This window comes from Halomonas denitrificans (assembly GCA_019800895.1).
GTDB lineage: Bacteria > Pseudomonadota > Gammaproteobacteria > Xanthomonadales > Wenzhouxiangellaceae.
This window is the reverse complement of the sequence record JAHVKF010000001.1, coordinates 459793-517463: the sequence shown is the minus strand read 5'-3', so window position 1 is coordinate 517463 and position 57671 is coordinate 459793. Positions and strand designations below refer to the sequence as shown.

Sequence of the window (57671 nt, the reverse complement as noted above, 5' to 3'; positions counted from 1 at the left end):
CGGCACGCCTCGAGGGCGACCAGGTCGTACTCGACGGACGCAAGTGGTGGTCGACCGGCATCGGTCATCCGCACTGCCGCGTCGTGATCTTCATGGGGCTGACGGACCCGGACGCCGATCGCCACCGCCGCCATTCCATGGTGCTGTGCCCGACCGACGCGCCGGGCGTGAAGATCGAGCGGATGCTCCACGCGATGGGCTTCGACGATGCGCCCTACGGTCACGGCGAAGTCAGCTTCACGGACGTGCGCCTGCCGGCCTCGAACATCATCGCCGGCCCCGGTCGCGGCTTCGAGATCGCCCAGGGCCGCCTCGGTCCGGGCCGCATCCACCACTGCATGCGCCTGATCGGTCTCGCCGAGCGTGCGCTGAAGCTGGCCTGCAGACGGGCCCTCGGCCGCACCGCCTTCGGCCGGCCGCTGGCGAAGCTCGGCGGCAACGCCGAGCGCATCGCCGACGCGAGGATCGCGATCGAACAGGCTCGCCTGCTGGTCCTGAAGGCCGCCTGGGCACTGGACACGCACGGAATCCGGGGCGCGATGAGCGAGGTGTCGCAGATCAAGGTCGCCGTGCCGAAGATGGCCCAGGACGTGATCGATCTCTCGATCCAGCTGCACGGCGGCGGGGGCATGTGCAACGACTACCCGCTGGCCGCCGCCTTCGCCGGCGCCCGCGCCCTGCGCCTCGCCGACGGCCCCGACGAAGTCCACCGCATGCAGGTCGCCCGCGCCGAGTTCAAGAAATACCTCGGGTGACGGCTTCGATCGGGTGGTAGTGGCGGATTCCTTTAGAGGATTGACGCAAAGGCGCGAAGGGGCAAAGGACGCAAGGAAGGACTTGGAGCAAGAAACAAAGGGCAAAGCGTTTTCTCGCAGAGACGCGGAGCCGCAGAGAAAAAGCAAAAATGCCGTGTTGTTCGAAACAGCGGATGCCAGGGCACTCGGGCAGGATCGCATTGGTTCAATCATTTTTCCGGGTTTCTCTGCGTCTCCGCGTCTCTGCGAGAAAGTGCTTTTTCGATTTTTGCCTTCTTGAACGACCTCTCTTCGCGCCCTTTGCCCCTTCGCGCCTTTGCGTTCATCCTCTGAAGGCCGATCCCACGATGTCAGCAAGTCCAAACATGAGACGAGACCGATGAGTTCGAAGGAAGCAAGCGTGATCGACCAGCCGCGCGCGGTGCGGGAGGAGGACCGGTTCGACGAGGCTGCGCTGGATCGATGGTTGAAGGAACGGATCGACGGGTTGGAAGGTGCTCCGCAAGTCGAGCAGTTTCCGAAGGGGGCGTCGAATCTTACGTACCGCCTGCGCTACGCGAACCGCGACCTGATCCTGCGGCGGCCGCCGGCGGGGACGAAGGCGAAATCGGCGCACGACGTGGTGCGCGAGTACCGGATCCAGAAGGCGCTGAAGCCGGTCTTCCCCAAGGTGCCGGAGATGCTGGCGGCCTGCGAGGACCACGACGTGATCGGCTCGGACTTCTACGTCATGGAGCGGCTCGAAGGCATCATCCCGCGCGCCGACCTGCCGAAGGGCCTCACGCTCAGCGAAGACGACACCCGGCGGCTTTGCCGGAACGCGATCGACACGCTGATCGAGATGCACTCGGTCGACATCGAGGCCGCCGGCCTGGACAGGCTGGCCAAGGGCACGGGCTACAACCGACGCCAGATCGACGGCTGGTCGGGCCGTTTTCGCAAGGCGCGCACCTGGAACGTTCTGAAGGGCGAGAGGGTCATGCAATGGCTGGATCGCCACTGCCCGGACGAGGTCGCGATCCGGCTGATCCACGGCGATTACCGCTTCGACAACCTGGTGCTGGATCCGCAGGACCCGCTGAAGATCATCGGCGTGCTCGACTGGGAGATGGCCACGCTCGGCGATCCGCTGATGGACCTGGGCAACGCGCTGGCCTACTGGGTCCAGGCCGACGACGACCGAGTCTTCCGCGCGTTCCGCCGCCAGCCGACGCACCTGCCGGGCATGATGACCCGGCGCGAAGTGGTCGACGACTACTGCGAGAAGATGGGCCTGTCGCCGGAGCGCTGGGCCTTCTACGAGGTCTATGGCCTGTTCCGCCTGGCCGTCATCGTCCAGCAGATCTACTACCGCTACCACCACAAACAGACCCGCAACCCCGCGTTCAGGAACTTCTGGCTCGTCGCCAACTATCTTCTCTGGCGCTGCGGCCGCGTCATTCGCCGGTCGGGGCTGACTTAGGGCGTTGGCTTCGTTCTGGTGTTGTGCCTTGGTCCTTTAGAGGATGGACGCAAAGGCGCGAAGGGGCAAAGAACGCGAAGAGAAGCCGTTCAAGCAAAGTGAAAAGCGAGAACCGGGAAGGCGTTTTCTCGCAGAGACGCGGAGACGCAGAGAAACCAAAAGAAAAGTTATTGCACCAAGGCGATTCGGCCGGAGTGGGTTGGCATCCGATGCTCTGATCAGATCAGCCTTCTGTTTTTCCTCTGCGGCTCTGCGTCTCTGCGAGAAAACGCAGTTGTCTTTGCTTTGAGGTTTTCTCGAAGTCGACCCTTGCGTTCTTTGCCCCTTCGCGCCTTTGCGTCCATCCTCTAAAGGAAGTTGGCGAAGAGCCCGACCGAAGCCCCGATCAGCCCTTGCCGCGGGTGCGGGTCTTGTCTTTCTTGGCGTTCTTCTCGAGGAACTGGATGATCAGGCCGGCGACGTCCTTGCCGGTGGCGGACTCGATGCCTTCGAGGCCCGGCGAGGAGTTGACTTCCATGACCAGCGGGCCGTGGTTGGAGCGCAGCAGGTCGACGCCGGCGACGTTCAGGCCCATGATGCGCGCAGCCCGGACCGCCGTGGACCGCTCCTCCGGCGTGATCTTGATCAGGCTGGCGGTGCCGCCGCGGTGGAGGTTGGAGCGGAACTCGCCGGGCTTGGCCTGGCGCTTGATCGCGGCGACGACCTTGTCGCCGACGACGAAGCAGCGGATGTCGGCGCCGCCGGCCTCCTTGATGTATTCCTGGACCATGATCGAGACGTTCAGGCCCATGAAGGCTTCGAGCACGCTCTCGGCCGCCTTCTTGGTTTCGCACAACACCACGCCGATGCCCTGCGTGCCTTCGAGCAGCTTGACCACCAGCGGCGCGCCGCCGACCATCTCGATCAGGTCGCCGATGTCGTCGGCGGCGTTGGCGAAGCCGGTCACCGGCAGACCGATGCCGCGCCGGGACAGCAGCTGCAGCGAACGAAGCTTGTCGCGCGAGCGGGTCACCGCGACCGACTCGTTCAGCGGAAAGGTGCCCATCATCTCGAACTGGCGCAGGACCGCGGTGCCGTAGAAGGTGATCGACGCGCCGATGCGCGGGATGACCGCGTCGAACTGGTCGAGCGTGTCGCCGCGGTAATGGATCGACGGCCGGTGCGAGGCGATGCTCATGTAGCAGCGAAGCGTGTCGACCACCCGCACTTCGTGGCCGCGTTCCTCGGCCGCCTCGACCAGGCGCTTGGTCGAGTAGATGCTGCGGCTGCGGGAGAGAATCGCGATACGCATGGAGGTCATGGTCGGTTCGGGCTCAGTCGAGGCGGGGTTTGCCCTGCAGGAACGTCCGGGCCGGATACACCAGCGCGTGGTGTTCCATGGCCGCCCGCCCGAGCAGCATTCGATACCGCATTCTCTCACGGTCGGCCAGGGTGATGTCCACGTCCCAGCGGGCGTGACCGATCACGATGGGCGTCCGGATCGTGTAGCGGCGCTGGCGCTCGCCGGAACTGGAACGCACCCGGCGGGTGCCGACCAGCCGCGCGTCGCAGGCGTGCCAGCCGCCGGGGTCCGGGTGGCCGGTGAACACGCGGAAGCGGACCCGGTTCTCGCCGTCGACTTCGAACGCCTCGACGTCGATCGCGTGCAGCGCGCAGCTCTTCGCCCCCGTGTCGACCCGCGCCCGAAGGCGCCGGATGCCCAGCTCGGGCAAGGCGACCCACTCGCAGGCGCCGATGATCATGGTCGGCGAGTCGTCGTGTCCGATCACGTGAAGTGCTCGTCGAGGTAGCGGTGGACTTCCTTCTCGATTGTCGGCTTCAGGAACGACACGAAGAAATCGAGCCGGGCGTTGACGTGGACGCAGTGTTCGTCGACCCGGATCGAGCCGTTGCAGCCGGAGCGCTCGAACAGCAGCACGTCGTCGTCCCAGCCGTAGTTGACCGAGAACTTCTCGGCCAGGTCGCGGGCCAGGTCGTCGGCGATCTGCTGCGCCGTGGCCAGGTCGTGGCGATGCGTCTTGCGGATGTCGATCGTACTCATGGGTGAAGTGTACTCGGTAAGGGGCGAGGGGCCAGGGGTCAGGGACTAGTAGGGGCGGTGCGTCAGGGGCTGGGGGTCAGGGGCTCGTCGCCAGTGCGCTCGCCTCATCGCCGGTTTCCACTGGCCCCTGGTCCCTCACCCCTGGCCCCTGGTCCCTCACCCCTGGTCCCTCGCCCTTCGTCCCCGCTTTACAACGAAATCCTCGGCGGCAGCAGGACGCTGGCCAGGATCATGCCGGCGGTGAGCGCCACGGCGATCATGCCGGCCAGGAATGCCGTCTCCAGGCCCGACAGGATGTCGTGGCCGACGACCGCGGCCAGGCTGCGCATGCCGATGCTGCCGGGGACCAGCAGGATCAGTCCGGGCAGCAGCATCACCGATCCCGGGCGCCCGGTCACGCGGGCGAAGAGGTTGCCGGAAAGCGCGACGAACAGGCCGCCGAGGAACGCGCCGAGCACCGGCGAACCGGTGATTCCGCCGAGACTCGATCCGGCGAAGGCGATCAGGCAGGCCAGCAGGACCCAGATCCAGTCGCGCAGCCAGGCCTGGAACAGGGCGACGAAGCCGATCGCCGCGATGGCGAAGCCGATGAAGATCACGCCCGGCGGAAGCGGCGAAGGATCGACCAGCGTGATCGGACCGACCACCCACTGGCCGGCGGCACCGCCGGCCGCCAGCCCGAAACTCAGGAACGCGAAGATGGTGATCGTCGACAGCATCCGCGAGGAACCGGCCACCAGGTGGCCGGTGGCGAGCTCGCGGGTCGCGATCGTCAGGTCCATGCCCGGAATCAGCGCGATCATGCCGGCGATCACCGCCGGCATCAGCGCGGTCCGGCCGTCGAAGCCGCACCAGAGCGTGCCGATGAAGGTGACCAGCAGCGCCGCCACCGGCGCGACCAGGCGCGCCAGGTCCGGCCCCCGCTTGAGCAGCATCACGCACAGGCCGGTCAGGCCGCCGAGCACGCCGGCGGTCAGCATCTCGCGCAGGCCGCCGCCGATCAGCGTGCAGGCGCCGGCCGAAACGGCCATGAAGGCCAGCAGCAGGGGCGCCCCCCGATACGCCGGGGGGCGCTGGTCGATCTCGCGCACCCGACGGTCGGCCTCGATCGGGTCCAGCGCGCCGGACGCCAGCTGTTCCATCACGTCGGTCAGCTCGGACAACTTGCCGAGGTTCGAGTCTCCGGGCTCGACGCGGGCGAGATAGACCTGCTGCCGCGTGCCGTCGCCGAGGGACACGATCAGTGCGGTCGGCGTCGAGAAGAATTCCGCGCTCAGCCCCAACCGTTCGGCCATGACCTGCATCGCGGTTTCCAGCCGGTGCGCGGGCGAGCCGGCATGGGTCAGCGCCCGGCCGAGATTCAGGACCAGCGTGGCATACGGGCTGGCCTCGAAGGACTGGGTATCGTCCTCGGCCGGTGTGCGAATCGGGATCATGGCATCGGAGAGCGCAGCGGGACGCCTGCGCGGGGCGGATTCAGCCGCGATCATACGTCAGCAGAACGTCGCCGTCGCAGCGAAGGGCACGCCGGACGGCTACCATGAGCGCTGATTCCCCGTGAGCATCCCTCGGCCGATGAAACGCGAAGAAATCGATTTCCCTCCGGAGCACGAAGCGCTGCGCCAGGACGTTCGAACACTCGGCGGCATGGTCGGCGAGGTGCTTCGCGAGCAGGGCGGGGCTCCGCTGTTCGAGCGTGTGGAGGCCGCCCGAGAGGCCGCGATCGCGCGGCGAGCCGGGGAACCGGACGCCGGCCTGGAGCCGCTGTGTCGCTTCGATGACGGGGATGCCGCTGCTGAATTCGTGCGTGCATTCGCGGCGTGGTTCCGGGTCGTGAACCTGGCCGAGCAGGTCCACCGGATCCGCCGCCGGGACGATCGAGCCGTGACCGGCGAGATCCAGCCCGACAGCCTGGAGGCGGTGCTTGCGGCGCTGCGCGACGACGGTCTGGAGCCTCCGGAGCTTGTGGAGCTGCTCGGCCGGGTCCGGATCGAACCGGTGCTGACCGCGCACCCGACGGAGGCGACGCGACGCTCGATTCTCGAGAAGGAACAGCGCATGGCCGGCTACCTGGTCGAGCGCATGAACGAGCGGCTTTCCGCCCGGGCGGCGCGGCGACTGGTCGACCGGGTCCGGATGGAGCTGACGATCGCGTGGCAGACCGCCGAGCAGGCCGAGAAGCGGCCGACGGTCGCCGACGAAGCCGAACACGCGCACTACTATCTGGCCAACGTGCTGTACCGGATCGCGCCGGTCCTGCACGAGAACCTCGCCGAGGCGGTCCGGGCGGTCTGGGGGCAGGACGTAGCGCCGGCACAGCTGCCGACGCTCCTGCGCTTCGGATCCTGGGTGGGCGGCGACATGGACGGAAACCCCAACGTCGGTGCCGACACCGTGCTCGATACGCTGGCCGAGCAGCGCCGGCAGGTCATCGGCAACTACCTGCGCGAAGTCCGGCGCCTGAACCGACTGCTCAGCCAGACCGACGGACGGGTCGACATCTCCGAGGACCTGGCCGGGCGGCTCGACGCGGCGCGTTCGGAACTGATCACGACGGCCGAGGCCATCCCCGCCCGCCACCGGGAGATGCCGTACCGGGTGTTCCTCTACCTGGTCGAAGCACGCCTGCAGCGTACGCTCGATGACGCCGAGCACGGCTATCCGTCGCCGGATGCATTCGCCGAGGACCTCGCCGCGGTCGCCTCCAGCCTTGAGCAGCACCGCGGGCAGCGCGCCGGCCTGTTCCCGGTCCAGCGCCTGCAGCGACGGGTCGATATCTTCGGCTTCCACCTGGCGGCGCTGGACCTGCGCGTCGATTCCGGCGACCTGCACGCGGCCGTGGCCGAACAGTTGGGCGACGACGACTGGCCCGATCGCCCGGTTGATGAACGCCGCCGGATGCTCCTCGAGCGGCTCGAGGACTCGGACCGCGACGGCACGACGTCCACGCCGGTCTCCGAAGGCGAGCATCCCGTGTTCCGCCTGCTGGCGGCCGCCGCCGAGGCGCGCCGCGTGTACGGTCGTCGCTCGGTCGAAACGCTGATCGTCAGCATGAGCCGGAATGCCGACGACGTGCTGGCGGCCTGGTTCATGGCCCGGCGTGCCGGGCTGGAAGACGGGGCCATGGATTTCGTGCCGCTGTTCGAGACCGTCGATGATCTGCAGGCCGCCGACGGCGTGATGGACGGGCTGCTGGAGGAGCCGGCCTGGCGTTCGCTGCTCGAGCAGCGAGAGCACCGCCAGACCATCATGCTGGGCTATTCCGACAGCAACAAGGACGGCGGACTGGTTGCCTCGCGCTGGTCGTTGCAGGACGCGCAGCGGCGGCTGACCGAGCGGTTCGGGAACGCCGGCGTCGGCCTGACCCTGTTCCACGGGCGGGGTGGCAGCATCGGGCGCGGCGGCGGCAAGACCCACCGCGCCATCCTCGCCGCGCCCGATGGAAGCGTCGATGGTCGCCTGCGCCTGACCGAGCAGGGCGAGGTGATCCACCGCAAGTACGCGCTGCGTCCGATCGCCGTGCGGAACCTCGAGCAGATGACCGGCGCGGTGCTTCGCGCCAGCCGCCGGAAGCGACCCGATGGCGACGTGCCGGCGCCGTGGCGAGAAGCCATGACCGCACTGGCCGGGCACAGTCGTTCGGCCTATCGGGGGCTGGTCTACGAGTCCGACGGCTTCGCCGACTATTTCCGCGCCGCGACCCCGATCGACGTGATCGAACGGATGCGGATCGGCTCGCGGCCCGCGTCGCGCGCGGCCGATGCAGGCATCGACGGCCTGCGGGCCATTCCCTGGGTGTTCGCCTGGGGGCAGAGCCGCCACGCGCTGCCGGGCTGGTTCGGCCTCGGCGCTGGCCTCGAGGCCGTGGCCGATTCGGCCGGCGAGCGGGTTCTTCGCGAAATGCTTCGCGGCTGGTTGTTCTTCCGCACGATTCTCGACGACGCGGAAATGGCGATGGCCAAGTCCGACCTCGGCATCGCCGAACGCTATGCGGCCCTGGCCGGGGAGGCGGGGAAGCGCTTCTTCCCCGAGATCCGTGCCGAGTTCGACCGGACCCGGGACTGGGTCTGCCGCCTGAAGGAGCAGCGGGTCCTGCTCGACGGAGACGCCACCCTGCAGCGTTCGATCCTGCTTCGCAACCCGTATATCGATCCGATGAGCTTTGCCCAGGTCGACCTGCTGGCCCGCTGGCGCGACGGCGAACGGCAGGATTCACGCCTGGAGCAGGCGCTGGTGGCCTCGGTGCACGGGATCGCGCAGGGCTTGCAGAATACGGGGTAGGGGCTGATGGTCAGGGACTAGGGGCTGCTGGGCCGTCAGGACCCGGCTTTTACATGTCCCTGCTTCTTTTCCCCTTGGCCCCTCGCCGGTGTCAAGCCGGCGCGGAACCCTTGAAGGTGCCGATGATCACGACCGTCTTGCCGGACGCGCGCAGCATGCCCTCTTCCTCGAGCGATTTCATCACCCGGCCGGCCATCTCGCGCGAGCAACCGACGATTCGCGAGAGCTCCTGGCGGGTGATCTTGATCTGGGTGCCCTCGGGGTGGGACACGGCATCGGGTTCCCCGCACAGGTCGATCAGCGTGCGCGCGACCCGGCCCTGGGTGTCCAGGAACGCCAGGTGCTCGACCTTGCGCCGCGTCTGCAGCAGGCGCTGGGCCAGCTTGGCCCCGATCGCGGTCATGATCTCGAGCGCGCTGTCCTTCAGGTCACCTTCCAGGAGCTCGCGCAGGTGGGCGTAGGAAATCTCGGCGAGTTCGCACTTGGTCCGGGTGCGGACCATGACCTCACGCTTGCCGGGTCGCATGAACAGGCCCATCTCGCCGATGAAGTCGCCGGGGTTGAGGTAGCTGAGAATCAACTCGCGGCCGTCGTCGCCTTCGGTCGAGACCGTGACCGAGCCCTCGACCACGTACCAGAACGACTGGCCGTTGTCGCCCGGACGCATGACCGTGGCGCGGGCAGGAAAGTGCTGGCGCTTGCAGTGTTCGAGGAAGCGATCCATCGCCACGCGATCGACCGGGTAGAACTGTGGATCTCGCATCAATCTCGTCCTGAGAACGGGTAAATGTGCGGGCCGCTGCCGCAATACCTTCATTATGAAGCGCAACGCGGGCTTGTCAATGTCGGACGCCGCGCTGCGGAATCCGCTCCGGCCGGCGATCGGACGGCGCGAGGAACGGGTTCTCCGTCCCCCTCATGAATCGATGGACGCATCGGATCACGATCCGACAAGCATCCGGGCTCGCTCTGATGGATAATGGGGGATTCGCATCGCTCGAATCTCCGCATCACCGACCGGGACCGCCATGGCAAAGCGTCGAATCCAGCTGCACGGCTTCAACAACCTGACCAAAGCCCTCAGCTTCAACATCTACGATCTGTGTTACGCCACGACCGATGAACAGCGCGAGGATTATATCGCCTACATCGACGAGGCCTACAACGCCGAGCGGCTGACCCAGATCCTGACCGATGTCTCCCAGATCATCGGCGCGAACATCCTCAACATCGCACGGCAGGACTACGACCCGCAGGGCGCAAGCGTGACGATCCTGATCGCCGAGGGGCCCGTGGAACCGGGCTCGACGATCTCGAGCGCAGCGCCCGGACCGCTGCCGGAGACGGTGCTGGCCCACCTCGACAAGAGTCACATCACGGTCCACACGTACCCGGAGAGCCACCCGCACGACGGCATCTGCACGTTCCGGGCCGACATCGACGTGGCGACCTGCGGGGTGATCTCGCCGCTCAAGGCGCTGAACTACCTGATCCACAGCTTCGAGTCGGACATCGTCACGGTCGACTACCGGGTTCGCGGCTTCACCCGCGACGTGCGCGGCCGCAAGCACTTCATCGACCACAAGATCACGTCGATCCAGGACTACTTCAGCCGCGACACGAAGAACGCCTACGAGATGATCGACGTCAACGTGTACCAGGAAAACCTGTTCCACACGAAGATGTGCCTGAAGCAGTTCGAGCTCGACAACTACCTGTTCGGGCTCGATGCCGACGATCTGCCGGCGCCGCAGCGGCGCAAGGTCGAGCGCCGCCTGAAGAAGGAAATGCAGGAGCTGTTCTACGGTCGCAACCTGTAGGGGTCGCAACTTCAGGGGTCGCATCTTTCATGGTTCGCGACCTCCAGGGGCCGCGACCCGTAGGACCGGAGTGGGTGATTTGCGGGCGGTCGGCCCGACGGACTCGATCCCCGTGGCTTCGGCCCCCCCGGGGCAGGATCGGGGAGATTGCGGTCAGATGCGGTGCGCCAGCCGCTTCATGACGCCGGCGGTCAACGCCATGATGCCCTGTACCGGTGCTGGCAGCCGCGCGGCGCCGGCTTCGTGGGCCAGGTCCGCGTGTCGGGCTTCGTCGATCTTCATCTGCTCCACGATGGCCCGCGACCGGAGGTCGTTCTCGGGCAGCCGGTGGAGGTGATTCTGCAGGTGCGCCTCGACCTGGCGCTCGGTGGCCTCGACGAAGCCCAGGCTCCAGCGGTCGCCCGCCGCGCCGGCCAGCGCCCCGATCGTGAACGAGCCCGCGTACCAGAGCGGGTTGAGCAGGCTGGGCCGGTCGTCCAGTTCCCGCAGGCGGTCCGCACACCAGCTCAGGTGGTCGACTTCCTCGTCGGCCGCCTGCTGCATCTCGGCACGCACGCCGGCGGTTCGCGCGGTCGCTGCCTGGCCCGCGTACAGTGCCTGGGCACAGACCTCTCCCGTGTGGTTCACGCGCATCAGGCCGGCGATCTCGCGCCGTTGCCTCTCGTCGAACTCGGGTTCTTCCGCATCGGCGCCCGGCCGCGGCCGTTCTGCCGCCGGTGCGGGCGCCAGGACCACGCGCAGGGCCCGGTCGAATTCGGAAAGGACGCGATCACTCAGGGACTGGCTCATGACGGTAGCTGGTTGGGTGTCCGGGCCGAGAGTCTACCGCCACCGCGTGGTCACGGCCTCGATCCGCGACGACGCGGCCACACCGGTCGCTTTGCTATCCTGCGCGGCTTTGCGACGGGCCGGACCGACGCCCGGCCGCCTTCAACCCGAACCCGGAGATATCGAAATGACGAAGATTGCTGAATTCGACCGTGCCTGCAAGGCCCTTGCCGCCGCCATCCTGCTGGCGGCGTCGGGAGCCGTCGCGGCCGAATGGACCGGGTCGGGCGAACTCGGCCTTGTCTTCGCTCGCGGAAACAGCGACACGGAGACCGTCAACGCGGGCTTCGAACTGCGTTACGAGCAGGACCGCTGGACCAACACCCTGAAGAGCAGCTACCTGCGCTCGGAGAACGAGGGCGAACTGGACGCCAGCCGCTTCGTGATTTCCAACAACACGCTCTACGATCTGACCGAGCGCAGCTACCTGGTCGGTTCGGCGCGCTACGACCAGGACAAGTTCTCCTCCTTCGAATACCAGGCCACGGCCGGCCTCGGCTACGGCTACCGGGTCCTTGACGGCGAGTCTCACACCCTGTCGGTCGAGGCCGGCCCGGGCGTACGATTCTCCGAAGAACGCGATTCCGGCGAATCGGAAACGAAGCTGATCGCACGCGGCGCGCTGGACTACGCGTGGCAGATTTCCGAAACGGCTCGGCTGGAAAACGCGCTGCTGGTCGAATCCGGCGCGTCGAACACCTTCGTCGAGAACGCGCTGTCGCTGGAGGTCGCGATCAACAGCGCGATGTCGCTGAAGACCGGGGTCGCGGTGCGGCACAACACCGACGTCGCCGCCGGTCGCGACAACACCGACGTGCTCAGCACGGTCAACCTGGTCTACAGTTTCGACTGAGTCCTCGACGGCCCCGATCGTGTCCTATTACCGCAAGCACCTGTTCTTCTGCACCAACCAGCGCGCCGAGGGCGCGGAGCGGCCCTCCTGCGCCCAGTGCGGCTCGCCCGAGCTCCGGGCCTGGATGAAGTCGAGGATCAAGGAGCTCGGCCTGGCCGGCGCCGGCGGCGTGCGGGTCAACATCGCCGGCTGCCTCGATCGCTGCGAGCTTGGTCCGGTGCTGGTGGTCTATCCCGAGGGCGTCTGGTACACCTACATCGACGAGGACGACCTGGAGGAGATTCTCCAGGCACACGTCATCGAGGGTCGTCCGGTCGAGCGACTCCGCCTGCCCGACGCACCCGATGGGCCGCCCTAGATGCCGATCCGCGCGCTGCCCGAGCACCTGGTCAATCAGATCGCGGCCGGCGAAGTCATCGAGCGGCCCGCCTCGGTGGTCAAGGAGCTGGTCGAGAACAGCCTCGACGCCGGAGCGCGACGGGTCCGGATCGACATCGAGGGCGGTGGCCAGCGCCGCATCCGGATCACCGACGACGGTCACGGCATCCCGGCCGACGAACTGCCGCTCGCGCTGCATCCCCACGCGACCAGCAAGATCGAGCGGCTGGAAGATCTCGAGGCGGTGGCCAGCCTCGGGTTCCGCGGTGAGGCGCTGGCCAGCATCGGTTCCGTGGCCCGACTCGACCTGTCCAGTCGCGCGGCCGGTGCCGACGGCGGCATGAGGCTGGTCGCCGAGGGGGGGCGGGTCGGCGATCCCGAACCGTGCCCGATGCCGCCCGGAACGGTGATCGACGTGCGCGACCTGTTCTTCAACACGCCGGCGCGGCGCAAGTTCCTGAAGACCGAACGCACGGAATTCGGCCACATCGACGAGTGCATACGGAGGCTGGCGCTGGCCCGGATGAACTGCGCCTTCGAACTCCACCACAACGGTCGGGCGGTGCGCCGCCTGCCGACCGCCGACAGCGACGCGGCCCGACAGCGGCGGGTCGAGGACGTCTGCGGCCAGGGCTTCATCGACCATGCGCTGACCGTGGAGACCGAACACCAGGGGCTCCGCCTGAGCGGCTGGATCGCGCGTCCGAGCTTCTCCCGCAGCCAGGCCGACATGCAGTTCTTCTTCGTCAACGGCCGGTTGGTCCGCGACCGGCTGGTCACCCACGCGGTGCGCCAGGCCTATTCCGACGTGCTGTACTCGGGCCGCCACCCGGCCTACGTGCTGATGCTGGAACTCGACCCCGGCCGGGTCGACGTCAACGTCCACCCGCAGAAGACCGAGGTGCGCTTTCGCGACGGACGGACGGTCCACGATTTCCTGTTCTCGATGATCCACAGGGCGCTGTCCGGAACCCGGCCGGGGTCCGACGAAGGACGGAGCGCGTCCCATGCGGGACCGGCCGCCGGCCGGATCGATCTGCCGTCGACGGGCGCCGGGTGGCGGGACGATCGCCAGGGCGGCCTCGGGCTCCCGGTGGCCGAGGCCGTGCAGCGCTACGCCGAGCTGGCCCGGCCGAGCGACCGCGACGGTGGACGGCCGCTGCCGGCCGACGGCGGCGACGCCGAGGTCCCGCCGCTCGGCTTCGCCCTGGCCCAGGTCCATGGCATCTACGTGCTGGCCCAGAACGCCCGCGGCCTGGTGCTGGTGGACATGCACGCCGCTCACGAGCGAATCGTCTACGAGCGGATGAAGGCCTCGTGGCAGGAAGATCGCGTCCGCGCCCAGACCCTGCTCGTGCCGGAAACCCTGGCCGTTTCGGCGCGCGAGGTCCGGGCGCTGGAGCAGCACCAGGATTCCCTGCACCGGCTGGGCTTCGAGCTGCAGCCGGCCGGTCCGGAAAGCGTGTTGATCCGGGCGGTTCCGACGCTGCTGGCCACGGCCGACAGCCACGCTCTGGTCCGCGACGTGCTGTCCGACCTGACCGAGCTGGGCGACTCGAAACGCGTCGAGCAGGCGATCGACGAGTTGCTGTCGACGGCGGCCTGTCACGGATCGGTGCGCGCCAACCGGCGATTGAACATCGACGAGATGAACGCGCTGCTGCGCGACATGGAGCGGACCGAGCGGTCCGACCAGTGCAATCACGGTCGGCCGACCTGGGTCGAGCTGGACCTGCAGCAGCTCGATCGCCTGTTCCTTCGCGGCCGTTGATTCGTCGAAAACGGGACCGTTAGGACCGTTCGGGCCCTCCGGTCCGTGCCGGGCCCTCAGCCGTCGGCAGCGTCGTCGCCGCGATCGGTCTCGTCGCCCTCTGCCTCGTCGGCCGCCGCCGCGGTCCGTGCGAGCAGCGGATGCTCGCGGCCGTCCATCCAGACCAGGATCTCGTAGAAGGTACGGATGTTCTCGACGTAGCTCGCGGCCTCGTAGCCGCGGGCGTAGCCGAAGCGCGTCTGCGAGAAATAGCGCTCCTGGGTCAGCAGGGGCAGGCGGTCGCGGACGTCGACCCAGCGGTCGGGATCGCCGCCCTGGACTTCGGTCAGCACGCGGGCGTCCTCGAGGTGGCCGAGGCCGATGTTGTACGCCGCCAGCGCCAACCAGAGGCGATCGGGATCATCGATGCGCTCGGGCAGGCGGTCGATCAGCGAGACCAGGTAGCGCGCGCCGCCGGAAACGCTCTGGGCCGGGTCCCGGCGGTCCTCGATGCCGACCTGCCGGGCGGTGCGCTGGGTCAGCATCATCAGGCCGCGCACGCCGGTGCGCGAGACCGCGTTCGGGTCCCAGTGCGACTCCTGGTAGCTCACCGCGGCGAGCAGGCGCCAGTCCAGGCCCGTGTCCTCGGCCGCCTCTTCGAACAAGGGCCGGATCCGGGGCAGGCGCTCGCGCATCTGCTGCATGAAGTTGAAGGTGCCGACCGGCTCGTAGTTCTCCACGTGGCTGTAGTAGCGCTCGCGCAGTTCGCCGATCAGCGGTGCGGTGGAACCGGCGGCGAAGAACTCGCGCATCGCCTGGACCAGCGTGTCGTCGTCGCCGAGCCGCGTGGCCCAGGCCAGCGGCTGCGGCGGGCCGATCTCGAACGCGCGACGCACGGCGGGGAAATAGCGCCGGTTCAGGTCGAAGATGTTCGAATCGAGGATGGTGAAATCCAGTTCCTCGTTGCTGACGTCCTCGAGCAGGTCCTCGATGCTGGCCTCCGGGAACTCCGACCACTCGAGCCCGAACTCCTCCGCCCAGTCCTCGAGGAAGACCTCGTAGCTCGTGCCGTCGAGGATGCCGAGTCGGCCGTCCGCAAGGTCCGTCACGTCCCGGGGTCGGCGCGAACCGCGGCGGTAGACCACCACCGGCTCGACCTGCTCGTAGACCGGACCGAAGCGCAGGTCGTCGAGCCGGTCGGGACTGCGCGAAAGGTTCGCGGCGAGGAAGTCGCCGCGTCCGGCGAGCAGCGCCGGGACCAGTTGCTCGACCGAGGGAAGCGCGACGACCTCCAGGGGAACCCCGAGCGAATCCGCGAACGCGCGAGCCAGGTCGTACTCGAAGCCGGATTCGCCGTTGGGCCCGAGATAGTAGGTGGTTGCGCCGTTGATCGTCAGCATCACCAGGCGGCCGCGTTCGCGGACCCGCTCGAGCTCGGTCGCCGGGTCGTGCCCGGACAGCGTGCCGAGCACCACGGCCAGCGCCAGCAGCCCGCGCAGCACGGGCCGGCCGCGCAGCACGCGGAACACTCGGCTCGGGTCTTCGGCTCGATACTCGGGGTGCACGGCCTGCCTGGAATCGGAGCGGACGGAAGAGGGTCCGGGGCCCGTTATACTGCAAGCGCGCGCAGGCGTGCCGGAGCGGCGATCTGCTAGACTACCGCGCTTTTCGCGGCCCCGGCGTCGTCGCCCGGCGGTCGCCCGACCTCCGTTCCCGCCCCCTGGAAGCCGACATGAGCGATCCGATCCGTACCCGCTTCGCACCCAGCCCGACCGGTTTCCTGCACATCGGCGGCGCCCGCACGGCGCTGTTCTGCTGGCTCGCCGCGCGGGCCACCGGCGGCGACTTCGTCCTCCGGATCGAGGACACGGACCGCGAGCGCTCGACCGCCGACTCGGTGCAGGCGATCCTCGACGGTCTGGCCTGGCTCGAACTGACGCCCGATGAAGGCCCGTACTACCAGTCCGAGCGGATGGCGCTGTACCGGGAGACGGCCCAGCGGCTCCTGGACGAGGGCAAGGCGTACCGGTGCTACTGCTCGCGCGAGCGGCTGGATTCGCTGCGCGAGGCGGCGATGGCAGAGGGCAGGAAGCCGCGCTACGACGGCCACTGCCGGGACCTGGACCCCAAGGATGCCCCCGAGGGCGTCGACCCCGTGATCCGGTTCCGCAACCCCGACCAGGGCACGGTTCGCTTCGTCGACCGGGTCCGGGGCGAGATCGAGATCGCCAACGACGAGCTCGACGACCTGGTCATCGAGCGCGGCGACGGTACCCCGACCTACAACTTCGCGGTGGTCGTCGACGACCTCGACATGAAGATCAACCTGGTCATCCGGGGCGACGACCACATCAACAACACGCCGCGCCAGATCAACCTATACCGCGCCCTCGGCGCGCCGGTGCCGGAGTTCGCGCACGTGCCGATGATCCTCGGCGACGACGGCGCGCGCCTGTCGAAGCGGCACGGGGCGGTGAGCGTGATGGCCTGGCGCGAGCAGGGCTACCTGCCCGATGCGCTGGTCAACTACCTGGCTCGCCTGGGCTGGTCCCACGGCGACCAGGAACAGTTCTCCCGCGACGACCTCGTGCGGCTGTTCCGGATCGAGGACGTCAATCGCAAGGCCTCGCGCTTCGACACGGAGAAGCTGAACTGGCTGAACCAGCACTACCTCAAGGTCGCCCCCTTCGAACGCATCGACCCGGAACTGAAGTGGCACTTCGCGCACCACGGGCTGGACCCGACCCTGGGGCCGCCGCTCGCAGACCTGCTGACCGTCCAGCGTGAACGCTTCGAGACCCTGGCCGAGCTGGTCGAACAGAGCCGGGCGTTCTACGCCGATTTCGAGACCTTCGAGCCGGGGGCAGCGAAGAAGCACCTGCGGCCGGTCGCCGCCGAACCCCTGCAGGCGGTACGGGAGCAGCTGGAGCACTGCACCTGGGAGGTCGAGTCGCTGGGACGGGCGGTGCGCGACACCGCCGAGTCGCTCGGCGTCGGCATGGGCAAGATCGGGCAGCCGCTCCGCGTCGCCCTGATGGGGCACGGCAGCTCTCCGTCGATCGACCAGACGCTGTGGCTGGTCGGCCGGCAGCGTTCGCTGGACCGGATCGACCGCGCCCTGGCCTTCATCGCCGAGCGCGCCGCCCAGGCCGGCTGACGCGTAACCGGTCCGGGCTTTGCATTAGAATCGAAGGATGCAGCCGGGCCGCGTCATCGAGGAAGTGGAACAGCGCTGTGCGCAGGACAGCCTCAGGCTGACGCCGACCCGTCGCCGCGTCCTCGAGCTGATCCTGGCCGCCGACGGGCCGGTCAAGGCCTACGACCTGCTCGACCAGCTCAAGGCGGAGCAGCCCTCGGCGGCCCCGCCGACGATCTATCGCGCGCTGGAGTTCCTGCTCGAGCATCATTTCATCCACCGGCTCGAGACCCTCAACGCCTTCGTCAGCTGTTTCCACCCGGAACACCGGCACCAGGGTCGCTTCCTGATCTGCGAGGGCTGCGACGCGGTGATCGAACTTCCCGAGCGCGTCAGCACCCCGGAGCTGACCGAATTCGCGGCCTCGCGCGACTTTCGTCCCACCCGCCAGGTGCTGGAGATCTACGGCATCTGCAGCGACTGCCGGCAGCGGTCCGGCTGACTAGCGCGACGAGTCCATGTCTCGCCGCGAAAAGCTCTATCACCTGCACGACATCCTGCGGCAGCGCAGAACGCCCGTATCCAGGCAGGTGCTGATGGACGAGCTCGGCTGCAGCCAGGCGACGCTGTACCGGCTGATCGCCGAATTGCGCGACGTGCTCGGCGCGCCGCTGGAGCAGGATCCCGAGACCCGGCACTTCTTCTACGACCGCTCGCTGGCCGGCAGCTTCGAGCTTCCCGGGCTGTGGATCAGCCCCGAGGAACTGCAGGCCCTGCTGACCGCGCGCCAGATCCTGGCCAACGTGCAGCCCGGGCTGCTCCAGGACGAACTGGTCAACCTGCAGCAGCGAATGAGCCAGCTGATCGACCAGGAGGGCATCGACTTCTCCGAGCACCCGGAGCGCATCCATATCCGTCACGACGCCGGCCGTCCGGTTCCCGGACGGCTGTTCGAGGACCTCCTGCAGGCCCTGTTCCAGCGGCGCCGGGTGACGATCCGCTACCACGGCCGCCGCCGCGACGAGGTCAGCGAGCGCACCGTTTCGCCCCAGCGGCTGACCGCCTACCGCGACCGCTGGTATCTCGATGCGTGGTGTCACGACGCCGAAGGACTGCGCAGCTTCGCCGTCGAGCGGATCCAGGCGCTGAGCTCGGCCGATGCGCATGCCGAGGAGCTCGACAGCGACGCTCTCCGGGCGCACTACGACGGCGCCTACGGCATCTTTTCCGGTCCCGCCGAGCACCGCGCCCGGCTCCGCTTTTCTCCGGAGGCGTCGCGCTGGGCGGCCGACGAGCACTGGCACCCGGACCAGCGGCTCGAGCGCCTGGACGACGGTGCCGTGGAATTGACCTTGCCGTTCGGCTCCAGCCGCGAACTGGTCATGGACGTGCTTCGCTACGGCGCCGACGTCGAAGTGCTGGAGCCGGACTTCCTGCGCGAACAGGTCGCCGGCGCGGCCCGGGCGATGATCGCACTCTACGGCGACGATCGCCCGTCCGCCGGGCGCCGCACGGCGAAGGAAGCGAAGGGCGCGGCGTCATGACGTCGTCGCGGGGCCGCCTCCGGACTGTCATGGATCGGTCATTTGCCGCTGGTGCAATGGCGGGACGATCCGGATGAAGGCGACGCGGCCGATGGACAAGAAGGTGCTGGTGGTCGAGGACGACGAGGCGATCCGCGACATGATCGGATTCAATCTCAAGCGCGGTGGGTACGAGGTGATCGAGGCCGGTGACTGCCGGACCGCGAGGGTCCGGGTGGCGGATCACCGGCCGGACCTGATCCTGCTCGACTGGATGCTGCCCGACAACAGCGGCGTGGAGTTCGCGCGCAGCCTGAACCGCGACGAGCTGACCCGGAGCATCCCGGTGATCATGCTGACCGCCCGCTCGACCGAGGACGACAAGGTGCGCGGCCTCGACAGCGGCGTCGACGACTACATCACCAAGCCGTTCTCGGCCCGCGAACTGCTGGCCAGGATGCGAGCGGTCCTGCGCCGCGCCTCGCCCGAGGGTGACGGCGACGAGGTCACCGCCGGCCGACTCGTCCTGAATCTCGCCTCGCACCGGGTGCTGGCCGGCGACCAGCCGATCGAGCTCGGCCCCACCGAGTTCCGCATGCTGAAATTCTTCATGACCCACCAGGACCGGGTCTACAGCAGGGCCCAGTTGCTCGATCATGTCTGGGGCGGCGGAGTCTACGTCGAGGAGCGCACGGTGGATGTGCACGTACTGCGCCTGCGCAAGGCGCTGGCCCCGCATGGCTTCGACAAGTATCTCCAGACGGTGCGCGGCGCCGGTTACCGGTTCTCGCCGGGCGCCTCGAGCGGCTGATGCGCACGGCCTGGCTGTCGGAATTCCTGTTCCTCGGCCTCTGGGTCGGGCTGGCCGCGCTGTCCTGGCTGCTGTTCGACGGCGCCTTCGGCTGGTGGCTGGCCAGCGCCTTCGCCGTGACCAGCCTTCGCCACATTCGCCAGATGCAACGGCTCGAAGGCTGGTTGCGCAGCGGGCGCCACAGCCAGCCGCCGCAGTCCTGGGGTGTGTGGGGCGAGGTGTTCGAGCACTACTACCGGCTGCAGCGCCGCTACACCAAGCGAAAGAAGCGGCTGGCCCGCGTGATCCGCGAATTCCGGGAATCGACCGCAGCGATGCCCGACGGCACGCTGGTGCTCGATACGGACTGGCGGATCACCTGGTTCAACAACGCCGCGGTCCGGCTGCTGGGCCTGGCCGGCAACCGCGACCTCGGCCAGCCCGTCACCAGCCTGCTGCGCGCGCCGGCCTTCGAACAGTACATGCGCGAAGCGGACTTCACGCGCGCCGTGGACGTGGCCTCGCCGATCCGCCTGGGACACCTGCTGGCGGTGCGCGTGGTGCCGTACGGTCGCGGCCAGTACCTGCTGCTGGTTCGCGACATCACACGGATGCAGCGCTTGCAGAACATGCGGCGTGATTTCGTCGCCAACGCCTCGCATGAACTCCGGTCGCCGCTGACCGTTCTCGGTGGCTACCTCGAAAACCTGGCCGACGACGACTCGATCCCCGAGGTCTGGGCCGGTCCGCTGGCCGAGATGCAGGCCCAGTGTGGTCGGATGACCTCGCTGGTCAATGATCTGCTCGAGCTTTCGCGCCTGGAGACCGATGCGCCGGGCGAGCCGGACGAGCAGCCGGTGCCCGTGCCGCAGATGATCCGTCGGATCGTCGGTGAGGCCGAGGCGCAGTCCGACGGCAGCCGTACGATCGACGTCGGGATCGACGACAGCCTGGGCCTGGCCGGCATCGAGCGCGAGCTCTACAGCGCGTTCTCCAACCTGGTGTTCAACGCCGTGCGCTACACCGAAGCGGGCGGGCGGATCCAGGTGGACTGGTTCTGCGATGCCGACGGATCCGCGCGTTTCCGGGTCACCGACGACGGAATCGGCATCGAGGCCCGGCACCTGCCGTTCGTGACCCAGCGCTTCTATCGCGTCGATCCGTCGAGGAGCCGGTCCCACGGCGGAACCGGGCTGGGTCTGGCGATCGTCAAGCACGTGCTGCAGCGCCACGACGGCCGCCTGACCATGCAATCCGAGCCGGGCGAGGGCAGCGAGTTCTGCTGCGAATTCCCGCGCCAGCGGGTGCGGTCGCTGCGACCCGAGTCCGCGCGCGCCTGAGCCCTGCGCGCAGCGTCATGGTGCTGTAACATTTCTGACACACCCTGTGCGCCTCGTAGCGCTTGGCCGGCATCCGGTCATGGACGCGTCATCCGCGGTCGCTACGCTCGTTTCTTTCATCAAACTTGAGGTGGCAGCAATGAATCTGAGGCAGACGAGCATGGGTCTGGCGGCGGCGTTCGCCTTCGCCCTGTCCAACCCGGTCCTGGCCGAGGTCGACCCGGCGCTGCCGGACTACGAGCCGGTCTCCGGCGTGTCCGGCAACCTGTCGTCGATCGGGTCGGACACGCTGAACAACCTGATGACCTTGTGGGCGGAGGAGTTCGCCAAGATCTACCCCAATGTCAACATCCAGATCCAGGGCGCCGGCTCCTCCACTGCGCCGCCCGCGCTGACCGAGGGCACCGCGAACTTCGGGCCGATGAGCCGACTGATGCGCTCGAACGAGATCCAGGAGTTCGAGGAGCGCTTCGGCTACCCGCCGACCCCGGTCGGCGTCGGCATCGACACGATCGCCGTGATCGTCAACAAGGACAACCCGTTGAGCTGCATGTCCGTGCCGCAGGTCGACGCGATCTTCTCGGTCAGCCGTCGCTGCGGCGGGGCCGACGACATCACCCGGTGGGGCGACCTCGGCCTGGAAGGTGCCTGGGCGAACCGCGATTTCACCCTGTACTCGCGCAACGCCGTGTCGGGCACCTACGGTTTCTTCAAGGACAACGCGCTGTGCGGCGGAGACTTCAAGCCGGGCATCAACGAGCAGCCGGGTTCGGCGTCGGTTGTGCAGGGCGTGTCCGAGTCGCTCAACGGCATCGGTTACTCCGGCATCGGCTACATGACCTCGAGCGTCAAGGCGCTGGAGATCGCGGCCGAGGCCGACGGCGAGTGCGTCGCCCCGACGGCCGAGACCGCCGTGGCCGGTGAGTATCCGCTCTCGCGGCTGCTGTACGTCTATGTCAACAAGCCGCCGAACGATCCGCTGTCTCCGCTGGAGCGCGAATTCTTCCGCCTGGTGCTGTCGCGCCAGGGCCAGGAAGTGGTGGCCCGGGACGGCTACATCCCGCTTCCGGCCCCGGTGGCCGAGCGGATCCGTGCCGAGCTCGACCTGTAACACCGCAGTCCCCGGAGCCGGCGCGATCGGTCGCGCCGGCTCCGTTCGTTTCGTGGTTCCGACAAAGGGCCGGGCCGATGGTCCGGTCCGCGCGGTTCCATCCAAGCTACCATTCACGATTTCCGATCGGCGCCTTCGATGAACGACCCCGGACAACCGGTCCTCGATTCCAAGCAGAGTTTCCTGCCCAGCGAAGAGGCCATGGCCCGGCGTCGCCGGCGCCGCTACCTGGCCGACGGCGCTGCGCGCTGGATGGTCCGCGCCGGCGGCGGCGGCGTGGTGATCGCGCTGACCCTGATCTTCGTCTATCTGTTCAGCGAAGTGCTGCCGATGCTGCGCGGCGCCGACGTCGATCCGGCGGCCAGCTACCCGGTCGAATCGGCCTTCGGCGGCGAAGTGGCCCAGCTGGCCCTCGAGCGGTATGACGAAGTCGGCATGCGCTACGACCGCTCGGGCACGCTGACCTACTTCGAACTGGACAGCGGCGAGGTCCTCGATCGAATCGAACTCCCGGTCCCCGACGGCCTCGAAGTGGTCGGTTCGGCGATGGCCGAACCGCGCGCGCGGCTCGCCGCCTTCGGCCTGTCGAACGGCACTGCACTGCTGGTTCGCCATGGGATTCGCCTGGAATTCGAGGGCGACACGCGCCGCGTGCGGCCCGATCCGGAGTTTCCACTCGGCCGCGATCCGCTGGTCGTCGACCCCGAGGGCCGGCCGCTGACCACCCTGGCCGTGCAGCAGGCCGGCGAGGACGTCGGCATCGCTGCGCAGACCGACGACGGACGATTGCTGCTGGTGCGATTCCGGACGCGCACGGCGTTCCTGACCGGCGAAACCGAAGTCTCGCGCCAGGCCTGGACGTTGCCGGCGCCGAGCGGACGCATCGACGACCTGGAGCTGACCGCCAATCTCTGGACCCTGATCGGCGCCCACGCCGACGGCCGGCTGCTGTACTGGGACATTTCCCGCCCGAACGAAGCCGTGCTGCGCGACGAACTGCGTGCGGTGGAACCGGACGAGTCGATCACCGCGATGCGGATGCTCAACGGCACCTTTTCCTGGGTGATCGGCACCTCGTCCGGGCGGCTCAGCCAGTGGTTCCTGGTCCGCGACGAACGGGCCGAGGCCGGCGACAACATCTTCCGGCTGACCCGCGTCCGCGAGTTCGAGACCCATCCCGGGGCGATCACCGGCATCCAGCCCGAGTACACCCGCAAGGGGTTCGCGGCGGTCGATGCGACCGGCGGCCTCGGGCTGCACTACGGCACCTCGGCCCGGACGATGTACCTCGAGCCGGTCTCCGACGATCCGCTGGTCGCGGTCGGCGTGTCGCCCGTCGACGACCGGCTGGTCACCGAGTCGGCATCGGGCGTCCTGACCGTGCACGACGTGCGCAACAACCATCCCGAGGCCTCGCTGAAGGCGCTGTGGGGCAAGGTCTGGTACGAAGGCCGCAGCGATCCCGAATTCGTCTGGCAGGCCTCGTCGGGCGCCGACAGCTTCGAACCCAAGTTCTCCCTGGTGCCCCTGACCATCGGGACCATCAAGGCGGCGCTGTTCGCGATGCTGTTCGCCACCCCGCTGGCGATCGCCGGTGCGATCTACACCGCCTATTTCATGGCGCCGAAGCTCCGGGGCTACGTCAAGCCGACGATCGAGGTGATGGAAGCGCTGCCGACCGTCATCCTGGGCTTCCTGGCCGGCCTGTGGCTGGCGCCGTTCCTCGAGAACCACATTCCCGCGGTCTTCACCGTGTTGATCGGACTGCCCCTGGCGTTCCTGGTCATCGCGTACGGTTTCAGTCGACTGCCGCGTGACCTGCGCTCGCGCGTTCCCGACGGCTGGGAGGCCGTGATCCTGCTTCCGGTCATCGCGCTGGTGGTCTGGGGCCTGGTCGAGCTGTCGCCGCTGATCGAGATCGCGTTCTTCGATGGATCGATGCGCCAGTGGTTCACCGATGTCGGGATCACCTACGACCAGCGCAACGCCCTGGTCGTCGGCATCGCAATGGGTTTTGCGGTGATCCCGACCATCTTCTCGATCGCCGAGGACGCGGTGTTCACCGTGCCTCGCCACCTGACCCAGGGCTCGCTAGCGCTGGGCGCCACGCCGTGGCAGACGGTGACGCGCGTGGTCCTGCTGACCGCGAGCCCCGGCATCTTCTCGGCGGTGATGATCGGCTTCGGTCGGGCCGTCGGCGAAACCATGATCGTGCTGATGGCGACCGGCAACAGCCCGGTGACCAACTTCAACATCTTCGAAGGCATGCGGACCCTGTCGGCCAACATCGCCGTGGAGCTGCCGGAAACCGCGGTCGACTCGACCCACTACCGCATCCTGTTCCTGGCCGGGCTGGTACTGTTCGCGATCACCTTCCTGGTCAATACCATCGCGGAGCTGGTTCGCCAGCGCCTGCGCGCCCGTTACAGCAGCCTGTAGGCAGTGTCATGAGTTCGAACGCAAACACGCAGACCGCCCGCGCCTGGTTCAAGTCCGGCGACCCCTGGGTCTGGATGATCGGCGGCGGACTGGCGATTTCGCTGATCATGGTGCTGGGTCTGTTGCTGTTGATCGCCGTTCGCGGCTTCGGTCACTTCTGGCCGGCGCCGTTGATCGAGACCACGGCCACGATCGACGGCGAGGTCCGCCCCGTGCTCGGGGTGCTGACCGATACGGAAGAACAGCCTGCCCAGCGCCTGCGTGAAGCCGGGCTCTCGATTCCCGACGACGAACTGCTGGTCACGCGGCACCTGTTCAAGCTGGGCAATCGCGACATCACCGGCCGCGACTTCGTCTGGTACCTCGATTCGTCGCTGGGCGAATGGACCTACCCCGAGAACGCGATGCGGATCGAGCGGCGCGAGTGGGGCAACTTCTACGGCTACCCGGTGGCGCTGGAGACCGACGGTGAACGGATCGAGGGCGACGCCCTGTGGCCCGCCCTGCAGGACTCGATCGATCGCTCCAATCGGCTCCACGGGGAAATCCGGTCGCTGGAGAAGGGCGACATCGGTGCGATCAACCGCGGCATCGAGCAGATCCGGCTCGAGCGCCGGGCCATGGACCTGCAGGGCGTCGAAGGGGCCGAGCGCAGCGCCCGCGAAGCGGACCTCCAGGCTCGCGAGGCGGACCTGGACCGCCGCTTCGCCGACATCCGCGCCGAGCGCAACGAGTTGATGGAGGCGAACCAGCGCGACACGCTGATCGCGCGCACGGCGGACGGTACGGAAGTGCGCATCCCGCTGGCGAACATCGTCATGGCGTCGCAGAACAACGCGCTCGGTCTGTTCGGCAAGCTCGCCTTCTACGGTCACCGCATCAAGGACTTCCTGACCGGGTTCCCGCGCGAGGCCAACACCGAGGGCGGGATCTTCCCGGCGATCTTCGGCACCGTGGTCATGGTCCTGATCATGTCGGTGCTGGTCACGCCCTTCGGCGTCCTGGCCGCGATCTATCTGCGCGAGTACGCCCGCCAGGGCACCGTGCTGAAGATCATCCGCGTTTCGGTCTACAACTTGGCCGGCGTACCGTCGATCGTGTTCGGCGTGTTCGGCCTGGGTTTCTTCGTCTACCTGCTCGGCGGTTCGATCGACGATCTGTTCTACCCCGAGCGCCTGCCTGCGCCGACCTTCGGTACGCCGGGCCTGTTCTGGGCCTCGCTGACGCTGGCGCTGCTCACGCTGCCGGTGGTCATCGTGTCCACCGAGGAAGGTCTGGCCCGGATCCCGCGGACCATTCGCGAGGGCTCCCTGGCCCTCGGCGCGACCAAGTGGGAAACCCTGTGGAAGGTCGTCGTCCCGCTGTCCGCGCCGGCGATGATGACGGGCCTGATCCTGGCGGTCGCGCGCGCGGCCGGCGAGGTCGCACCGCTGATGCTGGTCGGCGTGGTCAAGCTCGCCCCGAGCCTGCCGGTCGACGGTCAGTTCCCCTACGTGCACCTCGAACGCAAGATCATGCACCTGGGCTTCCATATCTACGACGTCGGCTTCCAGAGCCCGAACGTCGAGGCCGCGCGGCCGCTGGTCTACGCCACGGCGTTGACGCTGGTGCTGCTGATCCTCATCCTGAACCTGAGCGCGATCGCCATTCGCAACCGCCTGCGCGAGAAATACCGCGCCGAGAGCGATTGATCGTCCCCGAATCCGGAGCACATCGACGATGGAAACCTCCACAATGAACGAAGCCGAAGACCAGGCGGCGGGTTCCGTGTCGAACAGCCTGTTCGACGAGAATCGCCAGACCCTGGACATCAAGCGCGAGAAGGTCTGCATCGAGGTCCGCGACCTCGACCTGTACTACGGCGGCGACCAGGCGCTGAAGAACGTCAACCTGAAGATCGCCCACAACCGGGTGACCGCCTTCATCGGCCCGTCGGGTTGCGGCAAGTCGACGCTGCTGCGTTGCTTCAATCGGATGAACGACCTGATCGACATCTGCCGCATCGACGGCGAGATCCTGATCGACGGCAAGAACATCTACGACCGCGACATCGACGTGGCCGAGCACCGGCGTCGGGTGGGCATGGTGTTCCAGAAGCCCAACCCCTTCCCGAAGTCGATCTTCGAGAACGTCGCCTACGGATTGCGCCTGCAGGGGGTCAACGACAAGCGAAAGCTGGCCGAGGTCGTCGAGCGTGCGCTGCGGGCGGCCGCCCTGTGGGACGAGGTGAAGGACCGGCTCGACGACAATGCCTTCGGCCTGTCCGGCGGTCAGCAGCAGCGCCTCGTGATCGCCCGGGCGATCGCGATCGAGCCCGAGGTGATCCTGCTCGACGAACCGTGCTCGGCACTGGACCCGATCTCCACGGCCAAGGTGGAGGAGCTGATCCAGGAGCTGAAGAACGACTACACCATCGTCATCGTCACCCACAACATGCAGCAGGCCGCGCGCGTTTCGGACTTCACGGCCTACATGTACATGGGCGAGTTGATCGAATTCGACGATACGGCGAAACTGTTCACGAATCCGCGCCGCAAGGCGACCGAGGACTACATCACCGGCCGCTACGGCTGACGTCCAGCCCATCGAGGGCGCGCCGCATCTCGCGAGCGGCCCGCCCGCGGACCATTGCGCCGAGGCAGTGCGGCGCCGCAGGAGCCAGACCATGGAACGAACCTTCGATCAACACATCTCGCGTCAGTTCAATACGGAACTGGAGAATCTCCGTCAGAAGATGATGACCATGGGGGGCATGGTCGAGGAGATGCTGAAGCATGCCCTGCAGGCCGTGATCCACGCCGACACGGAACTGGCCGAACAGGTCATCGCAGCGGACGACCGGGTCAACCGGATCGAGAAGCAGCTCGACGAGGAGTGCACCCTGGTGATCGCCCGGCGCCAGCCGGCGGCCAGCGACCTGCGTCTGATCTTCGCCATCATCAAGGCAATCTCGGACCTCGAGCGGATCGGTGACGAGGCCGAAAAGATCGCGCGCTGGGCGATCGCGCTGGCCGATGTCCACCGTCCCCGCAACGACTACCGTGAAATCGAGCAACTCGGGGCCAACGTGCTGGAGATGCTGCGCAAGGGCCTGGACGGCTTCACCCGCATGGCGCCGGAAACCGCGGTCGAGATCATCCAGCAGGACAAGAAGGTCGACCAGGACTACGAGACCATTTTCCGGCAGTACTACTCCTACATGGTCGAGGACGCCAAGCAGATCCGCCGGATTCTCGACGCGCTGTTGATCGCCAAGTCCTTGGAGCGGATCGGCGACCACTGCAAGAACCTCGGCGAGTACATCGTCTACCTGGTCGAGGGTCGCGACCTCCGCCACGAATCGGCCTCCGAGTTCGCCCGTCAGCTGCGGGAAGACTAGGGCGGGAGAGGGAAAACGGGCCAGGCGGCAGGGACCAGTGCGCTTTCGACCGACGATGCGGTCTGCCCTGGCCCACTAGCCCCTGACCCCTAGCCCCTGGTCCCTAGTTCCTGGTCCCAAGTTCCTGGTCCCTTGTCCCCTTCTCACGTTCTGAGAAGGCGCCGCGCCACAGTGGTCTCCAGCCTGTTCTCCGGAGACCGTCATGCAGACTTCGCTCGCGTTCCAACCCGCCCCGATGCGGCCGCCGGCTGCCGGTTCGCCCGGCGAGCGGCGCCGGTTTCGCACCGCGACCGCTCGTCCGACCCCGACCGGGTCCGGACCCGGTCGGGCGGTCCACGCTCCACTCGCGGAGCGCGGTGAGCCGGACGCCCGCAAAGCCGGGTCGCAGCAAAACGGCGCCGCCGAATCTCCACGTCGGGTCGTTCTTCAGGTGATCCGGGAAGGCACGGGGCTGGCTGGACTGACGTTGTGGGGGTGGGCCTGCCTGCGCCTGCTCGGCGCCGGCTGAGGGGCCCGGCCGGCGGCCGGCCGTAGATCGATTGCTGGATCGGTCGCTGCATCGCCCCTGGAAACGGCCACCGCGGCGGCCAGTGGGGCTGCCGGTGGATCAGACCTCGACTTCGGCGAGGTTTCCGTTGGCTTCGAGCCATGCGCGTCGATCGGCCGAGCGCTTGCGGGCCAGCAGCATGTCCATCAGTTCCTGCGTCCCCGGGTCGTCGTCGACGGTCAGCTGGAGCAGGCGCCGCGTATCGGGGTCGATGGTCGATTCGCGCAGCTGCAGCGGGTTCATCTCGCCCAGGCCCTTGAAGCGGGTTTCGGAGATCTTCCCCTTCATGCCTTCGGCCTGGATCCGGGCCAGCAGGCCCGATCGCTCCGCTGCATCCAGGGCATAGAAGGTCTGCTTGCCGACGTCGATGCGGTAGAGCGGCGGCATCGCGATGAAGATCCGCCCGGCGTCGACCAGCGGCCGGAAGTGCCGCAGGAACAGCGCCGAGAGCAGGGTGGCGATGTGCAGCCCGTCGGAGTCGGCGTCGGCCAGCACGATGATCTTGCCGTAGCGCAGCTTGGCCAGGTCGTCGCTCCCGGGGTCGACGCCGATGGCGATTGCCAGGTCGTGGATCTCCTGGCTGGCCAGGACCTGGCCCGGATCGGTCTCCCAGGTGTTCAGGATCTTGCCCCGGAGCGGGAGGATGGCCTGGAATTCACGGTTGCGCGCCTGCTTGGCCGAGCCGCCTGCCGAGTCGCCCTCGACCAGGAACAGCTCGGTCTCCTCCAGGTCCGTCGAGGCGCAGTCGGCCAGCTTGCCGGGCAGGGCGGGTCCCGCCGTGACCTTGCGACGCGCCACCTGCTTGCGCGCCTTGTTGCGTTTCAGCGCGTGTTCGATGGCGAGCCTGGCGATCGCCTCGCCGTCGGTGGTATTGCGGTTCAGCCACAGGGAAAACGCGTCCTTGACCAGCCCGGACACGAAGCTGGTCGCTTCGCGCGACGAGAGCCGCTCCTTGGTCTGGCCCGAGAACTGCGGTTCGCGGAGCTTGACCGACAGCACGAAGCTCAGCCGCTCCCACGCGTCTTCCGGCGCAAGGCGAACGCCGCGCGGCAGGAGGCTGCGAATCTCGCAGAACTCCCGCAAGGCCTCGATCAGGCCGGTGCGCAGGCCGTTGACGTGGGTGCCGCCCTGCGGCGTCGGGATCAGGTTGACGTAGCTCTCGGTCGTCAGCTCGCCCTCCGGCACCCACGACAGGGCCCAGGCGGCTTCCGTGTCGTCGCCGCTGAATTCGCCGGTGAACGGCGCGGCCGGAATCCGCTCGGCGTCGCCGAGCGACTCCACCAGGTAGTCGGTCAGGCCGTGCTCGTAGCACCAGGTCTCCGGCGCGTCGGAGTCGCCCTTCTGACGGTCGTCGAGCGTGATGGTCAGACCGGGACAGAGAATGGCCTTGGCGCGCAGCAGGTGCTTCAGCCGCGGCCGGGAGATGTTCGGCGAATCGAAATACTTCGGGTCGGGCCAGAACTGCACCGTGGTGCCGGTGTTCCGCTTGCCGACCGTGCCCACGACCTCGAGCGGCTCGGCGGTCTCGCCGGCTTCGAAAGCGATCGCGTAGTCCTGGCCGCCGCGCCGGATCCGGCACTCGAGCCGGGTCGACAGCGCATTGACCACGGACACGCCGACCCCGTGCAGGCCGCCGGAAAAGGTGTAGTTCTTGCCGGAAAACTTTCCGCCCGCGTGCAGCCGGGTCAGGATCAGTTCGACGCCGGGCAGTTCGTGTTCCGGGTGGGGGTCCACCGGCATTCCGCGGCCGTCGTCGGCGACGCTGACCGAGCCGTCCTCGTGCAGCACGACGTCGATCTTCTTCGCGTGCCCGGCCAGCGCCTCGTCGACCGAGTTGTCGACGACCTCGGCGACCAGGTGGTTCGGCCGCGTGGTTTCGGTGTACATGCCGGGGCGCCGGCGGACCGGTTCGAGGCCCTGGAGGACCTCGATGTCACTGGCTTGGTACTGGTCGGACATCGGAACTCGTGCGGGGAGGCGTCAATGGGCCAAGCCTACCCGAATCGAGCGTCCGCCGGGCCGGTCTCGCGCGCCCGCGGCTCGACGTCCAGCACCCGCTCCGCGGCGGGTTCGCGCAGGTTGTAGCGCGAGGCCATGGCCGCGCCGTAGGCGCCGGCGTTGCCGATCAGCAGGACGTCGCCTTCACGGCTGTCCGGAAGCAGTCGGTCCAGGCCGAGCACGTCGCCGGTCTCGCAGATCGGACCGACCACGTTGAACACGTGCTGCCCGGGTTCGCCGAGCCGGCTGAGATTGACGATCTCGTGCCACGCACCGTACAGGGCCGGCCGGATCAGCGAATTCATCCCGGTCGCCACGCCGACGTAGCGAACCTCGCCCTTGCCCTTGAGTTGGGTCACGCGGGCCAGTAGCACGCCGGCGGAGGCGACCAGGTAGCGCCCCGGCTCCAGCCAGATCTCGATCGGGCGGTTCAGGCCGCGCTTGATCCGGGCCAGGCCGGCGTCCAGCGCCATCAGATCCAGCGGCAGTTCGTCGGAGCGGTCGGGTACGCCGAGACCGCCGCCGAGGTTGATCACCTCGACCGATGGCAGGTCCATCGCCACCGACATCAGCGTTTCCAGCGTGCGCTCCCAGTTGTCAGGATGCAGGATCCCGGAGCCGGTGTGAGCGTGCAGGCCGCGAATCGTGATGTCGTGCGCGCGGGCCAGTCGCAGGGTGCGGTCGAGCTCGTTCAGGGGCACGCCGAACTTCGCATTCGAACCGGCCGTGCGGACCATCTTGTGGTGGCCCAGGCCGGAGCCCGGGTCCAGGCGCAGGAAGACGTCGCGGCCGGCGAAGTCCTCGCCCCAGTGCTCGAGGATCCACGGGTTGTCGATCGTGACGGTCACGTCCCGCTCCAGCGCCTCGCGGTACTCGGCGCGCGGTGCGAAGTTGGGCGTCAGCAGCAGGTCGCCGGCGGTCAGTCCGTCGATCGCCTCCAGCGCGCGGTCGGCTTCGGCCATCGATACGCACTCGATGCCGAGGCCTTCGCCGGCCAGCGCACGCAGGATCGCCGGGTGCGGGTTGGCCTTCATCGAATAGAGCACGCGGTCGACCGCCTTCAGGTCGCGCAACCGCCGTGCGGCGCCGCGGACTTCGGCGAGGGCATAAACGTAGGCGGCGTCGCTTTCGCCGAGCGTCTCGAGCAACTCGTCGGCGCGCACGGACCACCAGGGCGGCCGGGCCGTCGCCGCGGTCTCGTCGCGCACCAGCTGCTCCCAGCTCGGCCCGAACACGGAATCGCCGCCGACGCCGCCGGGAATGATCTGCTGGTGGAGCTGCTGGACCAACCGGTCGGCGTGCCGGGCCTCGACCACGAAGCTCAGGTTCAGGTCGTTCGAGGCCTGGCTGACCAGGAAGATCCGGCGCTGTTCGAAGACTTCCAGCGCCGGGCCGATGCGGTGGAGGATCGTGCGAATGCCCAGGCCGACCAGGCTGACGCTGGCACAGTCGGTCCGGACGTCGACGCTGCAGAAGCGGCCCAGGTCGGCGGCGAGACGCTCCAGCGTCGCCGCGTCCGTGGGATTTGCGCCCGGGTCCAGCGTGACCGTCACATTGGACTCGGAGGTCGAGACCAGGTCCACGGACAGGCCGTGGGACCGGAACACGTCGAACACGTCGGCGAGGAAGCCCACCTGTTGCCACATGTCCAGGCCTTCCATCGTGACCAGGGTGATGCCCCGGCGCTGGACGATCGCCTTGACCTGCGCGCCGTGTTCGTGCGCATCCGGCGTGATCCGCGTGCCGGTCAGCTCGGGTCGGTCGGTCTGCCGGAGCCACAGCGGGATGCGATGCTGCTTCAGCGGGATCAGGGCACGCGGATGAAGCGCCCGCGCGCCCATCGCGGCCAGCTCCATGGCTTCGCGGTAGCTGATGTTCTGAAGCAGGCGCGCGGCCGGAATCCGGCGTGGGTCGGCGCTGAACAGGCCGGGCACGTCGGAGAAGATCTCGACCCGGTCCGCCTCCAGCACCGTGCCGATCAATGCCGCGCTGACGTCGGAGCCGCCGCGACCGAGCAACACGGTCGCGGCGCCGTTGCGGGCGATGAAGCCGGGGGCGATCCACGAGGTGCCGCGTTCGCGCAGGCCGGCCGCCGTATCCGGGTCCGGCCGTGCCGCGCATTCGGCAGCCAGCCAGTTCGACCGCGCCGCACGCTGGCTCGCCGGTTCGGCGACCAGCAGGTCGCGGCTGTCGAGCCATTCCACCGGACGGCCCAGGGTCTCGAGGATCAGCGCGCCGAGCCGGCTGGACAGCAATTCGCCCGTGGCCAGCACCCGGGCCTCGATCGCCGGTGCGGGGCTGCGGGCCTGCTCGTCCAGCGCCTCGGACAGGGCCTCGAGCTCGGGGTCGATCACCGACCCGACGCGCGCCGGGTCGAGGCCGAAGCCTTCGGCGAGCCGAAGGTGGCGATTCCGCAATTCGTCGACCAGCGCATCGGTCGACGAGACGTTTTCCGCCTCCAGCGCCTGGACGAGGCGGTCGGTCACGCCCTTCAGGGCCGAGACCACGACCACGCAGGGCGTGCCGGCCGCCGCGAGCTCGTCGATCCGTTCCGCGATCCGCGTCCAGTTGGCGGGTTCGGCCACGGAGCTGCCGCCGAACTTCAGCACGCGCCAGCGGGGCGTCGATCGGGTCTCGTCGCCCGTTCCGGACGATTCTGGGAGGTCGTTCACATCTGTCATGGAGGCGGGTTCCGTTTCGGCGGTATTCTCGTGACGCAGTTCAAGGTTCGGAGCGCATCCGGCGAATTGCACTCGAGTGACAGTTGCGGCAGTATTGGGGTGCTGCATCCGAGCATCCGGTCCGGGCCGGTCGACCGACCGTCCGAGCCTCCCATTGTAAGCCGTTCGAATCGAGCACGAATCTGAGGACCCCGAGGATCATGAATACCCGTCATTTCCGCCGACTCGCGTCCTTCGTGGCGCTGCTGGCCGGCGCGGCGCTGCTCGCGCCGACGCTGGCTTCCGCACAAGAAGCACTCTCGCCCGCCGACGAGCAGGGACGCTATCGCTACCTGGTCACGCTCGATGACCGCGGCCTGCTGCAGCGGGGCGTGCTGCCGCGCAAGGGCGAAGGCGCAGCGAGCCGCTCGCCGGCCTTCCTGAGCGCCCAGGCCGAACTCCAGGCCGCCCAGTCCGACGCGCTGGTTTCCATGGCGCAGGAACTCGGCCGCAACGTCGAGGCGTCGCACCGCTTCCTGGTCTCGTTCAACGGTCTCGGCGTCCGCCTGACCGAGCCGGAGGCCGATCGCATCCGCGCTCTCCCGGGCGTCGCCTCGGTCGAACGCGAACGCGTCTACCAGCTCGACACCTACCGGGGTCCGGGCTTCATCGGCGCCGACAGCCTTTGGGACGGGACGGCAGCGCCGCTTCCGGGCCAGTATCGCGGCGAAGGCATGGTCTCGGCCATCCTCGATTCCGGCATCAACACGGATCATCCGTCGTTCGCCGACGACCCGGCCTGCGGCTTTGGCGTCGGCGGGACGCCGAGCAAGCTGCTTTCGGCGGTCGACTGCTCCGCCACCGACGGCACGGGCCGATGCAACGGCGCCAACCCGGAAGACACCAACGGGCACGGCACGCATACGGCCAGCACCGTTGCCGGTAACCTGATCGACGACACCGCCGTGCCGGCGCCGAGCATTCCGGAGCCGTTCACCGAAATGTCCGGCGTCGCGCCGTGCTCGCACGTCCGCGCCTACAAGGTCTGCCCCGGCAGTTCGTGCCCGGGCTTCGACATCCAGGCCGGCATGGACACGGTACTGCTCGACGGCGACGTCGACACCATGAACTTCTCGATCTCCGGCGGTGCCAGCCCCTGGCTCGACAACGATCGCCGCAAGCTCGACCTGGTCGATGCCGACATCTTCGTCGCCGCATCGGCCGGCAACACCAGCGCAGGCGTTCCGAACCCGGTCGGCCAGGTGAACCACCGCGGCCCCTGGGTGATGAGCGTGGCGGCCTCGACCCGCGACGGTGACTTCGAGGGCCTGATGTCGATCACGGGACCCGGATCGCCCCCCGGCGACACGCAGAACGTCGACATGCTCCCGGGCAGCGATTCGCCGCTCGGCTCGCAGCTCGTCGATCATCCGATCCGTCGGGACACCAACCAGGTCGCCGGCGCGGAGGGCTGCAGCCCGGCCAACGGTGGCGTCGACTTCCCTGCCGGGTTCTTCAACGGGGCCGTTGCCCTGATCAACCGAGGGGGGTGTCCCTTCACCGAAAAGATCAACAACGCCGATGCGGCGGGCGCCGACATGGTCGTGATCTGGAACAACACCACCGGCACGATCAGCATGTCGACGCCGGGCCAGGCCGCGATTCCCGCCTACAGCATCCAGCAGACGCCGGGCCAGGCCATCGCCAACTTCGTCGATGCCAACCCGACCACCGCGACCATGGACTTCGACCTCATTCCGTCGCAGGGTGACGTGCTGGCCGGATTCAGCCTGCGCGGTCCGACCCAGTCCCCGCTGGAGGACCTGCAGAAGCCGAACATCACCGGGCCGGGCGTCGGCATCTACGCCGCCGTCGCCGATCCGACCCAATACGGCAACCTGAGCGGGACGTCGATGTCCAGCCCGCACGTCGCCGGCGCGGCCACGCTGGTCCGCCAGGCGCAGCCGGACTGGGATCCGATGGAGGTCAAGTCGGCGATGCAGATGACCGCGACGGGCGACGCCGGGACCAAGGAAGACGGCAGCACGCCCTGGGACTGGGACGACGTCGGCTCGGGCCGGGTCGACCTGACCGCCGCGGCGCTGTCCGGCCTGGTCATGGCCGAAACCACCGCCAACTTCCTGGCCGCCGACCCGGGCGCGGGCGGCGACGTCAAGACGCTGAACCTGCCGTCGGTCCGCGATCGCAGTTGCTCGCCGAGCTGTACCTTCACGCGCACCGTGTCGGCGGGCCAGTCGTTCCCGACCAGCTGGACGGTGACCACGTTCGCGCGCGGTGGCGACATGCAGATCGAGGTCACGCCGAGCACCTTCACGCTCGACGGCCGCTCGGACATGATCTTCGCCGACGGGCTCGAGGACACGCCGATCCCGGTTCCGGTCGCCGACCAGGAGCTGACGATCACCATCTCGAACGTCGTGCCGGGTGCGATCCGCTTCGGCGAAATCATTCTCACCGAAGACGGTGGCCTCACCCCGCCGGCGCGGATCACGGCCGCGGCCGAGAACTGATCGAGCGCCGCGAGTGCGATGATCGAATCGACAACGGCGCCCCCGGGGCGCCGTTGTCCTGTCCGTATTCCGCGCCGATTCCGTATAGTGCTCTGGGATGCTTGGCGATTCCGATGAACGCGATAGGAAATCGGCGGCGGACGATGCCATACTGCACGGACCACCGGAAGGGAAGGATGGAATGACGGACCGGTTTTTCGCGGTCACCCACCTGGGGCGGGTTCGCTCCAGCAACCAGGATCGGGTCCTGACACGGCCCGATGCCGGACTCTGGGTGGTCGCCGACGGAATGGGGGGACATGCCGGCGGGGCCGAAGCCAGCCGGATCGCCTGCGAGGCGGTCGAGGAGGCGGTGACCCACGGCATGGAACTGATCGACGCGTTCGAAGTGGCCCACTCGCAGGTTCGCATGGCCCAGGCCGAGGACGAGGAGCACAGCGAGATGGGCACGACGCTGGTCGCGGTGCGCGAACACGGCGACGGCTACGAACTGGGCTGGGTCGGCGACAGCCGCATCTACCGCTACTCGCCGAGCGACGGCGTGCTCGAATGCCTGACCCGTGACCACAACGTGGCCTCGAAGCTGCTCGACTCAGGGCGCATCACGCTGGAGCAGGCCCGGTCCCACCCGCAGCGCCACATGCTTACCGACTGCATCGGTCAGCGCGACGGTCTGCCCACGATCGAAATCTCCGAACACCGCTGGACCCCCGGCGAACGGTTGCTGCTGTGCACCGACGGCCTGACCGGCGAAGTCGAGGACGAGGTCATTCGCCAGACCCTGTCCAACGGCGCCGACCTCGAGGAGATCGGCAACTCGCTGACCGAGCTCGCGCTCGATTCCGGCGGCCGCGACAACATCACCCTGCTGGTGCTCGACGCGCCGAGCTGACGACGGCGCCGGATGCGAGGCCGGCCGGTCGCTCCGCTCCCCCTCAGTTCCCGACGTCCGTGTCCTGCGGCGGGACGTCCGGGGCGAAGTCGAAGGAGTCGTAGTGCAGGTGGTCCTCGCTGACCCCGCGCGCGAGCAGGGCCTTCCTGGCGCTGTGGACCATGATCGGCGGGCCGCTCATGTAGATTTCGTAGGCCGACAGGTTGCGGTGATCGGCGAGCAGCGCCTCGTGAACGAACCCGGTCCGGCCCTCCCAGTCGTCGTCCGGCTCGCTGAGCACCGGCACGAAGCGGAAGTCGTGGTGGCGCTCGGCGATTTCGGCGATCAGCGCCCGGGCATACAGGTCGGCCTCCGTGCGCACGCCCCAGTACAGCGTGATCGGCCGGTCGTCGCCGGCGGCGAGCAGGTCCTCGATCATCGCCTTGAGCGGCGCGAAGCCGGTGCCGCCGCCCATCATCAGGATCGGCCGCGGACTGCCGAGGCGCACGAAGAAGGTGCCGAGCGGACCTTCGAAGCGCACGATTTCGCCGGGTGTCATGTCGCCGAACACGTGGCCGGTGAAGCCGCCGCCGTCGACGTATTTCACGTGCAGCTCGATGAAGTCCGTCTCGGCCGGGGTCGAGGCGATCGAGAACGCGCGGCGCTTGCCGCCCGGCAGCAGGATGTCGATGTACTGGCCGGCGAGGAACTGCAGCCGCTGGCCCCGCGGCAGCTTCAGCCGAAGCCTGCGGACATCGGGGGTCAGGTCGTCGATGGCCTCGACGCGTGCCGGCATCATGCGTACCGGCAGGTCTGCGATCTGCTCGATTTCACGGGCCTCGAGCGTCAGCTCCGACTCGGCCGTGGCCTGGCAGGCCAGCACCTGGCCGTCGGCGAGGTCGTCGTCGGTCAGGGCCAGCGGCGGATTGAACGGGTAGGCCACGCGGCCCGTGACCAGCCGGCACTTGCAGCTCGCGCAGGTCCCGTTCTTGCAGCTGTAGGGCAGGATGACGCCCTGGCGCAGGGCGGCGGCCAGAACAGTTTCGCCGGGGCGGGTGTCGAAGCGCCGCTGGCTGGACGACAGCGTCACGGCATGGGATTTCGGGTCGGGGACAGACATCGTTTCCTTCGCAATTCGGACCGAGCGCCGACGCCCGGTGTTCAGCCCGGTAAAATACAGGATTCGACATCGATGATTCGACGACGCGTTCGCTTGCCCACCCGGTGGGTCGATCGTGGACCCGGATCGCCTTCCTGTTTCACCGAGCCGACCCCCGCTTCCGTTGACTGCCGAATCGCCATCGCAGGACCCGCCGCGGATGCCGGATGCGGAGCCGCCCACGGCGGCGGTGCGCGCGCCGCGCCTCTGGCGCCTCGCGCTGCGCGCGCCGGTCCTGCTGCTGGTCGCGCTGGTCGGTGTGCCGGTGCTGCTGCTGGCACTGCTGCCGGGCGTCCGCGGTCTCCCCGTGGCCGGCCAGCCGCTGGCGCTCCGGGTCCAGCGGCGCTACGCTCGGATTCTCCTGCGCACGCTCGGCTACCGGCTGCGGATTCACGGCGAAATGCCGGACGGCGCCTGCCTGGTCGTCGCCAACCACATCAGCGGCTTCGACATCCCGGTGCTGCACGCGGTCGCTCCCCTGTGGCTGGTCGCCAAGCAGGACATCCGCGACTGGCCGCTGGTCGGCGCGCTGGCCCGCGCGGTCGGCACCATCTTCATCCAGCGCGGCTCCGAGGACTCGCGCCGTCGGGCAGCTCGCCGCATGACCGCGCTGATGCAGCGAGGCCGGATCGTCGGTGTGTTCCCCGAGGGGGGCATCCACGCGGGACGCGGCGTCAAGCGGTTCCATCCGCGCCTGTTCGGACCGGCGGTCCGGGCCGGGGCGCCGGTGGTGCCGATGGCGATCCGCTACTGGCGCGACGGTGACCTGCACGACGAGCAGGTGTTCGGGCCCGGCCTGGGCTTTGCCGACCTGGTGATCGCAGCGCTGGGCCGACCGACCGCCGACATCCAGGTCCGGATCGGTTCCCCGATTCCCACCGTCGACGAGGGCAGCGAGCGGGCCCGCAACGAGATCGCGCGCGAAGCACAGGCACGTGTCACGGAGATGTATCGCCATGTCGACGACTGATCGGGCCGGCACGCCGGGGCCGTATGCACCGGCGGGCTGGCTGGCCAACGCCCATGTCCAGTCCGTGCTGACCTCCAGCCCGATGCGCAAGCTGAAGGTCCGGCGCCGGTCGCGCGGCTACCGGAAGGCCAGCCGCGACGAAATCCTGACCGCCTCCGACGGCGTTCGCCTGCTCGGTCACCGGACGCCCGCGCCGGCCGGCCCGCCCGGCCCGAACGGCGGCCTGGCGATCCTGCTCCACGGCTGGGAAGGCAGCGCGGAGTCGAACTACCTGCTCGACGCCGCTGTCGCGCTGCACGAGGCCGGTTTCGAGACCTTCCGGCTGAACTTCCGCGATCACGGCGACTCGCACCACCTCAACGAGGGCCTGTTCCATTCCTGCCTGCTCGAGGAGGTCCTCGACGCGATCGGCCAGGTCGCCGGCGCCCATCCCGGGCCCGTCTACCTGGTCGGCTTCTCGCTCGGCGGCAATTTCGCCCTGCGGGTGGCCCGCAATGCGCCGGCCCACGGCTTCGAGCTGGATCGGGTCCTGGCGGTCAGTCCGGTCATCCGGCCCCGGCACGTGCTCGACGCGCTGGCCGGCGGGGTGCCGATCTACGAGCGCTACTTCGTGCGCAAGTGGCGGCGGAGCCTGAAGCGCAAGCAGCAGCTGTACCCGGAGCGGTACAATCTGCAGGAGTGGTTCCGGCATCGAACCCTGGCCGATCAGACCCGGTCCCTGGTCGAGGCGTACACCGACTTTCCCGACCTCGATGCCTACCTCGAGGGGTACTCCATCGCCGGTGAATACCTTGCCGGGCTGGAGACCTCGACCTTGATCATCACCGCTGCCGATGACCCGATCATTCCGGTGAGTGACTTCGAGGCGCTGCCGCGCCCGGATGCGCTCGACCTGGAGGTCCTGGCCCACGGCGGTCACTGCGGATTCCTGCGCAACTGGCGCCTGGACTCCTGGATCCAACAACGTATCGTGAGTGAACTATGTCTGCACCTGAACGCGACCTGAGCCAACAGGCCGCCAAGCTGTTTTCCGAGCGCCGCTTCAACGAAGCCGAACGCCTGTTCAAGCGCATCGTCGACGCCGATGCCGACAACTACCAGGCGCTGATGATGCTGGGCCTGTGCCGGCGCGGCATGAACCAGTTCGAGTCGGCGCTCAAGTGCCTGGCGCGCGCCGCCGAACTCGGCGACGGCAGCGCGGCAGCGCATTACTACCACGGCCGCCTGCTGGCCGAGCTGGGACGCGAGGACGAAGCCCGCGAGGCGCTGGCCCAGGCGATCGCGCTGGATCCCAACCACGTCGAGGCGCGGACCCTGGTGGGCGTGCTGTCGATCCACCGGGGCGACCTGGCGCGCGCGATCAGCGAACTGCGGGTTGCGCTCCGCGCCCGCGCCGACCACGTACCGGCGATGGCCGCCCTGGCCCGTGCGCTGGTCATGAGCGGCGAGACCGAGGAGGCCCAGGCCCTGGCGTCGCGGGCCGTCCAGCTCGACCCGGAGCAACCGGCCGCGCAGGACGCGATGGCCCGGGTCTACATGGCCCAGGGGCACCTGGATTTCGCCGAGCAGTGCCTGCGCAATGCATTGAAGAAGGCCCCGGACGCCGGCGAACTGCACGGCGGCCTGGCCACGCTGCTGCGCCGCAAGGGCCAGGATCGCGAGGCCCTGAACCATTATCGCGAGGCGATTCGCCGCAACTACGGCGGCGCGGGCGTCGTGCTGGCCGCGATCGCCTGCCTGTCGCGGATCGGCGACCACCAGCAGGCCTGGCACCTGGTCGAGCAGGCGCTGGCGAAGTGGCCGAAGGATCGCACCCTGACCCTGCGGTCGGCGGAAATGCTGCTGCTCGCCGGCGACCCGGCCGCGGCGCGCGAGCGCGTCGAGCAGGTCGACGACGGGATGGGCGACATTGCCCTGTTCAAGGCGCGCATCGCGCACGCCCTCGGCGAAGTCGACCAGGCGTACGAAAAGCTCGACGCCCTGGTGGCCGATCCGCAGCCCGAGATCGCGCGCGAGGCGCGGCTGATGACCGCACGGCTGAAGATGCTCGACCGCGAACTCGACGGCGTGCGGGCCGCGCTGGAGCCGCTGATGCAGTCGGCCACGCCGGATCCGGACGCGGTGCTGACCTGGGTCGAAGCCTGCCGCTACGTCGGCGAGCACGAGCAGGCCTGCGAGCCGCTGGAGCGCCTGCTGGCGTCCAGCGAAACGCCGGATCGCGATCGCGGACGGATGCACCAGATGCTGGCCGATCTCTACGACAAGGCCGATCGGCCCGAGGATGCGGCACGGCACATGGCCCATCCGGGCTGGCAGGCGGCGCCGCACGCGCGCACGCTGGCCCCGCAGCACGCCACCGGGCTGATCGATCAGTGGCTGGACCACGAGTGGCGCGCGGAAGAGTTCGACGTGCCGGACGACGGCCTGCCGCGACTGGTCCTGATGGCCGGCTGGCCCGGCGCTGGCCGTGAACTGATCGCAGCCGCCCTGGCCGCTCATTCGTCGGTCCGCCGGCTCGATCCCGAGGGCGCACGCCGCCGGCGCGAAGCGCTGGATATCCCGATGCCGCCGGCCGAGGCCGAAAGCCTGCCCGAGGCCACGCTGCACACGGGGCGCCGCCGATTCCTGCGCGGCTTCGAGGGCTCGCGCGACGCCGGTCCGGTGGTCGACTTCGGCTGGTGGGAAGGGACCGCGATTCCGGTCCTGGCGCGTTATTTCCCCGAGATGGTCGTGTTCAAGCCCGAGGTCGATCCGCGGGATCTCGAGCTGTTCTGGCGGCTCGGCGGCTATGCGGCGATCGACGAGCTCCGCGCCGCGCATGCGCAGGAAGAAGAGTTGTGGCAGCGGGTCGCCGATCACCTGCCGATCCGCGTCGTCGAGGTGCCGCGCAGCGACCTGGTCGAGCATCCCGAGCGGACCGTCGCGGCCCTGGCCGACGCGCTGGGCCTGGAGGTCGAGCCCGGAATGGTCGAGGCGCTCGAGGCCGCGGTCGCCCAGTGGCGACTGCCGCCCGAGGGGCGCTGGCGCGCCTACCCGTCGGTGATTGCCGGCCCCGGTAGCGATGCCGGCGACGATTCTGCCGGCGACCCCGACAACGGTCCGGGGGCTGCATGACCCGCGAACCGGCGATCAACGTGCTCGGCGGCGAACTCGAGCGGTGCTCGACCGATCCCCTGACCGGATTCTTCCGCGACGGCTGCTGCAACACCTCGGACCAGGACGCCGGCTGTCATACGGTCTGCGCCGAGGTCACGGACGCCTTCCTCGCGTTCAGCCGATCGCGCGGAAACGACCTGTCCACGCCGAACCCGGCGTTCGGCTTCGCCGGCCTGAAGGAGGGCGATCGCTGGTGCCTGTGCGCGGCCCGCTGGCTGGAAGCGGCGCGCGCTGACTGCGCGCCCCGCGTCCACCTGGAGGCCACGCACCGCAAGACCCTGGAAATCGTGGCCCTGGACCTGCTGCGGGCCCACGCGGTCGGCCTCGAGCACTGAGGTCGCCATGCGCCTGCAACATCCCGGAATGGACCATCGAGTATCCTCGGGCGCCATGAGTCCGTTCCGACCGAACCGCGGCCTGCTTGCCGCCGCGCTCGCCCTCGTCCTCGCCGCCTGCTGCCCCGGCGAGCAGGTCGACGAGCGCGGCTGGCCGAAGGAACTGGTCCTGGGCCTGGTGCCCGCGCTGGAAGCCGACGCGCTGGTCGACAACCTCGACCCCCTGGCCGAGTACCTCGAGGCGGAGCTCGGCGTGCCGGTCACGTCCTTCGTGCCGCAGGACTACACCGGACTGGTCGAGGCCCTCGGCGCCGGCCGCGCCGACATCGGCATGCTGCCGCCGTTCGCCGCGATGCTGGGACAGCGCCGCTACGATCTCGAGCCCATCCTCATCTCGACCCGGAAGGGCGAGACGGGCTACCGAACGCAGTGGATGACCAACGATCCGTCGGTCTGCAGGGAACCCCCCGTGGCCGTCGAGCGGACCTGCGAGACCCGCGCCGTGGGCCGCGAGGACGTGACCCGCACGTTCCTGAGCTGCGAGGGCGACCTGGAGCAGGTGCGCGGCGAGTCCGTGGCCTTCGTCGACCCCAACAGCACCTCGGGCTACCTGTTCCCGGCAGTGCAGCTGATGGACATGGGCATCGACCCGGAACGCGACCTGAACGGTCTGTTCGTCGGCGGGCACGACGCCGCCGCGCTGGCGGTCTATGCCGGCGACACCCGCTTCGGGGTGGCCTACGACGACGCGCGCAACATGATCTGCGACCAGTACGCCGACATCGGCGAGAAGGTCATCGTGTTCGATTTCGCGCCGATGATCCCGAACGACGGCGTCCAGCTCCGCCCCGGCCTGCCGGCCGATCTGCGCGAAGCGATCATCGATGCCTTCATGAAGCTGGCCGCGGACCAGGCGCACCTGCCGGACGACGAGAAGATCCTGTGGGTGCTCTACGAGATCGACGGTTTCCAGCGCTTCGAGCCGGGCCTGTACGACCCGGTCCGTTCCGCCTACGAGATCGTGCGCCAGTGACCCGGACCCGCAGAGGAACCGCATGAGCGAACCCGAATCCACCGCGCGCCCCGGCGCCATCCGTTTTTGCGATGCCGGCATCGTCTATCCCAATGGGGTGGTCGGCATGAAGAACCTCGACCTCGAGATCCGGCCGGGCGAGTTCGTCGTCATCGTCGGCTCGTCCGGGGCCGGAAAGTCGACGCTGCTGCGCGCGATCAACGGGCTGAATCCGCTGACCAGCGGCACGGTCGAGATCGACGGCGAACGCCTCGACACCGGGTCGAACCGCCAGCTTCGCCGCGTGCGCAAGCGGGTCGGGATGATCTTCCAGGACTTTCGCCTGGTCAAGCGCCTGTCGGTGATGTCCAACGTGTTGATTGGCCGCCTCGCCCACGTGCCGGGCTGGCGCGCGATGCTGAACCTGTGGCCGAGGGGCGACAAGGAAATCGCGATGGATGCGCTGGAGCGGGTCGGAATCACCGACAAGGCCTGGGTCAAGGCCAGCCAGCTGTCCGGCGGCCAGCAGCAGCGCGTCGGCATTGCCCGCGCGCTCGCCCAGCAGCCGGCCATCATCCTCGCCGACGAACCGGTCGCGTCGCTGGACCCCGTGACGACCCACCAGATCATGAAGGACCTGGTCCGCATCAATCGCGAACTGGGCATCACCACGCTGGTCAACCTGCACTTCCTCGACCTGGCTCGCGAATACGGCGAGCGGATCATCGGCCTGCGCTTCGGCGAGCTGGTCTACGACGGTTCGGCGAAGACCGTGACCGACGAGGATTTCCGCAACATCTACGGCCGTGACCTGACCGCCGACGACGTCGTCGAGGACGAGGCCGCCGGGATCGATGCCACCGAAGCCGAACCAGGCAAGGGCAGGGGCTGACGCGATGGCGGTCCGCTCGTACGCGCTCGACTTCGCCGCGACCCGGCCCGGGGCAGGGCGATGAGCCTGCCGACGAAGCCGCCCCGCAACTGGCCGCTCTGGATCGGCGTGACCGCGCTGCTGGTCGCGATGACGGTCTGGTCGGCGAACGGGATCGGCTTCTCGGCGACGGAACTGGCCTGCAATATCGCCGGCGGAACCCGGCTGATCGAGGAGTCCTGGCCGCCGGACTTCGCGTTCCTGCCCCGCCTGGCCGGCCCGATGCTCGAGACGGTCTACATCGCCATCATCGGTACGGTGGTCGGTGGCATCCTCGCGATCCCGGTCGCGGTGCTGGCGGCCCGGAACCTCACGCCGAATCGGCCGACCTGGTTCGTCGACCGCAACTTCATGAACATCCTGCGCACGCTGCCGGACCTGTTCTGGGCCATGCTGTTCGCCACCGCGGTCGGTTTCGGCCCGGTCGCCGGCGCGCTGGCATTGACGGTGTTCACCGTGGCGGTGATCTCCAAGCTGTACTCGGAGTCGCTGGAATCGATCGACATGGGGCTGCCCGAGGCGATCCGTGCCGCCGGCGGCAGCTGGTTGCAGATGATCCAGTTCGGTGCGTTGCCGCAGGCCGCCCAGCAGTACGTGAGCTACGCGCTGTACGCCTTCGAACTCAACATCCGTGCATCGGTGGTGCTGGGCCTGGTCGGGGCCGGCGGGATCGGCATGATCCTCGAGACCCAGCGGGCCAATTTCGAATACGAGCGAGTGACCATGATCATCCTCGCGGTGCTGGTGGCGGTGCTGATCATCGAAGAAGTCAGCGAAGCGATCCGGAAGCGCCTGACATGATGTCGCCCAAGCCCGAACGGCCGCCGACCGCCGTAATCGATCCGCTCAAGCGGCCGGGGCCGCCGATCGGCTTCGGCACGATCGTGACCTTCATCATCGCCGCGCTGTTCATCGGCTCCCTCGCCGCGATCGGGTTCACGCCCGAGCGCCTGATCGAGGTGCCGGCCGGGGTCGCCCGCGTGCTTTCGTTCTTCTGGCCGGCGGACATGGCCTACGGCTGGGATCGGGTCCTCCCGGCCATCGTCGAATCGATCCAGATCGCATGGATCGGGACCATCATCGCCGCCATCCTCTCGCTGCCGCTCGCCCTGTTCGGCTCGCGGGTGCTCTTCCCGCGCATTGCCCGCGGTGTCAAGCTGATTTCGGCCACGGCCAGGGCCTTCCCCGAAATCCTGCTGGCGATCTACTTCGTTCCCATCGTGGGTCTCGGCGCCTTCGCCGGCGCGCTGGCGATCGGCATCTCGTCGGTGGGCATGCTGACCAAGCTCGGTGCCGAGGTGGTCGATTCGCTGGACTTCGGGACTGTCGAGGCGGTCGAGGCCGCCGGCGGTTCGCGCCTGCTCGCGCTGCGCTGGGCCGTGCTCCCGGCGGTGCTGCCGGAAATCGTTGCCCACTGGCTGTTCCGCTTCGAGCTCAACATCCGCGCCTCGGCGGTGCTCGGCGTGGTCGGTGCCGGCGGGGTCGGCGGCGTGCTGCTCAACACGCTGCGCTACCGCCATTTCGACAAGGCGGCCGCGGTACTGATCCTGACCATCCTGGTCGTGCTGGCGATCGACATGCTGTCCGGCGAGATCCGCCGCCGGATCATCCGCAGCTGAGGCCCGTCCGCCCCGGCTGGACGCGTCGTCCACCGCATCCGCGATAGACTCATCGAATGAATCAGACTGCCGAATCCCTGACCCCTGCGCTTCATCGCGTCACTCGTGAAATGCGAGAGGCCCGCGAGGAGGGTCTTTCTCCGCTGGCCACCCGCGCGGTCGACTCGCGCGGGCGAGACATGGACGAGGCGCCCGATCCGCTGCGGACCGCGTTCGAGGTCGACCGCGACCGGATCGCCCACTCGAAGGCGTTCCGTCGCCTCAAGCACAAGACCCAGGTGTTCATCAACCCGGAGGGCGATCATTTCGTCACCCGGATGAGCCACACGCTGCAGGTCACGCAGATCGCTCGTTCGATCGCCCGCGCGCTGGACCTCAACGAGGACCTGACGGAAGCGATCTGTCTCGGTCACGACTGCGGTCACACGCCCTTCGGCCACACCGGCGAGGCCGCGCTCTCGGAGTACGTCGACGACGGCGAATGGCTGCACTCGGAGCAGGGGGTGCGCATCTTCCGCCTGCTCGAGCCGAAGAACCTGACCTGGGAGGTGCTCGACGGCATTCGAGCGCATACCTGGCGCGTCAACCCGCCGCCACACACCCCGGAGGGCTGGGTCTGCCGCTTCGCCGACCGGATCGCTTATCTGAACCACGACCTGCTGGACGCGCTGCGCGCCGGCCTGGTCGGGCGCGCCGACCTGCCCGCGGACGTCACCGGCGTGCTGGGCAACTTCGCCGAAGATTCGTGGATCGGCTGCATGATCGACGCGGTCATCGACGAGTCCATCGAACGGGGACGCGTGCGGATGCGCGGCGACGTACTGCAGGCTATGCGTACGTTCCGCGAGTTCATGTTCGAGCGGGTCTACCTGCGGCCGGAAGCCTCTGCGCAGGCCGACCGGGCCAAGGCCGTCATTCATCAGCTGGTCGACTACCTGTGCAAGCACCCCGAGGAGATTCCGGCGACCTATCGCCGCGAGGAAGCCGATGTCCTGCTGCAGGTCCTCGACTACGTGGCCGGCATGACCGATCGCTATGCGCTGAGCCTGCACGACCGCTGGTTCCGCCCGCGCGGCCTGGTGTGAGCTACTCGCGGCACTCCATCGACCCGGCGGCCTTGCTGCCCCGCTTCCGGCCCGCACCGGGAGCGATGCGTGGCTGAGGCCGGCTCGCCCGACCCCGATTCCATCACCGAACTCGAACAGGTCTATCGGACCGAGTACGAGATCGGCCAGGACAACGTCGAGCGCCTCGGGCTGGACATGCACAACCCGGTGTTCTTCGTCAGTGCGGGCCTCATCGTGCTGTTCGTGTTCGGCTCGCTGCTGTTTCCGGAGGAAGCCAAGACCGGCCTGGAGGCGGCCAAGGCCTGGATCCAGGTCGTGTTCGACGGCGTGCTGCTTTCGGCTGCCAATGTGGCGCTGCTGTTCTGCCTGGCGCTCATTGCGCTGCCGGTCGGCCGGATCCGGCTCGGCGGGAACGACGCGCGCCCGGAGTTTTCCCTGCTTTCCTGGTTCGCGATGCTGTTCGCCGCGGGGATCGGCATCGGACTGATGTTCTGGGGCGTGGCCGAGCCCGCCGGCTACTACACCGACTGGTACGGTACGCCGCTGGGCATCGAAGGCTACTCCGCCGAAGCGAGGCGCGCGGCGCTCGGAGCAACCCTGTACCACTGGGGCCTGCACCCCTGGGCCGTCTATGCGGTGGTCGCACTATCGCTGGCGTTCTTCGCGTACAACAAGGGCCTTCCGCTGACCATCCGTTCGACCTTCTACCCCCTGCTCGGCGACCGGGTCTGGGGCCCCCTCGGCAACATCATCGACACGCTCGCCGTACTGGCAACGCTCTTCGGCCTGGCCACGTCCCTGGGCTTCGGTGCACAGCAGGCCGCGGCCGGCCTCGGCTTCCTGTTCGGTCTGGACGGCGGACTGACGACCCAGCTGGCCATCATCGCTGGGGTGACCGGGCTTGCCCTGGTCTCGGTGCTACGGGGCATCAACGGCGGAGTCAAGCTCCTTTCGAACGTCAACATGGGGCTGGCGCTGCTGTTGATGCTCTTCGTGATCGTCGCCGGCTCGATCACGGCCTTCGGCGCCAACCTGGTCGAGACCTTCGGCGGCTATGCGCGCTACATGCTCCCCCTAAGCAATCCGATCGGGCGCGAGGACGAGACCTTCTATCACGAGTGGACCATCTTCTACTGGGCCTGGTGGATCTCCTGGTCGCCCTTCGTCGGCATGTTCATCGCGAGGGTGTCGCGGGGTCGGACCGTTCGCCAGTTCCTGGCCGCCGTCCTGATCGTGCCGACCGCCATCACGGCCGTGTGGATGGCCGCCTTCGGCGGAAGCGGAATCGACCAGATCGATGCCGGCGTGGGAGCGCTGGCCGAAGGCATCGACGACGACGCGCTGGTCCTGTTCCAGATGCTGGAGAACCTGCCGCTGGCCTCGATCACGTCGATGCTCGGCATTGTCCTCGTGCTCGTGTTCTTCGTGACCTCGTCGGACTCGGGTTCGCTGGTTATCGACTCGATCACCTCGGGCGGCAAGACCGACGCTCCGGTCACCCAGCGCGTGTTCTGGGTGACGATGGAGGGGGCGATCGCCGCCGTTCTCCTGTCGCTCGGCGGAACTGCAGCCCTGGATGCGTTGCAGGCCGGTGCGGTCAGTACCGGCCTGCCCTTTACCTTCGTGCTGCTTATGATGTGCATCAGCTTGAGCCTGGGCCTGAACCACGAATCGAAGCTGAATCGCGCGCTCGCCTGACCCGGCTGCATCCGTGGTTCGCTCATTGGCACGAACGCGAACTTCGCTGGGTTGCCGATCCGCGGATCGCGCCGGTCCGGCGCCGCACGGCGGGTCGTTGGCGGAGTCGTGATGGCCGTGTGCTAGGGTCTGAGCATCATTCGGGGAGGAGTCGCAATGCCTGAGTTCGATCGGCCGATGATGGTTTGCAGGGTCCGGTTTCCTGCCGGTGGATGGGTGAGCGTCGTCTTGGTGGCCCTGATCTTCTGGTCCGACTCGCTCCTCGCATCGTCCGACCACGCCCCGAGCGACGAAATCGAACAGATCCAGCGGCAGGTGATCGAATTGCAGCAGCAACTCGACCAGCTGCGCGAACGCCTGGCCACGCTGGAGCCGGACGAGCAAGGCGAAGCAGCGGACAATACCGACGCCGTGGCCGGCGCGACGCCCGAAGCCGGGGACCACGGGGGGGCGGAGACTTCCAGCGCTACACGACAACCGACCGTCGACGCGCTGGCCGAGGACGTGGCAGGCCTTGAAGACCGGCTCGACGAGCTTCCGCCCGCGATCGAGTTCGGCGGCGCACTTCGACTGAACTATGCCTGGCGAGATTACGACGACGTCAACAAGGACCGGGTCGGTGATTTCGAGCTGGAATTGTTCCGGATCAACGCCCGGGGCACCGTCGGTGATGTCATCCTGGACGCGGAATGGCGCCGCTACAACGACTTCCAGGCCATCCATCATGGCTGGGTCGGCTACGATTTCAGCGACCGGCTCCAGGGTCAGCTGGGGATCACGCAGGTCCCGTTCGGGATCCTGCCCTACGCCAGCCACGGTTTCTGGTTCGGAGGCACCTACTACCTGGGCTTCGAGGACGACTACGATACGGGGATCAAGTTCGTTCATACGCCCAGCGACGACTGGACATTCCACTACGCATTCTTCAAGAACCCGGAATACGCAAGCGATTCACGGGCCGGCCGCTACTCCTTCGATCTGGTGACCGGAGGCGACCAGCAGAACGCCGAGGTCAATCAGTTGAACCTCAGGGCGGAGCGCCACCTGTCCTTCGGCGCCAACCGGACGCTGGATCTGGGGCTGAGTTATGAAGCCGGCGGAATCTACAACGAGATCACGCGCGAAACCGGCGATCGCTTCGCCGTCGCGGCGCATGCCGATGCGAACCTCGGGCCTTGGAACCTCCAGCTCCAGGGTCTCCGCTACGAGTTCGATCCCGAGAATCCGGACGGCGTCAGCGATGCTTTCGTCCAGACCGGGGCCTTCGGGTTTCCGTTCCTGATGGCGGCGAAGGCCGACGTGCTCAGCGTCAACGTGGCACGCGACCTGCCGGTGCAGTTCGGGCCGATCACCGGCATGACCTGCTACAACGACTTTACCTACATCCATCCGGACGTCCGCAACAGCGCCGACTCGATCCAGAACGTGACCGGCTGTTCCGTTTCGGCCGGAGGAATCTTCGCCTATTTCGACTGGATCGCCGGCAAGAACATGTGGTTCGCCGGCGGCGACGGAATCGGCAGGAACGCCGCGACCGCGGGCAAGTGGCGTTCGCGCCTGAACGTGAACATCGGCTTCTACTTCTAGTTGCTGGCAACCGGGATTCGAACTTCCGCAACGATCGTAACTGCATTGCAACGGGGAGGACTCTTGAGCACAGAAACCAAGATCACCAAGAAAGCGCTCCAGGACATCGAGGAAATCTACGAAACCGATTACGAGATCGGTCAGGACAACGTCGAACGCTTCGGCTTCGACATGCACAACCCGGTCTTCTTCGTCAGTACGTTGCTGATCTTTGCCTTCGTGCTGCTCTCGCTACTGTTTCCCGAAAGCTCGAAATCCGCACTCGAGGCTGCTCGCACCTGGATCGTGGAGACCTTCGACTGGCTGTTCCTGTCGGCCGGCAATCTGTTCGTGCTGTTCTGCCTGGCGCTGATCGTCCTGCCGATGGGAAGCATCCGCCTCGGCGGCGACGATGCAGAACCGGAGTTCTCGGTCGCCTCCTGGTTCGCGATGCTGTTTGCCGCGGGCATGGGGATCGGCCTGATGTTCTGGAGCGTCGCCGAGCCGGTGGGCTATTTCACCGACTGGTTCGGCACACCGCTGAACGTGGAAGGCCTGACCCCGGAGGCGCGCGAGGCGGCGGTCGGGGCGACCATGTACCACTGGGGCCTGCACGCCTGGGCGATCTACGGCGTGGTTGCGCTGTCGCTGGCCTTCTTCGCCTACAACAAGGGCCTGCCGCTGACCATCCGGTCGACGTTCTATCCGCTGCTCGGAGACCGGGTGTGGGGTCGGATCGGCGACGTGATCGACACGGTCGCCGTGCTGGCGACCCTGTTCGGTCTTGCGACGTCGCTCGGCCTGGGTGCCCAGCAGGCCGCGAGCGGACTGTCGTTCCTGTTCGATCTGGAAGGGGGGCTGCAGACCCAGATCCTGATCATCGTCGGTGTCACCGCCGTGGCGGTGATCTCGGTGATCCGCGGCATCGACGGTGGCGTCAAGCTTTTGAGCAACGTCAACATGGTCTTCGCGGCCCTGCTGCTGCTGTTCGTGATCGTGGCCGGTTCGATCGCGTCGTTCTTCACCAATCTCGGCGACACGGTCGCCGGCTACGCGAAGTACATCCTGCCGCTCAGCAACCCGATCGGCCGAGAGGACACGACCTTCTACCACTCGTGGACCGTCTTCTACTGGGCGTGGTGGATTTCCTGGTCGCCGTTCGTCGGCATGTTCATCGCCCGTGTTTCCCGCGGGCGAACGGTCCGGCAGTTCCTGACCGCAGTGCTGATCGTTCCGACCTTCGTCACCGTCATCTGGATGAGCGCCTTCGGCGGCAACGGCCTGGACCAGGTCGAGGCCGGGGCGGGCGCGCTCGCCGAGGGCATCGGCGATTCGTCGCTCGCCCTGTTCCAGATGCTGGCCGAACTGCCGTGGACCGCGATCACCTCGTTCCTGTCGATCTGCCTGGTCCTGGTGTTCTTCATTACCTCGTCGGATTCCGGGTCGCTGGTGATCGACTCGATCACTTCCGGCGGCAAGATCGATGCGCCCGTGCCGCAACGCGTGTTCTGGGCGACGACCGAAGGCGTGGTGGCCGCGGTCCTGCTCGGCGTGGGCGGAAGTGCCGCGCTGCAGGCCCTCCAGGCGGGAGCGATCAGCACCGGCCTGCCGTTCACGGTCGTGCTGCTTGCCATGTGCGTCAGCCTGGCGCGCGGGCTGCACCACGAACGGAAGTTGATGGACTACCAGGACGCTGTGCGAAGCTGAGCCGCGGGCCGGGGTCGAGGGCGCTGCGCTCGGCCGGCGGCCCCGCTCGCCGATCCTTGCCAGCGCCCCCGGCGCTGGCGATAATGGGCGTGCGGCGCGGGCGTCGTATAATGGTTATTACCCGAGCTTCCCAAGCTCGTGATGACGGTTCGATTCCGTTCGCCCGCTCCATCTTCCCCTTGTCCGGTGCCAGGAATCCTTCTGGAAAGAACCATTTACCCGAGCATGCCGAGCTCGTGACGTCGCTTCCCTTTCGTTCGCTCGATCCCTTCAATCATCCGTTGGCCCGCTGGATCGCGATCCTCCGGACACCACCGGAAGGCCCGTGGGCTAACTCGCGAGACGAACGGACCGGAGAGATCCGCTAGAAGACACCGCCGCGGGTCCCGCTCAGTGCGCGGACGTGATGCCCTCGGCGAAGGCGAGCACCGAGTCGGTCAGCGCCTGGAGGTCGTAGCCCCCTTCCAGCGAGGCGGCCAGAGCACCGTTGCAGTGGCTTCGGGCGAGGTCGCGCAGCTGGTGGCCGAGCCAGAAATAGTCTTCGTCCTTGAGCTCGAGCTGCGCCAGCGGATCGCGCCAGTGCGCGTCGAACCCCGCCGACACCAGCACCAGGTCGGGCTGGAAGCGGTCGATTGCGGGCAGGAGCTCGGCCAGCCATGCGTCGCGGAACTGGTTGCTTCCGGAGCCGGGTGGCAAACCGACGTTGACCACGTTCGGCGCCACGCCGAGCATCGGGTCGCCCGTTCCGGGATAGAGCGGGTGTTGATGGCTGGACAGGAACAGCACGTCGTCGCGTCCGGCGAAGATGGCTTCGGTGCCGTTGCCGTGGTGGACGTCGAAGTCGCAGACCGCCACGCGCCGGACGCTCGGCCGGTGCAATGCATCCGCCGCCGCCAGGGCGATGTTGTTGTAGACGCAGAACCCCATCGCTCGCGCCGCCTCGGCGTGATGGCCCGGAGGCCGGACGGCCGCGAAGGTCGCGACCCGGTCGGCCAGCGCGGTGCGTGCCGCCTGGCACGCGCCGCCGGCGGCGCGACGGATCGCGTCGAAGCTCCCGGGGCCGACGTGCGTGTCACCGTCCAGCGAGATCGACCGTTGTTCGGAGCGGATTCGTTGCTCCACCCCTGCAAGCTCGTCGAGATAGGGCGCGGGGTGGATCCGGGCGAGGCATTCTCCGCTGACCGCTTCGGCCTCGCGGACGTCGAGTTCGTCGAGTTGGGCGAGGCCGTCCAGGGCGGCCCGAAGCCGCTCGGGACACTCCGGATGGCCCGGGAGCGGGGCATGGCCGGCACAGGCCGGGTCCGTGAAGACGATCAGGGGCGTTGCGCTCATTGCCGGTTCAGCGGTCGCGATCGTGGTCCCAGAGGATCTCGCCCGTGCCCGAGGCGCGCGCAACCACCCGCGAGACCACGAACAGGAGGTCGGACAGGCGGTTCAGGTAGCGCAACACGGCCTCGTTGACCGCTTCGTGTCGTGCCAGTGCGATCACCCGACGCTCGGCGCGGCGGCAGATCGTGCGCGCCAGGTGAGCCTGGGCCGCGGCCGGGCTGCCGCCGGGCAGGATGAAGTCCTTCAGCGGCGGCAGGTCGGCATTCCGACGGTCCAGCTCGCCTTCCAGCCGGTCGATGTGACGATCGCCGATCAGGGACGTGTCGGGCATGCACAGTTCGCCGCCGAGGTCGAACAGGTCGTGCTGGACATCGAGCAGCACCGAGTTCAGGTCGTCGCTGTCGGAATCGTCTGCGCGCAGCGACGCGATGACCACCCCGATCGCGCTGTTGAGCTCGTCGACGGTGCCGTAGGCTTCGACGCGCAGGCTGTCCTTCTGGGTGCGGGAACCGTCGCCGAGGCCGGTGGTGCCGTCGTCGCCGGTGCGGGTGTAGATGCGGGAGAGGCGGTGGCCCATGGAAGCTCCGGGACTGGAAACGGGGAAGCCCGCCATTCTAGCCCAGCCCTTGTTCCCGGGCGGTGCCCGTAGCGACCCGCGATGCGCCGCACGGCCGATCGGTTACCCTTGTCCGGGAAGGGTCGCAACGCGTGAGCGATCGTGACCCTTTACCCAAGTCCCCGACCCGAGCGCGAGCTTTCCAATGACCATGAAGAGCGCCTATCCGTACTATCTGGCCAACCGTCCGATCGACGCCAATCGCGACCTGGAGGTCGTCGACAAGCACACGGGCGAGGTCGCCACGCGCGTTGCCCAGGCCGACGACGCCGTGGTCGATCGCGCGATCGCCGCCGCCGTCGAAGCGGCGCCGGCGATGGCCCGGCTGCCGTCGCACCGGCGACGGGACATCCTCAACGGGTGCGCCGACCGGTTCGAGGCGCGCTTCGACGAACTGGCCGAGATCCTGATCGTCGAGGGCGGCAAGGTCATCAAGGATGCGCGAGGGGAGGTGCAGCGGCTGATCGATACGTTCCGGATCGCGGCCGAAGAAGCCACCCGCATCGGGGGCGAAGTGCTGCCGATGGATATCGCCGAGCGCTCCGAGTCGTTCATCGGCTTCTGGAAGCGGGTACCGATCGGGCCCGTGTCCTTCATCACGCCGTTCAACTTTCCGTACAACCTGGTCGCGCACAAGATCGCTCCGGCGATCGCGGCCGGGTGTCCGTTCGTGCTGAAGCCGGCGGAGAAGACGCCGGTCGGCGCGCTGGTGCTGGGCGAGATCCTTGCCGAGTTCGATCTGCCCGAGGGTGCATTCTCGATCCTGCCGGTGCCGCGCGAGGACGCGGCGCGGTTCACCGAGGACGAGCGGATCAAATTGATGAGTTTCACCGGATCGGACAAGGTCGGCTGGATGCTCAAGAGCAGGGCCGGCAAGAAGCCCGTGGTCATGGAACTGGGCGGCAACGCTGCCTGCCTGGTCGACGCGGATGCCGACGTCGACGATGCGATCGACCGGCTGGTGTTCGGCGGGTTCTACCAGTCGGGCCAGAGCTGCATCTCGGTTCAGCGGGTGCTGGTTCACGACGCCATCTACGATCGCGTCCGGAAGGGCTTGATCGAAAAGGTCGGGGCCCTGAAGGCCGGCGACCCGCGTGACCCGGAAACGTTCGTCGGCCCGCTGATCAGCGAGGGCGATGCCGAACGCGTGGTGGAATGGATCACCGAGGCGGTCGACGCGGGCGCGTCCCTGCTGGTCGGCGGTGAACGCGACGGTGCGGTGGTGCGCCCGGCGGTGCTCGAAGGCGTACCCGACGACTGCCGCCTGTTCAGCGAGGAGGTGTTCGGCCCGGCGATGATCCTGGAGCGCTTCGACGACTTCGGCCGTGCGCTGGAGCGCATCAACCGGTCGCGCTACGGCCTGCAGGCCGGGTTGTTCATCCGCGACATCGGCAAGATCCGCCGGGCCTGGGACGAACTCGAGGTCGGCGGCGTGGTGATCAACGACGTGCCGAGTTTCCGCGTCGACCACATGCCCTACGGCGGGGTCAAGGACTCGGGGCTGGGCCGCGAGGGCATCCGCTTCGCGATCGAGGACCTGACGGAGATCCGGTTGCTTGCGATCCGGGGCTAGGGGGCCGGGGAACAGGGGGTCAGGGAAAAGGGACCAGGGGAAAGGGACCAGGGGAAAGGGACCAGGGGAAAGGGATCGGGCCAAGGGGACCGATGGCCAGGGCGGGTGTACCGAGGTGGATGTTCGGGCGGCGTACGGAGTTCGAGTTAATGTGAATCATTCGCGTTATACTTCCAGCGAACTCAACCAGGAATCCGCGCCGATGCTCTCCATGCTTGCCCGTGCCGCCGTGCCGCTGCTCGCTCTCCTTGTCCTGTCCGCGTGCTCGTCCGAGGATCCGGTCGATCGCGACGACGAGGATTCGCCGGCGCCGGCCGAAGCGCCGGTGCTCGAAGCCGGCGATGCCGTCGCCACGACCGCCCCCGAGGAAGAGCGCCGGCTGGTCGTCTACACGTCGCGTCAGCCGCACCTGGTCGACCCGCTGTTCGAGCGCTTCACCGAGCAGACCGGGGTCGCGATCGACTACATCAGCGACAGCGAAGCCGCGTTGATCGAGCGCCTTGCCGCAGAAGGCGAGGCGACGCCGGCCAGCGTACTGATTACCGTCGACGCCGGAAACCTCTGGTACGCCACCGATCGGAATCTCCTTCAGCCGATCGACTCGGACCTCCTCGACCAGCGGGTGCCGGCGGCGCTGCGCGACCCCGACGGCGAGTGGTACGGCCTGTCGATCCGCGCCCGGACCCTGGTCTATCACCCGGATCGCGTCGACCCGGAAGCCCTGTCGACCTACGCGGCGCTGGCCGACGAGCAATGGGCGGGGCGCCTCTGCCTGCGGACGTCGCGCAAGGTCTACAACCAGTCGCTGGTCGCGATGATGATCGAGCGGCTCGGCGAGGAGCGGACCGAAGAGATCGTGTCCGGCTGGGTCGACAACCTGGCGACCGAGCCGTTCTCGTCCGACACCCGCCTGATCGAGGCCATCGCCGCCGGCCAGTGCGACGTCGGACTGGTCAACACCTACTACCTCGGTCGGCTGCAGAAGGAGAACCCGGACTATCCCGTGGCCCTGTTCTGGGCCAACCAGGACGACAGCGGGGTCCATGTCAACGTGTCCGGCGCCGGCGTGACCGCCGAGGCGCCCGACCCGGACCTGGGCCAGGCGCTGATCGAATGGCTGGCCGGAGACGAAGCGCAGGCCATGATGGCCGGCTCCAACCTGGAGTTCCCGGTCGTGGAAGGCGTCGAAGCCGATCCCGTCGCCGAGGCCTGGGGAGCGTTCGTTGCCGACTCGATGAACCTGCGGGTCGCCGGCGAGCGTCAGGCCGAAGCGGTGCGCTTGATGGACCGCGCGGGCTGGCGTTGACCCGGACGGCAACGCGTTCGCCGACCCCGTTCACCGCGCGGTGAACGGGGGATCGGCTCCGGTGATTGCGCCGGCGGATCTCCCGCCGGCGCCGGTTCGACGCGGCAAGACGCGCCGGCGGCCGTCGACGCGCTTGCTGCTGATGGCGCCGCTGCTGGCGCTGGTCGGGCTGCCGATACTGATGCTCGCCCTGAGCTGGCTTCAGGTCGACGGCGAAGTCTGGAGCCATCTCTCGACCTGGCTGCTGCCCCGGCTGATCGGGCACAGCGCTCTCCTGCTCGGCGTGGTCGGCGTCGGCGTGGCCGTGCTCGGCGTCGGCCTCGCCTGGCTGTCGGCCTGCTGCGAGTATCCGCTCCGGCGCTGGCTCGATCCCCTGCTGATTCTTCCGCTGGCCTTTCCGACCTACGTGCTGGCGTTCATCTACCTCGGCCTGCTGGACTTCGCCGGGCCGCTGCAGACCGCCCTGCGCGAAGCCTTCGGCGCCACCCCCGGCTGGCTCGGCGCGCTGGCCCGGCCGGCCGGCGTGCTGCCGATCCTGGTACTGGCGTTCTATCCCTATGTCTACCTGCTCGCGCGCGCCTCGTTCAGCGCAGGAGGACTGGTGGCCTTCGAGGCCGGCCGCAGCCTGGGGGCCGGTCCGGTGAGCGTGTTCCTGCGGGTCAGCCTGCCGGCGGCCCGACCGGCGATCGTGGCCGGCCTGGCCCTGGCCCTGATGGAAGCGCTGGCCGACTTCGGTGCGGTCTCGATCTACGGATTCGACACCTTCACCACCGCGATCTACCGGACCTGGCTGGGCCTGTTCGACCTGCGCGCGGCCACCCAGCTCGCCTCCCTGCTGATGGCCTTCATGCTCGTCCTGGTGTTCGCCGAGCGCGCCAGCCGCTCGGCGCGGGTCCGGCGCGCGGAGCGCCGAACGGTACCGAACCGCATCGTGCTGCGGGGCGCCCGGGGCTGGGCGGCCACCGCGCTGCAGTCGGCGGTGCTGCTGGCCGCCGTGATCATTCCGCTGGTCCAGCTGCTGGCGTGGTCCCTGCCGTCGATCGGCGGCATGGCCGACGCCGGCGCCCTGCGACTGATCGGCAACACCGTGATGCTGGGGGCGCTGGGTGCTGCCGGGGTCGTGGCCGGCGGCCT

46 protein-coding genes and 1 tRNA gene (2 of these 47 only partly in view) are annotated in these 57671 nt (G+C 68.2%); 35 read left to right on the top strand and 12 right to left on the bottom strand.

Annotated elements, in window-relative coordinates:
• Both KUV67_02245 and KUV67_02240 read left to right on the top strand, forming a co-directional pair.
• A protein-coding gene (locus KUV67_02245; GenBank protein MBY6203689.1) for an acyl-CoA dehydrogenase family protein crosses the window boundary here: on the top strand, positions 1–755 show its 3' portion. The gene continues 454 nt to the left of window position 1, outside the view; only the last 755 of its 1209 coding nucleotides appear in the window; its start codon lies beyond the left edge, outside the window; its stop codon occupies positions 753–755.
• A 379-nt stretch (positions 756–1134) separates the two neighbouring features.
• Positions 1135–2217 carry a phosphotransferase family protein gene (locus KUV67_02240; GenBank protein ID MBY6203688.1) on the top strand — a complete coding sequence of 361 codons (1083 nt, stop codon included), beginning with the start codon at positions 1135–1137 and terminating at the stop codon, positions 2215–2217.
• 385 nt (positions 2218–2602) lie between these two features.
• On the opposite strand, the gene rimK is transcribed toward KUV67_02240, so the two are convergent.
• From rimK to KUV67_02220, 4 genes are all read right to left on the bottom strand, one after another.
• A complete protein-coding gene (gene rimK / locus KUV67_02235) occupies positions 2603–3508 on the bottom strand; it encodes a 30S ribosomal protein S6--L-glutamate ligase (GenBank protein MBY6203687.1) in 906 nt (301 codons plus the stop codon).
• 22 nt (positions 3509–3530) lie between these two features.
• The gene (locus KUV67_02230; protein MBY6203686.1) at positions 3531–3986 is read right to left on the bottom strand and encodes a RimK/LysX family protein; all 456 of its coding nucleotides are present in this window, start codon (positions 3984–3986) and stop codon (positions 3531–3533) included.
• Positions 3983–4258 (bottom strand): polyhydroxyalkanoic acid system family protein, encoded by a 276-nt coding sequence (locus tag KUV67_02225; protein ID MBY6203685.1) that lies wholly within the window; start codon positions 4256–4258, stop codon positions 3983–3985. Before KUV67_02225 ends, KUV67_02230 begins: the two co-directional genes overlap by 4 nt.
• Before the next feature lie 188 nt (positions 4259–4446).
• Positions 4447–5694 carry a threonine/serine exporter family protein gene (locus tag KUV67_02220; GenBank protein MBY6203684.1) on the bottom strand — a complete coding sequence of 416 codons (1248 nt, stop codon included), beginning with the start codon at positions 5692–5694 and terminating at the stop codon, positions 4447–4449.
• Between the two features lie 139 nt (positions 5695–5833).
• Here KUV67_02220 and ppc point away from each other — a divergent pair, with 139 nt between their 5' ends.
• Entirely contained in the window at positions 5834–8539 is a 2706-nt protein-coding gene (gene ppc / locus KUV67_02215) for a phosphoenolpyruvate carboxylase (GenBank protein ID MBY6203683.1), read from the top strand.
• A gap of 91 nt (positions 8540–8630) precedes the next feature.
• Here ppc and crp read toward each other — a convergent pair whose 3' ends face one another.
• Positions 8631–9302, bottom strand: coding sequence for a cAMP-activated global transcriptional regulator CRP (gene crp, locus KUV67_02210; GenBank protein MBY6203682.1), 672 nt, complete (start codon positions 9300–9302; stop codon positions 8631–8633).
• A gap of 265 nt (positions 9303–9567) precedes the next feature.
• Between crp and speD the strand changes: the two genes are divergently transcribed.
• Positions 9568–10359 (top strand): adenosylmethionine decarboxylase, encoded by a 792-nt coding sequence (speD, locus tag KUV67_02205; GenBank protein MBY6203681.1) that lies wholly within the window; start codon positions 9568–9570, stop codon positions 10357–10359.
• A 153-nt stretch (positions 10360–10512) separates the two neighbouring features.
• Here the strand turns inward: speD and coq7 are convergent, their stop codons facing one another.
• Positions 10513–11148 carry a 2-polyprenyl-3-methyl-6-methoxy-1,4-benzoquinone monooxygenase gene (gene coq7 / locus KUV67_02200; GenBank protein MBY6203680.1) on the bottom strand — a complete coding sequence of 212 codons (636 nt, stop codon included), beginning with the start codon at positions 11146–11148 and terminating at the stop codon, positions 10513–10515.
• Between the two features lie 166 nt (positions 11149–11314).
• Between coq7 and KUV67_02195 the strand changes: the two genes are divergently transcribed.
• Genes KUV67_02195 through mutL form a run of 3 tightly spaced genes read left to right on the top strand, consistent with a single transcriptional unit; the run spans position 11315 to position 14189 of the window.
• The gene (locus KUV67_02195) at positions 11315–12040 is read left to right on the top strand and encodes a DUF481 domain-containing protein (GenBank protein ID MBY6203679.1); all 726 of its coding nucleotides are present in this window, start codon (positions 11315–11317) and stop codon (positions 12038–12040) included.
• Positions 12041–12059: 19 nt separating this feature from the next.
• Positions 12060–12398 (top strand): hypothetical protein, encoded by a 339-nt coding sequence (locus KUV67_02190; protein ID MBY6203678.1) that lies wholly within the window; start codon positions 12060–12062, stop codon positions 12396–12398.
• Positions 12399–14189: a DNA mismatch repair endonuclease MutL gene (mutL, locus tag KUV67_02185; protein ID MBY6203677.1), complete on the top strand. Its 1791-nt coding sequence runs from the start codon at positions 12399–12401 to the stop codon at positions 14187–14189. It begins immediately after the preceding gene.
• 56 nt (positions 14190–14245) lie between these two features.
• Here the strand turns inward: mutL and mltF are convergent, their stop codons facing one another.
• Positions 14246–15697 carry a membrane-bound lytic murein transglycosylase MltF gene (gene mltF, locus KUV67_02180; protein ID MBY6203676.1) on the bottom strand — a complete coding sequence of 484 codons (1452 nt, stop codon included), beginning with the start codon at positions 15695–15697 and terminating at the stop codon, positions 14246–14248.
• A gap of 203 nt (positions 15698–15900) precedes the next feature.
• Here mltF and gltX point away from each other — a divergent pair, with 203 nt between their 5' ends.
• From gltX to phoU, 10 genes are all read left to right on the top strand, one after another.
• Positions 15901–17325, top strand: coding sequence for a glutamate--tRNA ligase (gltX, locus tag KUV67_02175; GenBank protein ID MBY6203675.1), 1425 nt, complete (start codon positions 15901–15903; stop codon positions 17323–17325).
• A 37-nt stretch (positions 17326–17362) separates the two neighbouring features.
• Positions 17363–17806 (top strand): transcriptional repressor, encoded by a 444-nt coding sequence (locus KUV67_02170; GenBank protein ID MBY6203674.1) that lies wholly within the window; start codon positions 17363–17365, stop codon positions 17804–17806.
• 16 nt (positions 17807–17822) lie between these two features.
• Positions 17823–18848, top strand: a complete 1026-nt coding sequence (locus KUV67_02165; protein MBY6203673.1) for a transcriptional regulator — start codon at positions 17823–17825, stop codon at positions 18846–18848.
• Between the two features lie 91 nt (positions 18849–18939).
• Positions 18940–19638 (top strand): phosphate regulon transcriptional regulator PhoB, encoded by a 699-nt coding sequence (gene phoB / locus KUV67_02160; protein MBY6203672.1) that lies wholly within the window; start codon positions 18940–18942, stop codon positions 19636–19638.
• Positions 19638–20957: a phosphate regulon sensor histidine kinase PhoR gene (gene phoR, locus KUV67_02155; protein MBY6203671.1), complete on the top strand. Its 1320-nt coding sequence runs from the start codon at positions 19638–19640 to the stop codon at positions 20955–20957. Before phoB ends, phoR begins: the two co-directional genes overlap by 1 nt.
• A gap of 139 nt (positions 20958–21096) precedes the next feature.
• On the top strand, positions 21097–22068 hold the full coding sequence (locus tag KUV67_02150) for a phosphate ABC transporter substrate-binding protein PstS family protein (GenBank protein ID MBY6203670.1): 972 nt from the start codon (positions 21097–21099) through the stop codon (positions 22066–22068).
• A 201-nt stretch (positions 22069–22269) separates the two neighbouring features.
• A complete protein-coding gene (locus KUV67_02145; protein ID MBY6203669.1) occupies positions 22270–24507 on the top strand; it encodes an ABC transporter permease subunit in 2238 nt (745 codons plus the stop codon).
• Positions 24508–24515: 8 nt separating this feature from the next.
• Positions 24516–26198, top strand: coding sequence for a phosphate ABC transporter permease PstA (gene pstA / locus KUV67_02140; protein ID MBY6203668.1), 1683 nt, complete (start codon positions 24516–24518; stop codon positions 26196–26198).
• Positions 26199–26241: 43 nt separating this feature from the next.
• Positions 26242–27081 carry a phosphate ABC transporter ATP-binding protein PstB gene (pstB, locus tag KUV67_02135; GenBank protein ID MBY6203667.1) on the top strand — a complete coding sequence of 280 codons (840 nt, stop codon included), beginning with the start codon at positions 26242–26244 and terminating at the stop codon, positions 27079–27081.
• Between the two features lie 91 nt (positions 27082–27172).
• Positions 27173–27886, top strand: coding sequence for a phosphate signaling complex protein PhoU (gene phoU / locus KUV67_02130; protein ID MBY6203666.1), 714 nt, complete (start codon positions 27173–27175; stop codon positions 27884–27886).
• 607 nt (positions 27887–28493) lie between these two features.
• On the opposite strand, the gene parE is transcribed toward phoU, so the two are convergent.
• Both parE and KUV67_02120 read right to left on the bottom strand, forming a co-directional pair.
• Positions 28494–30392: a DNA topoisomerase IV subunit B gene (parE, locus tag KUV67_02125; protein ID MBY6203665.1), complete on the bottom strand. Its 1899-nt coding sequence runs from the start codon at positions 30390–30392 to the stop codon at positions 28494–28496.
• A gap of 35 nt (positions 30393–30427) precedes the next feature.
• The gene (locus tag KUV67_02120; GenBank protein MBY6203664.1) at positions 30428–33112 is read right to left on the bottom strand and encodes a bifunctional aspartate kinase/diaminopimelate decarboxylase; all 2685 of its coding nucleotides are present in this window, start codon (positions 33110–33112) and stop codon (positions 30428–30430) included.
• A 200-nt stretch (positions 33113–33312) separates the two neighbouring features.
• On the opposite strand from KUV67_02120, the gene KUV67_02115 reads away from it, so the two are divergent.
• A complete protein-coding gene (locus KUV67_02115) occupies positions 33313–35622 on the top strand; it encodes a S8 family serine peptidase (protein MBY6203663.1) in 2310 nt (769 codons plus the stop codon).
• 181 nt (positions 35623–35803) lie between these two features.
• Positions 35804–36514, top strand: coding sequence for a protein phosphatase 2C domain-containing protein (locus KUV67_02110; GenBank protein ID MBY6203662.1), 711 nt, complete (start codon positions 35804–35806; stop codon positions 36512–36514).
• A gap of 43 nt (positions 36515–36557) precedes the next feature.
• Here the strand turns inward: KUV67_02110 and KUV67_02105 are convergent, their stop codons facing one another.
• Positions 36558–37613 carry a CDP-6-deoxy-delta-3,4-glucoseen reductase gene (locus KUV67_02105; protein MBY6203661.1) on the bottom strand — a complete coding sequence of 352 codons (1056 nt, stop codon included), beginning with the start codon at positions 37611–37613 and terminating at the stop codon, positions 36558–36560.
• Between the two features lie 199 nt (positions 37614–37812).
• Between KUV67_02105 and KUV67_02100 the strand changes: the two genes are divergently transcribed.
• The 13 genes from KUV67_02100 to KUV67_02040 all read left to right on the top strand — a co-directional run bounded on the left by KUV67_02100 (position 37813) and on the right by KUV67_02040 (position 51884).
• Positions 37813–38622 (top strand): 1-acyl-sn-glycerol-3-phosphate acyltransferase, encoded by an 810-nt coding sequence (locus tag KUV67_02100; GenBank protein MBY6203660.1) that lies wholly within the window; start codon positions 37813–37815, stop codon positions 38620–38622.
• Positions 38609–39628 carry an alpha/beta fold hydrolase gene (locus KUV67_02095; GenBank protein MBY6203659.1) on the top strand — a complete coding sequence of 340 codons (1020 nt, stop codon included), beginning with the start codon at positions 38609–38611 and terminating at the stop codon, positions 39626–39628. The genes KUV67_02100 and KUV67_02095 overlap by 14 nt, the downstream gene beginning before the upstream one ends.
• Positions 39604–41736 (top strand): tetratricopeptide repeat protein, encoded by a 2133-nt coding sequence (locus KUV67_02090; GenBank protein MBY6203658.1) that lies wholly within the window; start codon positions 39604–39606, stop codon positions 41734–41736. The genes KUV67_02095 and KUV67_02090 overlap by 25 nt, the downstream gene beginning before the upstream one ends.
• The gene (locus tag KUV67_02085) at positions 41733–42113 is read left to right on the top strand and encodes a DUF2237 domain-containing protein (protein ID MBY6203657.1); all 381 of its coding nucleotides are present in this window, start codon (positions 41733–41735) and stop codon (positions 42111–42113) included. Before KUV67_02090 ends, KUV67_02085 begins: the two co-directional genes overlap by 4 nt.
• A gap of 55 nt (positions 42114–42168) precedes the next feature.
• The gene (locus KUV67_02080; protein ID MBY6203656.1) at positions 42169–43146 is read left to right on the top strand and encodes a phosphate/phosphite/phosphonate ABC transporter substrate-binding protein; all 978 of its coding nucleotides are present in this window, start codon (positions 42169–42171) and stop codon (positions 43144–43146) included.
• Between the two features lie 22 nt (positions 43147–43168).
• On the top strand, positions 43169–44017 hold the full coding sequence (gene phnC / locus KUV67_02075) for a phosphonate ABC transporter ATP-binding protein (protein ID MBY6203655.1): 849 nt from the start codon (positions 43169–43171) through the stop codon (positions 44015–44017).
• 60 nt (positions 44018–44077) lie between these two features.
• The gene (gene phnE, locus KUV67_02070; GenBank protein ID MBY6203654.1) at positions 44078–44857 is read left to right on the top strand and encodes a phosphonate ABC transporter, permease protein PhnE; all 780 of its coding nucleotides are present in this window, start codon (positions 44078–44080) and stop codon (positions 44855–44857) included.
• The gene (phnE, locus tag KUV67_02065) at positions 44854–45675 is read left to right on the top strand and encodes a phosphonate ABC transporter, permease protein PhnE (protein MBY6203653.1); all 822 of its coding nucleotides are present in this window, start codon (positions 44854–44856) and stop codon (positions 45673–45675) included. The genes phnE (KUV67_02070) and phnE (KUV67_02065) overlap by 4 nt, the downstream gene beginning before the upstream one ends.
• A gap of 56 nt (positions 45676–45731) precedes the next feature.
• Positions 45732–46760, top strand: a complete 1029-nt coding sequence (locus KUV67_02060; GenBank protein ID MBY6203652.1) for an HD domain-containing protein — start codon at positions 45732–45734, stop codon at positions 46758–46760.
• 177 nt (positions 46761–46937) lie between these two features.
• Complete coding sequence (locus KUV67_02055; GenBank protein ID MBY6203651.1) at positions 46938–48440, top strand: BCCT family transporter; 1503 nt, start codon at positions 46938–46940, stop codon at positions 48438–48440.
• A 216-nt stretch (positions 48441–48656) separates the two neighbouring features.
• On the top strand, positions 48657–50027 hold the full coding sequence (locus tag KUV67_02050; protein ID MBY6203650.1) for a SlyX family protein: 1371 nt from the start codon (positions 48657–48659) through the stop codon (positions 50025–50027).
• 171 nt (positions 50028–50198) lie between these two features.
• A complete protein-coding gene (locus tag KUV67_02045; GenBank protein ID MBY6203649.1) occupies positions 50199–51713 on the top strand; it encodes a BCCT family transporter in 1515 nt (504 codons plus the stop codon).
• A 96-nt stretch (positions 51714–51809) separates the two neighbouring features.
• Positions 51810–51884: transfer RNA gene (locus tag KUV67_02040), tRNA-Gly, on the top strand.
• Positions 51885–52103: 219 nt separating this feature from the next.
• Here KUV67_02040 and KUV67_02035 read toward each other — a convergent pair.
• On the bottom strand, positions 52104–53045 hold the full coding sequence (locus tag KUV67_02035; GenBank protein MBY6203648.1) for a histone deacetylase family protein: 942 nt from the start codon (positions 53043–53045) through the stop codon (positions 52104–52106).
• Between the two features lie 7 nt (positions 53046–53052).
• The gene (locus tag KUV67_02030) at positions 53053–53619 is read right to left on the bottom strand and encodes a cob(I)yrinic acid a,c-diamide adenosyltransferase (GenBank protein ID MBY6203647.1); all 567 of its coding nucleotides are present in this window, start codon (positions 53617–53619) and stop codon (positions 53053–53055) included.
• A gap of 190 nt (positions 53620–53809) precedes the next feature.
• Between KUV67_02030 and KUV67_02025 the strand changes: the two genes are divergently transcribed.
• The 3 genes from KUV67_02025 to KUV67_02015 all read left to right on the top strand — a co-directional run.
• The gene (locus tag KUV67_02025) at positions 53810–55231 is read left to right on the top strand and encodes an aldehyde dehydrogenase family protein (protein ID MBY6203646.1); all 1422 of its coding nucleotides are present in this window, start codon (positions 53810–53812) and stop codon (positions 55229–55231) included.
• 211 nt (positions 55232–55442) lie between these two features.
• Positions 55443–56537, top strand: a complete 1095-nt coding sequence (locus KUV67_02020; GenBank protein ID MBY6203645.1) for an extracellular solute-binding protein — start codon at positions 55443–55445, stop codon at positions 56535–56537.
• Positions 56538–56679: 142 nt separating this feature from the next.
• Positions 56680–57671: the 5' portion of an iron ABC transporter permease gene (locus KUV67_02015; protein MBY6203644.1), read on the top strand. The gene runs 559 nt beyond the window's last position; the window shows 992 of its 1551 coding nt (coding positions 1–992); the start codon lies at positions 56680–56682; its stop codon lies off the right edge, out of view.

Excerpts from the sequence above, each read along its gene's own strand:
- KUV67_02240 (MBY6203688.1), top strand. The coding sequence starts at position 1,135 with ATGAGTTCGAAGGAAGCAAGCGTGATCGACCAGCCGCGCGCGGTGCGG.
- rimK (MBY6203687.1), bottom strand. The coding sequence starts at position 3,508 with ATGCGTATCGCGATTCTCTCCCGCAGCCGCAGCATCTACTCGACCAAG.
- KUV67_02225 (MBY6203685.1), bottom strand. The coding sequence starts at position 4,258 with ATGAGTACGATCGACATCCGCAAGACGCATCGCCACGACCTGGCCACG.
- KUV67_02220 (MBY6203684.1), bottom strand. The coding sequence starts at position 5,694 with ATGATCCCGATTCGCACACCGGCCGAGGACGATACCCAGTCCTTCGAG.
- ppc (MBY6203683.1), top strand. The coding sequence starts at position 5,834 with ATGAAACGCGAAGAAATCGATTTCCCTCCGGAGCACGAAGCGCTGCGC.
- crp (MBY6203682.1), bottom strand. The coding sequence starts at position 9,302 with ATGCGAGATCCACAGTTCTACCCGGTCGATCGCGTGGCGATGGATCGC.
- speD (MBY6203681.1), top strand. The coding sequence starts at position 9,568 with ATGGCAAAGCGTCGAATCCAGCTGCACGGCTTCAACAACCTGACCAAA.
- coq7 (MBY6203680.1), bottom strand. The coding sequence starts at position 11,148 with ATGAGCCAGTCCCTGAGTGATCGCGTCCTTTCCGAATTCGACCGGGCC.
- KUV67_02195 (MBY6203679.1), top strand. The coding sequence starts at position 11,315 with ATGACGAAGATTGCTGAATTCGACCGTGCCTGCAAGGCCCTTGCCGCC.
- mutL (MBY6203677.1), top strand. The coding sequence starts at position 12,399 with ATGCCGATCCGCGCGCTGCCCGAGCACCTGGTCAATCAGATCGCGGCC.
- gltX (MBY6203675.1), top strand. The coding sequence starts at position 15,901 with ATGAGCGATCCGATCCGTACCCGCTTCGCACCCAGCCCGACCGGTTTC.
- KUV67_02170 (MBY6203674.1), top strand. The coding sequence starts at position 17,363 with ATGCAGCCGGGCCGCGTCATCGAGGAAGTGGAACAGCGCTGTGCGCAG.
- KUV67_02165 (MBY6203673.1), top strand. The coding sequence starts at position 17,823 with ATGTCTCGCCGCGAAAAGCTCTATCACCTGCACGACATCCTGCGGCAG.
- phoB (MBY6203672.1), top strand. The coding sequence starts at position 18,940 with ATGGACAAGAAGGTGCTGGTGGTCGAGGACGACGAGGCGATCCGCGAC.
- phoR (MBY6203671.1), top strand. The coding sequence starts at position 19,638 with ATGCGCACGGCCTGGCTGTCGGAATTCCTGTTCCTCGGCCTCTGGGTC.
- KUV67_02150 (MBY6203670.1), top strand. The coding sequence starts at position 21,097 with ATGAATCTGAGGCAGACGAGCATGGGTCTGGCGGCGGCGTTCGCCTTC.
- KUV67_02145 (MBY6203669.1), top strand. The coding sequence starts at position 22,270 with ATGGCCCGGCGTCGCCGGCGCCGCTACCTGGCCGACGGCGCTGCGCGC.
- pstA (MBY6203668.1), top strand. The coding sequence starts at position 24,516 with ATGAGTTCGAACGCAAACACGCAGACCGCCCGCGCCTGGTTCAAGTCC.
- pstB (MBY6203667.1), top strand. The coding sequence starts at position 26,242 with ATGAACGAAGCCGAAGACCAGGCGGCGGGTTCCGTGTCGAACAGCCTG.
- phoU (MBY6203666.1), top strand. The coding sequence starts at position 27,173 with ATGGAACGAACCTTCGATCAACACATCTCGCGTCAGTTCAATACGGAA.
- parE (MBY6203665.1), bottom strand. The coding sequence starts at position 30,392 with ATGTCCGACCAGTACCAAGCCAGTGACATCGAGGTCCTCCAGGGCCTC.
- KUV67_02120 (MBY6203664.1), bottom strand. The coding sequence starts at position 33,112 with ATGACAGATGTGAACGACCTCCCAGAATCGTCCGGAACGGGCGACGAG.
- KUV67_02115 (MBY6203663.1), top strand. The coding sequence starts at position 33,313 with ATGAATACCCGTCATTTCCGCCGACTCGCGTCCTTCGTGGCGCTGCTG.
- KUV67_02110 (MBY6203662.1), top strand. The coding sequence starts at position 35,804 with ATGACGGACCGGTTTTTCGCGGTCACCCACCTGGGGCGGGTTCGCTCC.
- KUV67_02105 (MBY6203661.1), bottom strand. The coding sequence starts at position 37,613 with ATGTCTGTCCCCGACCCGAAATCCCATGCCGTGACGCTGTCGTCCAGC.
- KUV67_02100 (MBY6203660.1), top strand. The coding sequence starts at position 37,813 with ATGCCGGATGCGGAGCCGCCCACGGCGGCGGTGCGCGCGCCGCGCCTC.
- KUV67_02095 (MBY6203659.1), top strand. The coding sequence starts at position 38,609 with ATGTCGACGACTGATCGGGCCGGCACGCCGGGGCCGTATGCACCGGCG.
- KUV67_02090 (MBY6203658.1), top strand. The coding sequence starts at position 39,604 with ATGTCTGCACCTGAACGCGACCTGAGCCAACAGGCCGCCAAGCTGTTT.
- KUV67_02085 (MBY6203657.1), top strand. The coding sequence starts at position 41,733 with ATGACCCGCGAACCGGCGATCAACGTGCTCGGCGGCGAACTCGAGCGG.
- KUV67_02080 (MBY6203656.1), top strand. The coding sequence starts at position 42,169 with ATGAGTCCGTTCCGACCGAACCGCGGCCTGCTTGCCGCCGCGCTCGCC.
- phnC (MBY6203655.1), top strand. The coding sequence starts at position 43,169 with ATGAGCGAACCCGAATCCACCGCGCGCCCCGGCGCCATCCGTTTTTGC.
- phnE (MBY6203654.1), top strand. The coding sequence starts at position 44,078 with ATGAGCCTGCCGACGAAGCCGCCCCGCAACTGGCCGCTCTGGATCGGC.
- phnE (MBY6203653.1), top strand. The coding sequence starts at position 44,854 with ATGATGTCGCCCAAGCCCGAACGGCCGCCGACCGCCGTAATCGATCCG.
- KUV67_02060 (MBY6203652.1), top strand. The coding sequence starts at position 45,732 with ATGAATCAGACTGCCGAATCCCTGACCCCTGCGCTTCATCGCGTCACT.
- KUV67_02055 (MBY6203651.1), top strand. The coding sequence starts at position 46,938 with ATGCACAACCCGGTGTTCTTCGTCAGTGCGGGCCTCATCGTGCTGTTC.
- KUV67_02045 (MBY6203649.1), top strand. The coding sequence starts at position 50,199 with ATGCACAACCCGGTCTTCTTCGTCAGTACGTTGCTGATCTTTGCCTTC.
- KUV67_02035 (MBY6203648.1), bottom strand. The coding sequence starts at position 53,045 with ATGAGCGCAACGCCCCTGATCGTCTTCACGGACCCGGCCTGTGCCGGC.
- KUV67_02030 (MBY6203647.1), bottom strand. The coding sequence starts at position 53,619 with ATGGGCCACCGCCTCTCCCGCATCTACACCCGCACCGGCGACGACGGC.
- KUV67_02025 (MBY6203646.1), top strand. The coding sequence starts at position 53,810 with ATGAAGAGCGCCTATCCGTACTATCTGGCCAACCGTCCGATCGACGCC.
- KUV67_02020 (MBY6203645.1), top strand. The coding sequence starts at position 55,443 with ATGCTTGCCCGTGCCGCCGTGCCGCTGCTCGCTCTCCTTGTCCTGTCC.